Raw genomic sequence first — 54,368 nt, forward strand, 5'->3', positions numbered from 1 at the left:
ATCCGCTCTCTGAACAACCAGATCATCTCCGACCGTGAGTACCTCGTTCAACTTGAGAGCAACCTCGACGACGTCCAGACGACCCGACCGACGGGCCTCGCCGAGGTGTACGCCGCTGCTGAGATCCAACTCCCAGACGTCGCGCTGGCCGCTTACGAGGACGTAGAGGCATTTCACGACTCCGTCATCGCCAACCGCCGTCAGTATCTAGACGCCGAGATTCGCCGCATCACCTCCGAACTGGCCGCCAATACAGCCGCGCGCGATCGTCTTGCCGAACAACGCTCTGGCGGATTGCGTCTGCTTGCAAGCGGAGGCGCAGCCGAAACCCTGCTCGAACTGCAGCGCGATGTCGCCAAGCGCCAAGTTCGCGTCGAACAGCTTCGCCACCGCTACGACAACGCCGTCGCGATCGAATCAGAGCAGGGCGAGCTCCGGCTCGAACGCCAGAAGCTTGCTGCTGCCCTGACTCGTGATCTTGCGGAACGCCAACAAGTGCTGCGTCCGGCATTTGTGATCTTCGAGCGGCTGTCACAACGCCTCTATGCCGATCAGCAACATGGCCGGCTGGTGGTCAAGGCAACCGACAACGGTCCTGAGATGAGCGCGTCCATCCCCAGAGGACGCAGCAAGGGCATCACCAACATGCAGGTGTACTGCTTCGACCTCGACTTGACGACTCTCTGGGCCCGTAAGGAGCGCGGACCTGGCTTCCTTGTCCACGACAGCCACCTGTTTGACGGCGTCGACGAGCGCCAACGAGCGTCAGCGCTCCAACTTGGCGCCGAGTATGCAGCGGTCGAAGGGTTTCAGTACATCGTCACTCTCAACAGCGACGAAACGCCGAACGAACTACCCGATGGGCGCGTACTCGAAGACTTCGTCCTTCCCGAACGTCTTACTGATCACGGGGAGGACGGCGGTCTCTTTGGCTTGCGTTTTTGACTGTGCTGGCTACGCACCCCGCTAAGCAGCGTCACAGTGCTAGAGGAGCACCATGCCTAAACAAACGAAGCCGCGAGTTCCAGACACCTACACGGAACGCTTGCTAGTCGAGCTGACCAACATTCATGCTGCGTACTCCGACATCCTTTCCGCATCGCGAATCGTTGACATCAACCCGAATCGCGGTCGAAATAGCGGCCTGGTACGCGTGGTTTACGCGCCGTGGGGTTGGGCGCCTAGCTCGACGTCCCATGAAACTGAGCGGATGGCGCTACTGGGGCTCGTTCGTGATTGGGGACCGCGGTACCGACTGCTCTTTCCTCATCCCACTCCCTCCGTCAGCGAGCGGCTGGACAACGGTCTTCGGCTCTTGGAAGACTGGCTGTTCAGGCCAAACGGAGCGCACGGCGTTCCCTCCACCATCGAAGAGGCTGTTCGCGAGCTCGACCGGGTTGTCGCCGACCTGCGTGAGCTCGCCGACCTCCTGCCGTCCGACGACTACAGCATTCGCCTTGCCGTCGACACCAACACCCTCATCGACGACCCCGATCTGGCAGTGCACGTTGCCACGCTCGGCAGCAAATACATGGTCCACCTGCTGCCGGTCGTGCTCGGCGAAATCGACGACCTCAAGCGAGGCGGTAGAACCCAGGAACAACGCGATGCGGCGAAGCGAGCCGAGAAGCGGCTCAAAGGACTCCGAACCAACGGAAACATTCGTGCTGGCGTCCGCGTCGCAGGTGATGTGTGGGCAGTTTTCGACCATATCGAACCGCGCAATGACCGACTTCCCTCGTGGCTAGATTTGACCGTGCCTGACGACCGCCTCGTCGCCTCCGTCTTGCTCTTGCAATCCGGTCATCCGGGATCCGCTTTCTACGTCGCGACCAGCGACATCAACATGCAAAGCAAACTTGACGCAGTCGGAATACCGTTCATCGAACTGCCCTAGCAAGCCCTCGGCGCCAGGAAGGCCGAGCAACGGGTTGTGCTCGTATGTTTACCCCGAACCATCGGAGTCGGTAAGCCGTGGCCCCATTGCGGCCGAGGGACGACGTGCTCTGTCTGCGCAATGAGAACGCTATCGCCGGGTGGCTAGGAACTGCTCCAAACGCAGGCCGCTATGTCACGGCCGCATCAGACCGAGCAGTTTCCGCCCCTTCGGCGGTAACGCCGGTGGCACAAAAGACGACTGAGATTCCAACTCGAGGAGGTGAGTCAGTTGGCCGAAGCATCGTCAACGGCTGCAGCTGAATCCAAGTTGCGCGACGTGGCCTACTTCCACGAAGCCAGCTGGGGGCCTGAGCATACCGATTGGATCAAGAGCCTGCTGTTGTTCTTCGACGGGGTCGCGCTGCTCGTACCCGACTACATGTATGAACGTCCGCTGTTTACCGACCCCACTTTGGCCCTGCCGCTCGCTGAACAGGGCCTGCTGCACCGGCTCAGCCCGGAACGGTTAGTTGATCAAGAAACTGCGGTAGCTCTCACCGATCTCCTTGACGGGATGATCAGGATGGGCGCGTTCGATGATCTCGATCGAAACACCGCGTTCGCAGAACTGTCGTACTCGCGGCTCGGTGGCACTGCTGATGCCGACTTGGCCGAGATTGTCCTGGAACAACTTCGCGACCGCGGTCTTGCCCGTCACAGCGCGGACGATGTGTCCATTCCGTTGCATCCTGCCGTGCGAGCACTCGTGCTGACCGTGCTTCCGCAACTCCTGCGTAACCCTGCTGAAGCAGCTGGCTACGCACTGCAGCCCGTCAGCGGCCGCGCTCGCCAGCTCCAAGCACTGCAGGAAACGTTGAATATGCCCGCGTTGCCGACCGCCGGGCATGTCGTCGCACTCGACCTTGAGCAGGTCACTCTCAACCTTGCGCCGGTACCTCTCGATGAGGTTCTTGATTTCCGTCAGCAGTACGGCGCAGAGCATCGCGCTTATGCGCGTGATCTCCGTGCTTTCGTTCGGAACCTCGCAGCGCTTGATCACAAAGACCACGAGCAGGCATTTGCCGACCGCCGCGAAGCTCTTATCGACACGGCAGACCAGCTCCGGCGTCTCGCTCGGAAGTCTTGGCGCCGACCCCTGGCGTCGTTCGGGCTCGGAATCGCGGGAAGTGCCGTTACCTTCGTGTCTGGCAATCCCATCGGTGCCGCGCTCGGTGCTGCCAGTGCACTGCTCGGCCTTCGCCGGCAAGCTGACCCTGCCAGCGCCTATACTTACCTGTTCCGCGCGCAGGACCGCCTGTCTCGAGATTGATGGAAGTAATCCGGGGGTCCGGCCTGTGTTGTCGACCAATCAGGCACTGAGGCGGCCTTGCTGAGGCAGAACATCGTGTTGGGATGGCCGTGGACGGGTCGCCCGACACGCCTCCTATGCAGCAGAGTGGATGACTGCATCGTCAGCGAAGGGCTGTGGTGTAGGTACTTCTATGGGGCGTCGTGTTGATCGTCTGGCGCGCAAGCGCGGGGCGATCTTTCTAGCGGAGCGCCAGGGGCGACGCGACGTCGGCGACCCTGGCCTGGGCGAGGAGGCTCGGCTTCGCGCGGAAGCTGGCCGGCTGATCGCCGAGCTGAATGAGCGTTCCGGCCTCGACGATGGATGGCAGCTGAGAAGTTTGCTTCGCGGGTACTATCGTGGTTAGTATGCAGTCAGCGGGGCCCATGCACGTGGGTCCCTCGGTGGCACGGCGGGCGCGAACTCGATCCTGTACCCGGGTTCGTGTCCGCCGTGATTTACGTCTGGGGTGCAAGCCGCCGTTGGCAACTGTCCTTATTGGACCCTGTGAGCGACAAAGGTCGCCTCCATGCTTGTTGTGCCGAAGTGTTGCCTCATAGGCGTATCAGAATCAGTGGGGCGTTGTGGAAGACGGCGCTGTTGCCCCAAGTGTTGCGACGCGCCGTGGCTAATTGACCGCGTGGGACGTCGGTGGATCGAACGCGCTGAGCGTAGTACGAAAGACGGCTTCCGGAGCGCGAATTCCGGACGTAGGGTCCTCTCGCTGGAGGACCGTCCAATCCGGAGGCAGCGATGCGGGTTCAGCGAAGACGAGGCGTTCATCGCCTAGCTCTACTAAGTGTAATCGTAGTGGTACTGGGTGGATTGACATCGGGTGCGGTGAGCGCGCACCCGGACCAGGGCGGCGGACGGGAGGATTTCCCCGGAGAGGGCGTCGCCGATGGTTTGTACAAGCAGCACAACGGAACCGAGGGGCATCTGCCGCCGGTCAACCGGAATGTGCAGCTGGTGGGCAAGGGTGCGGTCACCAATCCGTCCGGGGCGGGAAACACCGGCCGCGTCGCGGATGTCACCGCGTTCGGCGACTACGCCTACCTGACCGGGTTCCGTGAGCCGACGTGCGAGAAGACCGGCGTTCATGTCATGGACATCTCGAATCCCGCGCAGCCGACCGAGGTGACCAGCGCGTTCATCCCGACCAGCGACGGCTCCTACGCCGGAGAGGGAATCCAGGTCGAGCGCATCAACAACGGCTATTTCCAGGGCGACCTGCTCGCGCACCAGAACGAAACCTGCCCCGGCGCCACACCGGCGCCTGGGAAATCGGGCGGGATCTCGCTCTGGGACGTCAGCGATCCACGGCATCCGAAGTCCGTGGCGCTGCACACCGGTGACTTCACCGCGCCCGATGGCACTCTCGAGACGAGCCCGAACCAGACGCACAGCATGCGGATGTGGACGAACAACTTCGACAAAAAGACCTACGTGGCCCTCGTCGACGATGAGGAGCTGACGGACGTCGACATCCTGGACATCACGGACCCCTATCGCCCGGTGATGGTCAACGACGGGTTGGACCTGACGAAGCTGTTCGGCGTCGACCAGGCCAAACCCGCGAACCTGACCTCGATCTTCAGTCACGACATGATGGTCACGAAGATCGGCCAGCGTTACGTGATGAACGTGAACTACTGGGACGGCGGGTACGTTCTGCTGGACGTCACCGATCCGCAGCCGGGCAAAGTTGCGCTGATCGCCGAAAGCGACTACGCCGCCCTCGACGAGGAACGGCTGGCACGGGGTCAGCAGGTCGCGCCGGAAGGCAACGCGCACCAGTCGGAGCTTTCCCCGAACAGGAAGTTCATGCTCGGCACCGACGAGGACTTCAACCCGTACAAGATCGTGGCGAAGATCGATTCCGGTCCCTATGCCGGCACCGAGTACAACGCGACCCAGGCACCGGACACTCGCAAGATCGACGAGAACAGCTCTGTCAGCGGACCGGTCACCTTCGTCGGCGACGCTTGTGACCCGGCGGCCGTGGCCGCGGGTACCGGAACGGCGCTCGTGGAACGTGGCACGTGCTCGTTCCAGGTAAAGCTCGACAACATCATGGCCAAGGGCTATTCGGCGGGCATAGTGTTCCAGAACGTCCGGACCGATTGCGCCGAGCAGGTCTCCATGCTCGCCACCGGAACGATCCCGTACGTGTTCGTCAGCAGGCTGACCGGGCTGCAGCTGCTCGGCCTGCCTGGTGTGACGGAGGCGAACGCCTGCGCGACCGCGACGGCACCGGCGGCCGCGCCGGTGTCCACCACGATCAAGGCCGTGTTCGACGGATGGGGTTACGTCCGGTTGTTCAGTACCGACATCCCGAACCAGCGTGGGAAAGCCGGTTCGATCAGCCAGATCGACACCTACGCGGTCCCGGAGTCCCAGGATCCTGCCTACGCCCGCGGGTTCGGTGACCTATCCGTCCACGAAGTCGCGATGGATCCGGACGATAGCAAGATCGCGTACATCTCCTACTACGCCGCGGGGTTCCGTGTCGTGGAGTACGGCAAGGGTGGCATCCGGGAGGTCGGCGCCTTCATCGACCAGGGAGGCAACAACTTCTGGGGCGTCGAGGTGTGGAAGGACAAGAAGGGCCAGAAGTACGTGCTGGCCAGTGACCGCGACTTCGGCCTGTACGTCTTCCGATTCAACGGATAACGAATCGCAGCGCCCTGTCTGACGCGGGGTGGAGGGCTCCTTCTTCACGCAGTTCGTGGGGAAGGAGCCCTTCCTTGCGCGCTGAGCCGCCTCTGGCGGACGGAACCTCAGTATTCGTAGGGTTCTTCAGGAACGGGGACGACCTTCAGCGCCGTGACATCGAGAATCGGCGTACCGGTGGGTTCAGTCGCGGGTTGCTGCCGGACGCGGCCCGTGACCTGAATCCATTGGTCGTTCTTCAGCGGAGGAAGGCCGGCACCGCCGAGCTTGACCTTCAGCGGAGAAGCATCGGCCGCGCAACAGGCGATGACGAGCCGTACCAGGTAGGCGTTCTTCCCTCCGTGAACGACGAACCCGGTCAGCTGCAGCGTGCGGCCGTTGAGGGAATTGGTGGAATCCGATTCGGCCCTGGCGATCATTTCGCTCATCCTCAGCGGCAGTACGTCACCGGCGGGCAGCGGCGGAAAGGCGGTCTTCACCAAGAGTTTCCGGTTCTGCGCATCGGCGACGCCCTGGCCGCCGGAGCGGTTGACCGAGTCTGATCCCAGTGCGGGGGGTGCGACCAGGAAGATCGCCAGCACCGGGAGCACGAGCATCCAGACACTGCGGGCTTGATGGCTGTGTGGGCCGCCGTCGACGGGGTGGCAGGCCGCGTCGGCGGCAGGGGCCTCGCTTGCGACGGCAAGGGCACGCCGGCGGGCATCCGTGATGTCCTTGACGATGGCCGCGACGGCGAGAAGCATCATCACGGCGCTGGCGACGAGCAGCCAAGGCTGCTGAGCGGGTTTCACGTACCGGAGATAGGTGCCGTCCAAGGTGATTTTCAGCAGAGCGCCGCCGAGCAGCATCAAAAGGATGTTCTGCGTCTCACGCCTCATTGCCCGCCTCCGAGAATGAGCAGACCGGCGCCCACTCCGCTGGCGACGGCGACGAGGAACGCCAGTGGTACGAATCGCGCGGTGAAACCGCGCCCGAACGTGCCGGTGTACAGGGCGATCAGCTTGACGTCGACCGCCGGGCCGACGACCAGGAAGACGAGCCGGGGGAGCAGCGGCAACGCCGACATGGACGCGGCGACGAACGCGTCGGCCTGGCTGCACAACGCCAGCACGACGGCGAGCACGGACAGCACCACGGTGGCGAGCACCACGTCGCCGCCCAGGGACTCCAGCCACGACGACGGGATGGCGACGTTGAACACCGCCGCGGTCAGACCGCCCAGGACCAGGAAGCCGCCGGCACTGACGAGGTCATGGCGCGCGGTCTCGGCGAAGGTCGACCACCGGGACTTCCCGGCCTCGGTGTCGTAGCGACGGAGAGCTCGTTCGGCGATCCAGCCCGCGCGCCCGAAACGGGCCCAAAGCCATCCCACGATCATCGCGGTGAGCAGGGAGGCACTGAATCGGGCGAGCACCATCTCCGGTCTTCCGGGAAACGCCACCGCGGTGGCGACGAGCACCACGGGATTGACGGCGGGCGCCGCCAGCAGGAACGTCAAGGCGGCCCCCTGCGGAACGCCTTGCTGCATCAGGCGCCGGGCCACCGGAATCGAGGCGCATTCGCAGCCGGGAAGCGCGATCCCGGCCGCGCCGGCCACCGGAACAGCCGCCGCGGCGTGGCGCGGCAAGATCCGGTTCAGCACTTTGGGTGACACGAAGGCCGCGATCGCGCCGCTGACGAGCACACCGAGGACGAGGAACGGCAACGCCTGCACGCATACCGCGACGAACACCGTCGACCCCGTTCGGAGCGCGGGGACATCCAAGACCCTGACCAGCCACTGCTGAGTCACCAAAGCCAGGATCAGCACCGCGCAGAGTACCTCCATCGAGGTAATTCGCCGCCGCCGCGCGGAACCGCGTCGCTTCGGGAGTTGAGGCTCGGCGGCCTCCACCGTCGTGGACATGGCTGCCATGCTACGACCTTGCTTAGTAGGGTCTGACGTGCGGTGGCATCGTCGGGTCATGGTGTGAATTCGACGTTCAGGCGATGTTCCCGGACAGTGGAACAAAAAGTGCCTGACCGGTATCCCTAATGAGTCGGGTGGTTTTTCCCTTGCGAATTCGTGGCCGAAGGTGCATATCCTTTGCTACAGTGGCGCACTGTGAGTGTCTTTCTCGCTACTCTTCGTCGACCTTTTGTGGTCCTGCTGCTGCTGGGCGCACTGGTCGTGGCGGGTATGCAGATCGAGACCTGTGGCGAGGAACATTTCGCCTCACATGAAAATCATTCGGAATTGGTGCCTGCTCTTCCGGCGTCACACGAGGAGCCATGCCCGGACGATGACGGGCACGAGCATTCCCGTTCTCTGTTCGCCGTCGCGGCGCGCGGGAGCGATGGAGCGCCGGTCCCGCAGGAGCATTCACCGCCGGGAGCGCTGAGATTCGCGGTCCCTTACCTCGGCAGTTCAGTTGCCGTTCACAGTAGTCAGCGGCAGATCGTCATCGACCGGCGTGGACAACGGGTCCTCGTCGAGTTGTGTGTGTCACGCACCTGATCGCGTCCGTATCTCCGCATCGCGACCACTGACAGCCCGGGGCGGCTGAAGAAAGCCGTTCCAGGGGGTGGCTGTCGCGCCCGGAACACCGGACCGCACATTTCATTTCGCGTACACACCACAGAAAGACAATCGTTGATGAGCGTATTGCTGCCTTCTGATCGGTCGCGCACCGCGTCGATCACGCCGTCCCGACTGCTCAGCACGGCTGCTCGCTGCGTGTCACCCGCACTCGCCGTCGGCAACACCCCGGTGTTGTGGATCGACCAGCAGCTGACCGATTCAGGAAAAGGGTTCTGGGCCAAGCTCGAAGGGTTCAATCCCGGTGGGATGAAAGACCGGCCCGCGCTGCACATGGTGGGCGAGGCCAAAGCGCGTGGCGACCTCGAGGACGGCGCCACGATCGTCGAATCGACCAGCGGCACGTTGGGGCTGGGCCTCGCCCTGGCCGGTATCGTCCACGGCCACCCGGTCACCCTCGTCACGGACCCGGGGATGGAACCCATCGTCCGGCGCATGCTGACCGCTCACGGAACCCGGGTCGAGCTCGTCGCCGAACCGCATCCGACCGGAGGCTGGCAGCAGGCCCGGCGCGACCGCGTCCAGCAGTTGCTCGACGAGGAGACCGGTGCCTGGTGCCCGGATCAGTACAACAACCCGGACAACGTCGCCGCCTACGCCTCGCTGGCCGACGAACTCGCCGCCCAACTCGGCCGCGTCGACATTCTCGTGTGCTCGGTCGGCACCGGCGGGCATTCCGCGGGCACCTTCCGGAATCTCCAGCGCTACTTCCCGCACCTGCGGTTGATCGGCGTGGACACGATCGGGTCGACGATCTTCGGGCAGCCTGCCACTTCACGGCTGATGCGCGGGCTCGGGTCGAGCATTCATCCGCGCAACGTCGACTACGACGCGTTCGACGAGGTCCATTGGGTCGCCCCGGCCGAGGCGGTCTGGACCTGCCGTCGGCTCGCCGCCGCCCAGTACGCCACCGGCGGGTGGAGCGTGGGTGCCGTCGCGCTCGTCGCCGCCTGGATGGCTCGCACGCAGGACCCGGACGTCCGCATCGCGGCGATCTTCCCGGACGGCCCACAGCGCTACTTCGACACCGTCTACAACGACGAGTACTGCCTGGAACACGGGCTGCTCGACGTCGCGCCCCCGCCGGAGCCTGAGGTCATTTCCCACCCGGGCGAGAAGGTCGTCGAACGCTGGACCCGGTGCCGCACCGTGGCCGATCCCACCACGGAAGCGCTCGCTTCCCCTGCCTTGGCGGGGTCTGCGCGGTGACCCAGCTTCTCCAGAAGTTCCGGTCCTTCGACCGGCCGAGCAAGTTGTTGATGGTCAATCAGTTCACCATCAACGTCGGCTTCTACATGCTGATGCCGTACCTCGCCGGGTATCTGTCGGGGCCGCTCGGACTCGCGGGCTGGGCCGTCGGTCTGGTGCTGGGCGTCCGCAACTTCTCCCAGCAGGGCATGTTCCTGGTGGGGGGAACGCTGGCGGACCGGTTCGGGTACAAGCCGTTGATCGTGGCGGGCTGTGTCCTGCGGACGGCGGGGTTCGCGCTGTTGAGCGTGACGTCGTCCTTGCCGACGCTGATCATCGCTTCCGCGGCTACCGGTTTCGCCGGAGCATTGTTCAACCCGGCGGTGCGCGCGTATCTGGCGGCCGACGCGGGCGAACGCAGGCTCGAAGCGTTCTCCGTGTTCAATGTGTTCTACCAAGGCGGAATCCTTGCCGGTCCGGTGGTCGGCCTGGCCTTGACCGCGGTGGACTTCCGGATGACCTGTCTGGTCGCCGCCGCGGTCTTCGGCGTTCTGACCGTGGTCCAGGTCCGCGCGCTGCCGAAGCATGAGGCCGTGGACGCGAAGCCGGAGAAAAGGACCTCTGTGCTGGCCGAGTGGCGTGCTGTCGCCGCGAACCGTACCTTCGTGCTCTTCGCCCTCGTGATGATCGGGTCCTACGTGCTGTCCTTCCAGACGTACCTGGCTCTTCCGATGGAGGCGCGACGGATCGCGGGGTCCGAGACGGCGAGCACGGCCCTGATCGCCGGGCTGTTCGTCGTCTCCGGTGGGCTGGCGATCGCCGGTCAGCTGAAGATCACCGCGTGGTTCCGGAACCGGTGGTCGCCGGGCACCTGCCTGGCGGTCGGGATGGCGCTCATGGCGGCGGCGTTCGTCGCGCCGCTGGTCGTCGCTCGTTTCGGGCCCGTCACGGCGGGGATCGGGTTGCTGATTTCGGCAGGCTTGCTGGCCGTGGGCACGGTCGCCATCTTCCCCTTCGAGATGGACACCGTCGTGCGGTTGTCCGGTGACAGGCTGGTCGCCACGCACTACGGCTTCTACAACACGATCGTCGGAGTGGGGATCCTGCTGGGCAACTTCTTCACCGGAAGTGTCTTCGACCTGGCTCGGCGAGCGGGTTGGCCGGAGATTCCGTGGCTGGGCTTGACCGTGCTCGGGGTCGTCTGCGCGATCGGCCTACGCCGGCTCGACCGGAGCCGGAGGCTGAGTGGCGAGCTGGTGCCCGCGTAAGTGAGTGGTGGGCGCGGGCCGAGCCCGCGCCCACCCATCCCGCGCCGGTCAAGGGGGAGGGTCCGGTGCAGGACGCGGCACACGCAGTGCCGATCGCAATACTATAGGCCGTCGTAGCTGGTCGCGCGCGGTCGCCGGCTTCGGGACGTGAGCACAAAAGGGCGAGATGGAGCACTCGACGTGAAATCTACTACCCTAGGTAGTACTGCGCGTCGCAGGTCGTATCGCCTTGCGACTCTGCATACCCCGCCCGGGTAGCTTGCCTTGGCGGCCCCCTGTGACGGCCGCCACGGGCTTGGATACCCCTCAGGGGTAGACACGGGTACCCCCCATGGGTATAAATAGTGACAAGAGCGCACCGTTCCCCCGGCCGAAGGGGCCGGCCGCGCGGTGAGCCGGAGTCACGGGAGGAAGACGATGCACGGGTACGCGGACAACAAGGAAGCGCACCTGCGTCGCCTGCGCCGGATCGAAGGACAGATCCGCGGGCTGCAGCGCATGGTCGAGGAAGACAAGTACTGCATCGACGTGCTGACGCAGATCTCGGCGGCGACGCGGGCTCTCCAGGCCGTCTCGCTGTCGTTGGTCGACGAGCACCTGCAGCACTGCGTGCGCCATGCGATCGCGGAGGGCGGCGCGGACACCGACGAGAAGATCCGCGAAGCCAGCGACGCGATCGCCCGGCTCGTGCGTTCCTGAAAACACCAACCCAGAGAAGGAGAGAACGATGGCTGAAACCGTGTACACCGTCGAGGGAATGACCTGCAGCCACTGCGTGATGTCCGTGACCGAAGAGGTCAGCGGGATCGCGGGCGTGCAGAAGGTGGACGTCGACCTGCCCACGGGAAAGGTCACCGTCACCAGTGAAGAGCCGCTTCCCGACGAGAAGGTCCGTGAAGCGGTCACAGAAGCTGGCTACCAGCTCGTCGGCTGACCGCGACTCCAACGATCCAGCACCGGCTTTTCAGGGAGAGTGACATGAGGACAGCCACGAAGATGTCCGCGTACGGGCTCACGTTGGCCCTGGTCTTCGGCGCGGCCTGGACGGCCGGTGCCGCGGTCGGGCCGTCCGGTGAACCCGCTTCGCCAATCGGCGCCGAGCAGATGGCCATGCCGGACAAGGGAACTTCCGCCGATCCGGCGAGTACGAAGGTTCCGGGCCTGGCGGCCGAGGACAACGGCTACCGCCTGGAACCCTTGCGTACCAAGGTGGCCATCGGCGACGCGCAACCGTTCCAGTTCCGGATCGTGGGCCGCGACGGGGCACCGATCACCTCGTTCGAGGTGGAGCACGAGAAGCGGCTGCATTTCATCGTCGTACGGCGGGACGGCTCGGGGTATCAGCACCTGCACCCCGAGATGGCACCGGACGGCACTTGGAGCACGCCGTTGAGGCTGGCGACCGCGGGCAGCTACCGCGTCTTCGCCGACATCAAACCCACGGGCGGCGTGGCCACCACGCTCGGCACCGACATCCAGACCGCCGGCCAGTACGAGCCGGTCGAGTATCCGGTCTCCCGTACGGCCACAGTGGATGGTTACGAGGTCCGGCTGGATGGCGTGCTCAAGGCGGGTGCTGAATCTTCGGTGACCGCGACGGTCGTCAAGAACGGTCAGCCGGTCTCGAATCTCCAGCCCTACCTCGGCGCGTACGGCCACCTGGTCGCGCTGCGTGCCACCGACCTCGGGTACTTGCACGTCCATCCGACCGGGACACCGGGTGACGGGAAGACGAAGGCCGGTCCGGACATCGGGTTCGCCGTCGAGGTCCCCAGTGCCGGTCGCTACCGGTTGTTCCTCGACTTCCAGCACGAGGGCAAGGTGCGGACCGCCGAGTTCAGCCTCGACACCGACGGCACGGCGGCCCCGGCCGCGCCGGCTCCCGTTCCGACGTCCGCCGCGGACGACGGTCACGGCGGACACGGCTGAACACCCGAGAAGTACAGCGATTCTTTTCCCACCCGCACAACAGCGAAGGAGGCGCGGGATGAGTTCTCCAACCCAAGACATCCAGCCTGACGCTCTGCAGCAGGTCGAGCTGTCCATCGGTGGCATGACGTGCGCCTCCTGCGCCGCTCGGATCGAGCGGAAGCTGAACAAGGTCGACGGCGTCTCCGCGACGGTCAACTACGCCACCGAGAAGGCCAAGGTCAGCTTCCCGGCGGGCCTCACCCCCGAGGAACTGGTCAAGGTCGTCGAAGAGACGGGCTACACGGCGGCCGTCCCGGCCCCGAAGAAGGCGGAGCCCGGTGAGTCGGCAACGCCGGAGCAGGACGATCCGACAAGGTCGTTGCGGCAGCGGCTGATCACCTCGACAGTGCTCACCGTCCCGGTGATCGCGCTGGCCATGGTGCCCGCTCTGCAGTTCACCTACTGGCAGTGGCTTTCGCTGGCGCTGGCGGGCCCGGTCATGGTCTGGGGCGCGTGGCCATTCCACAAAGCGGCGTGGACGAACCTGCGGCATGGCGCGGCCACCATGGACACGCTGATCTCGCTCGGTGTCGTGGCCGCGTTCCTGTGGTCGCTGTACGCGCTCTTCTTCGGTACCGCCGGGGTGCCGGGGATGCAGCACGGGTTCGAGTTCACCGTCGAGCGGATGGCCGGGGACGGCAACATCTACCTCGAGGTCGCGGCGGGTGTCACGACCTTCATCCTCGCCGGGCGCTACTTCGAGGCCCGATCCAAGCGGCGTTCCGGCGCGGCGCTCCGTGCGCTGCTGGAACTGGGCGCGAAAGAGGTCGCCGTCCTGCGGGACGGCCGTGAAGTCCGGATCAGCGTGGACGATCTCCAGGTGGGGGACGAATTCGTCGTCCGGCCGGGGGAGAAGATCGCGACCGACGGCGTCATCACCGAGGGCAGTTCCGCGGTCGACGCGAGCATGCTGACCGGGGAGTCCGTGCCGGTCGAGGTCCGGCCCGGTGACACGGTCGTCGGCGCCACGGTCAATGCCGGCGGACGGCTGGTCGTCCGCGCCACCCGCGTCGGCTCGGACACGCAGCTCGCGCAGATGGCACGGCTGGTCGAGGACGCGCAGAACGGCAAGGCCGCGGTGCAGCGCCTCGCCGATCGGGTGTCGGCGATCTTCGTCCCGATCGTCATCGCCCTCGCCCTGGCGACGCTCGGATTCTGGCTGGGCGCCGGGAACGGTGCGGCGGCGGCGTTCACCGCCGCGGTCGCGGTCCTGATCATCGCCTGCCCGTGCGCCCTCGGCCTGGCGACGCCGACCGCGTTGCTGGTCGGGACCGGACGCGGAGCCCAGCTCGGAATCCTGATCAAGGGCCCGGAAGTGCTGGAATCCACCCGCAAGGTCGACACCGTCGTGCTGGACAAGACCGGCACTGTCACCACCGGCCGGATGAGCCTGATCGACATCCACGTCGCCGAAGGCACCGACGAGATCGAAGCCTTGCTGCTCGCCGGAGCGCTGGAGCACGCGTCGGAACACCCGATCGCCAAGGCCATCGCCACCGGCGCGGCAGAACGTGCGGGAGAGCTACCGCAGGTCGAGGACTTCCGGAACGAGGAAGGCCTTGGTGTGCAAGGGATCGTGGACGGCAAAGCCGTGCTGGTGGGCCGCACCGCGTTGCTGGAGCAGTGGAGTGTCCACCTCGACGACGAGCTGGCCAAAGCCAAACTCGAGGCCGAGCAGCAGGGCCGGACCGCGGTCGCCGTGGCCTGGGACGGGAAAGCCCGTGCCGTTCTCGTCGTCGCCGACACGGTGAAGCCGACGTCGGCCGAGGCCATCCGGGAACTGCGGGCGCTCGGGTTGCGGCCGGTCCTGCTGACCGGTGACAACGAGGACGCCGCTCGCGCGGTCGCCGCCGAGGTGGGGATCGACGAGGTGATCGCCGAAGTCCTGCCGAAGGACAAGGTGGACGTCATCACCAAGCTGCAGTCCGAAGGCCGGGTGGTCGCCATGATCGGTGACGGCGTCAACGACGCGGCGGCCCTGGCGCAGGCGGATCTCGGCCTCGCCATGGGCACCGGCACCGACGTCGCGATCGAAGCCAGCGACCTCACGCTGGTGCGAGGTGACCTCCGAGCGGCGGTCGACGCGATCCGGCTGTCGCGGCGGACCTTGAGCACCATCAAGGGAAACCTGTTCTGGGCGTTCGCCTACAACGTGGCAGCCCTGCCACTGGCCGCCCTCGGGCTGCTGAACCCGATGATCGCGGGAGCGGCGATGGCCTTCTCGTCGGTGTTCGTCGTCAGCAACAGCCTGCGGCTCCGCCGGTTCCGGAGCGGAATCCAGGCATAGCAAGAAAGCCCCGCACAGGGCGGACGTGGTCGTGACCACGTCCGCCCTTGTCGTCTCCGGGGCGAAAGTAGTCGAGCCAGCATTGTGACCGCCTTCACTCATATACCCCCCTAGGGTAGTTGCGGACGCGTTGCCCTGAGGTCTATGGTCGCTTCAGGCAATACCCCCTAGGGGTAACTGGGAAAGTGAGAGGTCGTCATGACGGAGACAAGTGCGGACCCCCGCCGGTGGTGGGGTCTGGGGCTGATCGCCCTGGCGCAGTTCATGGTCATCATGGACACGTCGATCATCGGGGTCGCGCTGCCGAAGATGCAGAGCGATCTCGGCTTCACTTCGGGAAATCTGTCTTGGGTCTTCAACGCCTACGTGGTCGCGCTGGGCGGTTTGCTGCTGCTCGGCGGTCGGCTGTCCGACCTGTTCGGGGCGCGCCGGATGTTCACGGCCGGCTGGGTGATCACCCTGGTCGGGTCGGTCGTCGCCGCGGTCGCGGGAACGGCATGGGTCGAGCTGGCCGGCCGCGTTTTGCAGGGCGGGGGAGCGGCTTTGATCGCGCCGTCGGCCTTGACGCTGCTGATGATGCTGTTCGGTAACCGTCCGCAGGAGCTGCCGAAGGCGCTGGCGCTCTACGGGGCCGCGGCTCCCGCCGGCGGCACGGCCGGGGTGTTCCTGGGCGGCGTGATCACCGAATGGCTGTCCTGGCCGTGGATCTTCTGGCTGTACGTGCCGATCTCGCTGCTCGCGATCGTCGCCACCGCGCGGCTGATGCCGTCGGCTCCGGCACGGCGCGGTTCGGTGGACGTCGCCGGCGCGGTGGCGGTGACGGCGGGCCTGGCGCTGGCCGTGTTCGCGGTGGTCCGGGCGCCCGAGACCGGGTGGGGCTCGGCCTCGACGTGGATCCCGCTCGCCGGCGCGGTGGCACTGCTGGCCGTGTTCGTGGGCATCCAGCGGGCCCGGAAGGTGCCGCTGGTCCGGCTGGGCATCTTCCGCACGCCGAACCTCGGCGGGGCGAACCTCGCCCAGTTCCTGCTCGGCGCGGCGTGGATCCCGATGTGGTACTTCCTCAACCTGTACCTGCAGCAGGTCCTCGGATACGGCGCCTTCGCCAGCGGCGCGGCGCTGCTGCCGATGACCGTGCTGATCGTGGTCCTGATGGTGGCGGTCGCACCGCGGCTGATCGCGCGATTCGGGTTCAAGACGATGATCTTCGGCGGTCTCGTCGCCTTGGCGGCGGGCCTCGTGTGGCTGTCCTTCGTCAGCCCGACGGGGAACTTCGTCGTCGATGTACTGCCCGCGTCGCTGGTGGCCGCGCTCGGACAGGCGCTCGCGTTCATCCCGTCGCTCGGCACCGCGATCTCCAGCGCGCGACCCGAGGAAGGCGGTCTCGCGGCAGGCATCGTCAACACCTCGTACCAGGTCGGCTCGGCGCTCGGCCTCGCCGCGATGACCGCGGTCGGCATCTCGTTCGGCGCAGGCGCGATCGGAAACCCAATCGCCCTGACCGACGGGTTCTCGGCAGCGTTCCTCGGCGCCGCGGGCATCGCGGTGGTCGGCGCCCTGCTCGCGCTGGTCACACTTCGGCAGCCGGCCAAGACACCGGCGGAGAAGGGGCAGGACGCGGCGGCGGTGGGGTGACCCCCTGTACCACGACAGGGCCGATGATCGAGCCGAAGCGCTCGACCACCGGCCCTGTCGGGTATTCAGCCCAGTGAAGACCGCAGGTCACGGCAGGCCTGTTCGCAACGCCGGCAGGTCTCCGCGCAGATGCGGCAGTGCTCGTGATGCTCCGCGTGACGTGCGCATTCGTCTCCACAGGCTTTGCAGGCCATCTCACAGGCCTCGAGCAACGCTTTGGTCAGATTCGCGTCGTAGCCGGTATGCCGGGACAGTACGTTCCCCGTGGTGGAGCAGATTTCCGCACAATCGAGGTTGGTGCGGATGCATTTCGTCAGCTCCGCCACCATGTCCTCGCTCAGACAGGCGTCCGCGCAGGCGGTACAGGTTTGCGCACAGGTGAAGCACTCGTCGATGCAGCGAGCCAGCTTGCCTCGATCCACCTGGCCGAGATCGGCCGGATAGGTCTCGAGCATCTCCGCGGACTGGGTCATGTCTCCTCCTCGCGGTGGTCGGGTCAGGTGATCTCCCTGCGCATACCCACCCTGGCCGGAAGGAAACCGCGTCCACCCCACGAGGTGCCGTATCTGCGATCCGTCTTAGTTGGACAACCGCGGAGTCGTCACATCGAGGTGAGGCCGCCGCCGAGTGCTGCGAGCACCAGGCCTGACACCGGCCCGAGCAGCAAGGACAGTGCGGCGGCCGTGTACGCGGTGGACGCGGCCCACCGCTCGGGTGTCAAATCGCCCAGATCGTCTTCGCCGCGCCGGAAGGCAGGCGCGATCCAGCGCAGGTAATAGAACAGGCTGGCCACGGTGTTGATCGCGGCGAGGACGAGCAGCCAGCCGAAGCCGCCGTCGAGGGCGGCGGTGAAGATGGTCAGCTTTCCGAAGAAGACGGCTGTCGGCGGGGTGCCGACCAAGCCGAGCAGGCAGACGACGAGGCTGAAGGCGAGGGCGGGCCGTCGGCCGATGAGCCCGCGATAGCCGGTGAGCGTGGTAATGGCGGGCAGGGCGCACACGACGGCGAACGCGCCGAGGTTCGTGATGGCGTAAGCCCCCAGGTAGAACAACAGACTCGGCAGGGCGAGATCGGCGCGGGTGGCCACCGCGACCGCCATCAGCAGATAGCCGACCTGGCTGATCGTCGAGTAGGCCAGCAGGCGGCGGACGTTGGTTTGGAAGAACGCGGCCAGATTGCCGAGGGTCATGCTCGCCGCCGCGATGATGCCGATCAGCAGCGGCCAGTCGACCGTGGTCGCGGGCAAGGCCTCGGACACCAGCCGGTAGGTGGCGGCCACAGCGCCGATCTTGGGCACCGTGGTGAGGAAAGCGGCGACGGGTGGGCGCGAACCTTCGGTCACGTCGGGGACCCAGAAGTGCGCGGGGACCGCGCCGATCTTGAACAGCAGTCCGGCGAGGGTGGCGACCGCGCCGATGGCGACGGCGGCGGCGGGCGCGTTCATCAGCCCTTCGCGGAGTTCGGGATAGCGGGTGGCGCCGCCTACGCCGAGCAGGACCGTGATCCCGGCCAGCGTCACGACTCCGAGCAGGGCGCCGAGCAGGTAGTACTTCAGGGCGGCTTCGGTGCCCTGGTCGTCCTTGCCGAATCCCGCCAGCGCGTAGAGCGGGATGCTCGCGAGCAGGTAGCCCGCGAAGAGCAGCATCAGGTCGTTGGCGCCGGTGAGGACGATCGTGCCCAGTGCGCCGAGCAGGAGGAGGACGTAGAACTCGCTCTCGCGCCGGTGTCCGGCGATCTCGCCGGTGCTCAGGCCGATGGTCAGCAGAATCGACACGAGGATGATGAACCGGACCGCGTGTGTGGCGACGTCGAGGGCATACGTGCCGCCGAAAACCGTGCGGTCGGGCATCATCCAGGCGGACACTGTCGTCGCCAGCCCCGCGACGCAGGCAACGCCGGCGAGCGCTCGGGTAACCCATTGCCGCCTGCGTGGCAGGTGGCTGCCGAGGAGGAGGATCAGGACGGCGGCGACCGCGAGGATGATCTCGGGCAGCAGCGCGCTGGGGTCCTCGTTCATCATCTCCATCTCGGGTTCACCGGCCCACGAGGGTGACGACGGCGCGGGAGGCCGGTTCGACCAGGTCGAGGAAGAACCGGGGGAAGATGCCGAGAACGATGGCGGCGGCCATCAACGGGGCGATCGACAACGTCTCGTTGGCCCGGAGGTCCGCGACACCGTCGACCGGAGATTTGAACGTTCCCAGGAAGATGCGCTGGAAGGCCCGCAGGAACAAGGCCGCGGTGATGAGGATGCCGAGGAAGGCCAGCGCGGTGGACACGGGGACACCGCCGAGCGAGCCGGTGAAGATCTGGAACTCCGCGATGAAGCCGGAGAACCCGGGCAGGCCGAGGGAACCGAACGCGCCCAGTGCGACGAGGCCGGCGAACTTCGGTGCCGATCCGGCGAGCCCGCCGTAGCGATCCATCTCGTAGGTCCCGCCACGGTCGTGGAGAACGCCGGAGAGCAGGAACAAGGCGCCGGTGATCAGTCCGTGGCTGACCATCTGAGTCACCGCTCCGGTCACGGCGAGCTCGCGTGCTTGCGTCGCCGAATCCGCGACGACACCGGCGGCACCGACGGCGAGCACCACATAGCCCATGTGGTTGACCGACGTGTACGCGATCATTCGTTTGAAATCCTGCTGTGCCAAGGCGACCAAGGCGCCGTACAGCACGCTCACCACCCCGACGATCACGAAGACCATCGCGTAGCGGCGCCAGGCGTCCGGCAGCATGGGCATGGCGATCCGCACGAATCCGTAGGTGCCCATTTTCAGTAGTACGCCCGCGAGGATCGCCGAGCCCGCCGCCGGAGCCTCGGTATGCGCGGGCGGCAACCAGGTGTGAAACGGCACGGTCGGTGTCTTGATGGCGAAACCGATGCCCAGTGCGGCCAGCACTGCCGCGGCGGCGAATCCCTTGCCCGCCAACGGAGTCTGCCGGGCGAGCTCGATCATGTCGAAGGTGTGCGGTGTCGCCGACAGGTAGAGCCCGATGAAACCCAGCAACAAGGCGAGCGAGCCGAGGAAGGTGTAGAGGAAGAACTTGACCGCCGCGCGGGCGGCATCGCGATGTCCCCAGCCGGCGATCACGAAGTACATGCCCACAATGGACAGATCGAAGAAGACGAAGAACAGGATCAGGTCCAGCGCGACGAACAGGCCGAGACACACGGTCTGCAGGAACAGGAACAGCGAGGCATAGGACCGAAGCCGGTCACTGTCCCGGAAGGAATACACCGCGCAGGCCAGGAACAGCACCGCGCTCAGTGCCACCAGCGGCAGGCTGAGACCGTCGACGCCGATGTGATAGCCCGAGCTGACGCTGGGGATCCACCGCACGTTCGTCTCGTAGGCGAAGCCGGTCGGCGACGGAGCGAACCCGGCCCACAGCACCACGACGAGCGCGAGATCCACCGCGGCGGCGCCCACCCACGTCCAGCGGACTACCTGGTCGGATGCTCGCGGCACGGCCAGCAACGCCACCGCGACGGCCACCGGCAGGAACACGACGACGCTGAGCACGCCTCACCTCACGATCAGAAGAAGGGCAACGAGCACAGCCAGGGCGACGATGGCCTGCGCGTAGTACTGGTGCAGCTGGCCGGTCTGGGGGCGGCGGGCGGCGCGGCCCAGCGCCCGAGCCGACCTCGTGACAGCGCCGACGACGGATTCGACCGAGACCTCGACGCGGGCGTTGGCGACGCGGGACACGAACGCCCCGGACGCGGCCGCGACCCGCACACCGCCGTCCACGACCCGGTCGTCGAAGGCCGCGAGCGCGACCGCCAGACGTGTCGTGGGGCGGACCACCACCGACTGGGTCAGCCGTTGCAGCCAAAGCCAATCCACGAGCAGGCGATTCTCGCGGTTCGTCGTGCGACCGGCCGGCCACCGTGAGGCCGCGGCGACCGCCGCGACGGCCAGCAACCCGGACAGCGCCAGCTCCCACCACGACGCCGAGACCGGTTCGGTGACCCCCAGGAACCGCGCGAATTCCGTCGCGGGGCCGGGCAGCCCGCCCAGACCGAGCAGCGTCGCGGCCGCGGCGAGCAGGGGGAGAGGGAGCTGGGACAAGACGCTGACCCGGACGGCCGGCATCGGCTCAGGGTCCTTGAGCCAGACGACCACGAGCGCCCGTCCGACGTAGGCGCCGCTCACCGCGGCGGCCGCCAGACCGGCGATGTACAGAGGCACGGACGAGTGCAGGGAGGACGCGAGGACTGCGTCCTTGGTGACCCAGATGGACAGAGGCGGTATCCCGGCCAGGGCCAGTGCGCCGACGGTGAACGTGGTCCCGACGAGAGGATGCCTTCTTGCGGCGCCGCGCAAGTCACCGAGATCCTTGGTGCCCAAGGAGGTGAGCCAAGCCCCTGCGGCGAGGAAGAGCAGACTCTTGGTCGCCGCGTGGGCGATCAGTTGCCCGGTACCCGCGTCCACTCCGCCGGTCCCCGCGGCGACGACCATGAAGCCGATCTGCGAACAGGTCGACGCGGCCAGCAACTGCTTGAGATCACGCTGCACCAGCGCCACGGCGCCCAGCGCCAGCGCGGTGAGGACACCGATCCACGCGACAACGGGCCCGGCCCACCCGGAGGTGGTCAAGAGTGGATTCAGCCGAAGCAGCAGGTAGGCACCCGCTGCCACCATCGTCGCCGAATGCAGCAGCGCGGACACCGGACTGGGGCCCGCCATCGCCCGCGCCAGCCAGAAGCTGAACGGCAACTGGGCCGATTTCCCCAGTGCCGCCAGCACGATTCCGGCCGTGACCGCGTCCCGCCACCCTCCGGCCGCTGAGGGCAGACCGGCGAGTTCGAGCCCTTCGACCCCACCGGCGAGCGCGGCGCCCGCCGCCAGGTACAGCCCGAGATCCGCGGTCCGGGTGGTCAGGAAGGCCACCGACCCGGAACTCACCCGCTCGGTGTCTCGCCACCAGAACGCGATCAGCGCGTACGACGTCGCCCCCATGACCTCCCACGCCATGAGGAGCACGACCAAGCCGGTCGCGGTGACCGTCACCAGCATCGCGCCGGCGAAGACGAGCATCAGCCCGAAGAACCGCCCGCGCGCTTCCTCCGGGCCGAACTCGCCGGTCGCGAACACCACCACCGCCAGGAAGATCACGCAGACGGTCAGCACCATCACGGCCGACAACCCGTCGACCGTCAGCCCTGCCCGCAGGCTGTCGAGCAGGGGAGCCGACACCGAAGGCCGCACGACCGCGGTCGCGACGGCGAGTCCGAGCGTCAGGCCGGCGGCGCCGATCGCGACAGGCGCGGCGACGCGGTCCGCGGCCCGCCCGCACAGGAGCAGGACGGCGCCGACGACGACGGGCACACTCACCAGGAGCCAGAGCGTCATGCGCGTCAGCCCTTGAGATCCGCGGCTGAGTCGGTCAAGTCCGCGTCACGCCGCCGGAAGATGGCCGTGGTCACGGCGAAGCCGGCGGCCATCTCGACAGCCATGGCGGTGACGGCGACGAGCACGAGGACCTGACCGTCGGGGCGGTCGGGCGAGGTGAAGTACCAGAAGGCGCACGCGGCGACGATGACCCCGTTGACCATGAGCTCCAAGCCCATCATGAGCATCACGATCGACTGCTGGGACAGCGCGCCGTAGAGCCCGACACAGAACAGGGCGGACGCGAAGATCAGGAAGGCCTGCAGGGTCATCGGCGAAGACCTCCGCGCACCGGATCGTCGGGCTTGCGGGCGTCCAGTTCGTCGCCGTACCGGTCATAGCGGCCGCGGTTCGTGGCCAGGACGACGGTCGCGACCATCGTCGCGAACAGCGCCAGTCCGAGCACCATCATCACCAGCATCTTCGAACCCATCAGGGCTTCACCGAGAGCGCGGGTCGGGTCGGGAGGCGGCGCGCCGGATGCCGACGGCCAGGGGACCAGCAGGACTCCGGCCGTGAGCAGGACGAAGGTGCCCAGCGCGATCGCGAGCGAACCCTTTTGGTTGTGCACCATCGTCATCGGCATCAAACCCGCCGGATTCATCATGTACATCAGCATGAAGACCACCATGATGACCATCTCCATGATCATCATCAGGACGACCAGCACGCCGAGGTAGGTCAGGTTCAGCAGCACGATCGTGCCGGCGGCGAACACGAACGACGCCAGGAGCGCGAAGGTCGCCCGCGCCATCGAATCGACCCGGAACACCGCGACGCCGGTCAAGACCGCGCCGACGGCGCAAACCCAGAACAAGATTTGTTGCCACAGCACGTCAGAGCCTCCTTCACCGGGTGAGCAGCACTATCGAGACGACGAGCGCCTGCAGGAGCGTGAGCGGGATCAGCACGATCCAGGCGATCTCCTGGTACCTCGCCATGCGCAGCGCGGGCAGCCTGCGTCGCACCCAGAGCAAGAGGGCGAGGACGGCCGCGGTCTTGAGCAGCGACCACGACCACGACGGCAGCACAGGCCCCGCCCCGCCGCCGAGGAACAGCGGAACCGCGAACGCCGCGGCCGAGACCAGCAGCAGCCACCGGCCGGCGGCGAAGAGCAGACGGTCCACACCGGACAGTTCGGCCGTCACCCCACCCGCGATGTCCCGGCCCGCCGGCTGGTCGAACGGACCCCAGAAAGCCATCGCCAAGGCGGACGCCAAATACACGACGAAGGCGACCGGCATCCACACCGCGAACCACAGGGACTCCTGCGCCGCCACGATGTCGGAAACCCGCAGGGACTCCGCGCCGAGCGCGGCCGTGATCAGAGCGAACATGTGCGGGAGCTCGTACGCGAGCCCTTGCGCGATGAACCGATAGCCCCCGACCAGGCCGTAGGCCGAGTTCGCACCCCAGCCGACCAGCCAGACCGCGGCCCAGGCCACCGCCTCCATCGCGTTGAACCACACCACCCCGATGGAGAAGTCCGCGACGGTCCAGCCACCGAGCGGGGTCACCAGCGAGGCGAGCACCGAAGCCACGACCAGCAGCACCGCGCCACCGCGCCACAGCAGACGGTCCGCTGCCAGTGTGGTCCGTCGTTGCTGGACGAACAGACCCGCGGTTTCGCGCAGGGGAGTGGTCAAGGCCGGCATGGCAGGGAGGCCGTTGTCCCGCGCCGCGAGCACAGCCTGGGCGGACGCGGCCGCCAGCGCGAAGACGGCGAGGATCACGGGCAGCAGCAGGCCGCCCCACCAGGGGAGCACGTCAGCCATGGTGACTTCGCGCCCTCACCTGGTCGGTGTCCGGGTCGAGGCTGGCGATCACGAGCCGCGCGTCGGCGAACTCGAGACCGGTCACCAGCGCGGGCAACGCGTCGAGCACCGCCTCGGGCCTGGCGGGACGCCGCACCGTCGGGATGCCGCCCTTCGCGAGCTGCTCGAGATCCTGGTGGACACGGCTCAGCCAGTTGGCCAGGCGGTCCGCAGCGTCGCCGGCGAGGTCGGTGTCCACCCAGGACGGGCCGGACAGCGCACCGAGGTCGCGCAGGGACCACCGCAGCACCCTGGAGCCACCGACACGCCGCTTGAAGGCGGTGAACCGCCGGAGGACAGCCTGACCGTGGTCGCCGGACAGGATCTCGTCGCGGAGTCTCCGTGCCGTGGCGGCGGCATGATCCCAGCCCGCCACTGCCAGAAGCTTCGCGCTGCCGTCGAGCCCGCGGCCGCAGGAGCGACGGGCGGCTTCCGCCGGATCGACCGTGTCGTCGCTCCAGAAGGATTGCCCGGCCGGAGCAACCGCGGCGAGCAGTTCGACCCGCGCGTCTTGGACGATGTCGCCCTGCAGTTCCAGGTGGGCGATGAGTCCCGTGGGCCAGTGCGCGAGAACGGGCCCGACCGAGACGTGCAGGACGTCCAGCTTGAGGCCGTCCCGGTCAGGGGAGCGATCGGACATCGGGATACCGCCGGGCATCTCCATGCCGCTCATGTCATGCCCGCTGTGATCACCATGCCCTTCATGGCCGGAATGCTCGTCCGCTGACATATCGGGCATGTGGTGATGGTCGGCGGCAACGTCGTGACCGTCCATTGCGGACATGGCCGACGTCAGGATCCGCGTTCGCTGCAGCTCCAGGATTCGCAGCTCGTCCGCAGCGGCTCGGAGGATGGACCCCACGTCGTCGCCGGTGACGCGTGTCCGTGCCCGAGGTGCGGGGATCGACTCCCATACCGCTTCGGCGTACGGTTCGACCGCGGAACCGTCCGGGCCGGCCAAAACGAGCAGGTTCGCCGAGGCGGGGTTGTCGGCCGGGAGCCAGCCGTTGAGGCGTACCCGGCGTTCGACGGCCAGTCGGAGCGCGGTCGAGCCGGGAACGGTCACGATCAAGGGGCGGACGGGAGTATGGCGCAGCAGCCAATCGCTCAAGCCCATCGCAGCACGCCCTCACGTCGTGCGTACCAGACGCCCGCGAAGAGCAGGCCGAGGAACAGGAACATTTCGACCACGGCCGTGGTGCCGACCTGGGACACGACCAAGGTCCACGGGTACATGAAGACCATCTCCATGTCGAACGCGAGGAAGACCATGGTCAGCGTGTACCACCGCACGTGGAACCGGGACACCGCGTGCTCGACGGGCCGGTGGCCGGACAGGAACGGCGCCTGGTCGGAGGCAGGCGGACCGAGCCGGACAGCGCGAGCGAGGGCGTACGCGGTCAGCGCCAGGGCCGCCACAGTCGCCGTCACCACGAACACCGCGAGGGCGTTCATCGCGTACTTCGCTGTGCTCGCACCAGACCCTCCGATACTTCGCTACGAAGCAGCCTAGGAGCCTTGGTTGACGGGCGCCATCCGAAGCGCCTTGTGTCGCAGGCGCTATCCGCCGATCGTGGCGGTGGCCGCTGTCATCGATCGTCGTCCGGGTTGCCGAGGGCTTTACGCAGCGTCTCGCGTTCTTCGCCGGACGCCGCGTTGGCGAAGTGCAGCAGAGCGGCTTCGGGGTCGCCGGAGGCGTTCAACACCTCACGTAGTGCGCGCGCCGCGGCTTCTTCACGGCTGAGCGCGGCCACATAGAGGTAGGCCTTGCCTTCCAGTTCTCGGCGTGCCCAGCCCTTCCGGTGCAGTTTGTCCAGCACCGTCATCACGGTCGTGTAGGCGAGATCCTTGCCGGTATCGAGCCGCTTGAGCACATCACGGACTTTCGCGGGCGCTTCGCTTCGCCAGAGGACGTCCATGACGGCGCCCTCGAGTTCGCCGAGACCGAACATGACACCTCCTCGCCGTAGGTACGCTTGAGCGACTCACTCTACTACTTGACGTAGTGGCCTGCCCTGCTCGGCTTGGCCGAGCCCAAGGGTGGATTCCAGGAGAAGGCGGCGCCGGCCGCACCGACCACCAGTGGCGATGGCAGTGCCGAGGCAGCGGTGTCACGCAACCAGCCCAGGTAGCGGTTGCGAGTCTGCAGGAGGTGGCCGAGCCTGCCGGAGGTACGTGCCATCCGCTCCGTGCGTGGCCTTCGGACCTTGTCGTAGAGGCGCAGTCCGTCGTCGACACCGGCGTCCTTGATCGCGCTGGCGAGCGTCGCGGCGTCCTCGACCGCCAGGCAGGCGCCCTGGCCGATGTCGGGTGTGACCGCGTGAGCCGCATCGCCCAGCAAGGCCACGCGGCCGATGGTGAACTCTCGCAGGCGGTGCCGGAGGTAGTAGACGTCGTGGCGCAGTAAGGCGTTCTCGGGTGTGGCGGCGAAGAGTGCGGGGATGGGATCGTGCCAGTCCGCGAACCGTGCGGCGATCTTGTCGAGGTCGGCTTCGGGAGCGGAATGCTCCGGCAGATTCTCGCAAGCGAACCAGTAGACCTGACCGTCGTTGATCGTGGCGTGACCGAAACGGGCGCCGCGTCCCCATGTTTCCGACAGGACCGGCGGCACGGCCAGTGCTGTGGCCCTTTCTTCGGGCACGATGCCCCGCCAGACCGTGTATCCCGCGTACGTCGGCCCGGGATACTCGGGGAGCAGGGCTGAACGCAGCGGACTGTTGACGCCGTCGGCCGCGATGACCAGATCTGCCGTCTCCGACGCCATTCCGCTGGACGTCTTGAAGGTGACCGTGGCCGTACGGGAACCGGAGGTGACCGCTGTGGCGCGATGGCCGGTGTGGAGAGTGGCTGGATCGAACTTCGTCATGAGGAGCCGATGCAGTTCGGCGCGGTGCAGGGCGTAGAACGCGGCGCCGTAGCGGTTCTCGAAGCGGGAAGCGGGCACCGAGGTGATTCGTTTGCCTCCTCGGAGGCGTATCTCCAGCGCTTCCTGGCGCCGTCCGCGTGCGCGCAGGTCGTCTCCCAGCCCCAGGTGGTCCAGAGCCTTGACGGCGTTGGGCGCGATACCCACCCCGGCACCGACCGGCGCGATGGTGGGGGCTTGCTCGTAGATCTCCACCTGCCATCCGTCGCGTCGGAGGGCGTGGCCGGCCGTCAGACCGCCGATCCCCGCGCCGACGATGATCGCCTTTCGTGAACTCGCCATGGTCACTCCAGTTCAAACGGTCGTTTTAAACGTGCGTTTGAATCCTGTGTAGCATGATTCCCAGTCGCGGGGAAGGAGTGGGATGGCCGGAGCTGAGAAGCAGGAAGAAGGATCGACGCGAGAGCGGTTGATCGAAACCGCCGTGCGGCTGTTCGGCGAGCGAGGTATCGCCGCGACGTCACTGCGAGCGCTGACCGACGAAGCCGGTGCGAACATCGCCGCGGTCAACTACCACTTCGGCTCGAAGGAGGGGCTGCTGCGCGCGGTGATAGACCAGACGATGCGCGCGGTCAACGAGGAGCGTCGCCGTCGGCTGGACGAACTCGAGGCCGCCGCCGAACCGCCGACCGTGGCCGCGCTGGTGCGCGCGTTCGTCGAGCCGGGATGGGAACTCGCCGATGGGCATGGCCGGGGCGGTCCGCACGTCGCGCGCTTCCTCGGCCGGGTCATCGGCGAACCCGATCCACGGATCCGGCAGGTCTTCGCCGAGCAGGTCGATCCCGTGGAAGGGCGCTATCTGGCCGCTCTGGGTGCCATCGTGCCCGGCGGTGAGGACCACGCCCGATTCGCCTTCACGAGCATGCTCGGACTGCTCGGTCTTCAGCAGTCCGGGACCTTCGCGGAGGTGGATTGGCCACGCCAGGCGGAGGCGAGCCGATCCGCCGCGGCCGAGCGCGAGTGGTTGATCGCGTTCATCGCCGGTGGGATCCTCGCGACCTTCCCAGGATGAGATCACGCGAAGAAATCAGTGATCCTTCGTGTCCAGGTCAGGACGTCCTCCGCGGACGTCGAGACGTGGAGTTCCGATCGGGGAAGCAGTTCGTGCAGCGTCGCGGCGGTCGAGACGGGATGCAGGGGATCGGTGTCCCAGGCGAGGATCAACGTGGGGTGAGTCAACGTCGCGATCGCGTCGGGATCGGGCAAGTCCGACCTGCCGACGCCTCTGAGGATCGAAGAGAGAAGCTCGTCGCTGACGTCGGGAGTCAAGGCGGGCATCGGGTTTCCGGCGAAGATGGGGAGTGGGTCGGCGTTCGCCCACTGTTCCCGCCAGGCGGCGGCGCCGTGCGCGTCGATCTCGTCGGCGCTGTCGAAGTACCACTGTTTCGCCTGCGCGGCACCGCTTTCCCAGGCTACTGGCGGAATCATCAATACCAGCCGGTGAAAGCGCTCCGGGGCAGCGAGCGCGGCCCGCAGTGCGACGTCGCTACCGAGCGAAGAGCCCGCGAAGTCCATGGGCTCGGTGATGTCCACTGCGTCGAGCAGGCCGAGTAGATCGCGGGTGAAGTTTTCGAAGCGGTAGTCGTCGGCGACCGGTCGTCCCGTCGACTCCCCGTGACCGCGGTGGTCGTAGGTGAGCAGGCGATGTCGCTCCGCCAGTGCATCGAAATCGAACAGTCCGGAGCGCCGGACGGCGGCCCGGCTCAGTGGGACGCCGTGGGCGTAGCCGGCCGGCGAACCGGAACCTGTGAGCTGGTAGGCGATCTTCGCGCCATCGCGAGTGAAGTAGCTGTCCGAGTGCATTGTGCCTCTCCCTGCTTCGCTTCCATTGCATATCCACGTATATACCTGTACGGGGTATGCGTGCAAGGTTGGGCAAAGCTCGTCAGTCTCTCGCCGAAGTGTTACTAGGCTGGATAGTATTGGCGTGTCAGTGATCAGGTGGTTCGACGGTGAGGTGATCGATGAGTCAGACGCCGATCTACGACTTGTTGCTGCGTGTGCTGCGCCAGCATGAACCGGATGACGCCGTGGAAACACAGCGACCGGAGCCTCCTGGGCCACGTGCCCCCGTGGAATCGACAGGGGGAGGACGTCACCGGAAGAGGCGAGCCGGTGATGATCCCAGCGCCAGAGCCGGCCGATGACAGCGGCGGTGAGGCGCTAGTCGCCGCCGGGACACAGGATGTTCGGTTCCGGGTTGTAGCGCACGTTCCTGGTCTGACGGCTGACTTCCCGGCCGGACAGGTCGCGGATCACCCGCGTGTCCGAGACCGCGAACCCCGCGACGCCCTTCACGGGTTTGCAGGAGCCGCCGGACTCCTTGGTGATCGTGGGCGGGCTGCGGTAGTCGTGTTTCGCCCCGGGAATGGACTCGACGTTGTATCGCTTCGTTCCCCATAGCCGCACGGTGATCGAGGAAGGCGTCCAGATGGTCTGGATGGCCACCGCGGTCGGCTGGTCATTCTTGAACTTCAAGTCGATCACGCTGCTGCCGTCGGGGTTCTGGAACACCGTGGCCTCGCGTGCGGCCGGATAGCGGCTGATGTAGAAGCTGTGCTCCTTGTGGCCCGCGTCGGTCATGGCCGCGAAATAGGCGGCGTTGTACAACGTCGTGGCGAACTGGGAGATGCCCCCGCCGACTTCGCGTGACGGCACGCCGTCCTCGATGACTCCCGCCTCGACATAACCCTGTGCCTTCCCTCGCGGGCCGGTGTGGTCGTTCAGGCTGAACGTTTCCCCTGCTCCGACGATCGCGCCGCCGACTTTCTCGGCAACGGTGCGGATGTTGATCCCGGAGTCCCTGGCGAAACCTTTGGTGGTGAACTCACCGACGACTTCCTTGATGCCGAGAGCGCCGACGTCGGCAGTGGCCGTCTTCGCCGGCAGGGGTTTGTACTCGGCCTTGACCACCCGGTCGGCCGGGCGGACGACGCCGTCCTGTAGCGCGGTCACGGTTCGGTCCCAGTCGACGACGCGGCCGTCGACGGAGGGTTGTGCGGTCGGACGGTCGGCGTCGAAGACGACGCGTGCGTCTTGCGCGGCCTTCTCCGTCGGACGAAGTTCGTCGTCGAGCGCGCCTTTGACCTTGGCTTTGTCGAGGCTGGGGATCAGCACGCTGTCGGCTTTCGGGCTGAATGTCAGTGCGGCGGCGATCGCGTGGCGTTCGATGGTCGCCGTGACGCCGTCGCCCTGAACCGTCATGGGACTCGCCACGGCCGGTCCGGCCACCGTGTTCAGAGCGGTCTGAACGCTTTCGCTGGTCGCCTTCGGGACGATGGTCTCGACCGAAAGCCGGATCGTGCTTTCCCGTGCCCAGCCCGTCCTCAATGCGGCTTTGACCTGCGCGACGTCGACCTTGCGGCCTGCCGCCGGCTCGACTGCCAGTGGCTTCAGGCCTTCGTAGCGGACCTCGCCCTCGACGAGTTCCCGGTCCACACTGCGGCGGAACTCCTCCGCCAGGTTGTCGACGGCCTGGTCGTCGGCGCGGGTCACCACGTCGAAGTCTCGTGAGCCGAAGAGGGACGAGATCCGGACGAACGGATTGAACGACTGCGACCCGGCTTGCTGCAGCGTCGCGGTCCAGTCCACGTTGACCCCGATCGCGCCGGGGGCCACCGTCCGTTCCGTGTCATCGGCAAACAGGCGAAGGGGTTGTCCCAGCCGTGGCTCGATGGCGTCCCGCAGTTTCCGATCCGCTTCGGCCGTGGTCATTCCCCCGACGGGGATCCCCGCGACGGATACGCCCCGAGGTACGTCACCGCTCGTCACCGCCAGGTCGATTCCGTACACGACGGCCAGGAGTCCGAAAAGGACCGCGGCCGACATCGCGAGAGTCCGGCGTCGCCCGAGCAGCCCGGTCGTCTCGGCGGGTTCGGCGCCGGCAGTGTTCGTGGGCGTGACAGCTGTGAGCTGCTGTGTCGACTCGTCCTCTCCCGACACCCCTCCGGCCGGGTCTTTGTCGTGCTCCATGGGCGGCGCGTATCCCTCCAGTGCGGTCCGCATGACGCGGGTGTTTCAGAAACCCGCGGGCCGTCACCCTACTAGGCAACCTAGTTGGCGCGTCCGGGCGGCCTTAGTGGCGGAGCCCGGCGAGGGTGACCGTGACGAGCCGGTGGACGGCGGGCTCCGAGGTCAGATCGGCGGCCGCGGCGAGGGCGTGCAGGCAGTAGGTGGCGAGTTCGCCGACGGCGACGTCGTCTCGGATGCCACCGGTCCGAGCGACCTCGGCCAGCACTTCGCTGATCAAGTCGTGTACCTGGTGCTGCGCCTCGTCGGTGTCCTGGCCCTGATGCAGGAGGGCCGAGAGTTCGGCGGCGTGACGCGCCCGGTGGTGGCAGATGAGCGCATAGGCGTTGAGAATCGCCTGTAGTTGCTTTTCGGGGTCGTCGGACGCGGCACGTAGGGCCGAAAGATGCTCCAGGTGTGCCACCACATGCCGGCGATGCCACGCGTGCAGGATCGCCTGCACGTCCGGGAAGTATTTGTACAACGTCGCGCGCCCGATACCGGCGTGCTCGGCGATCTGGGACATCGTCACCGACAGCAGACCTCGCTCGGAGGTCAGGGTCCATGTGGCGTCCAGGATCGCTTCGCGCACCTCGCGGCGATGCGCTTCGATCGTCTCGTTCCACAGCTTCGGCACCTCGCCGACTATACATCACGACCCTGCTGTGACACTATGAGCCGCTGTAGACACAGTGTATTGATAAAGGATGCGGACATGACCGAACCGCCGCGCATGCCTCGCTGGGTGAAGGTGCCCGCGATCATCATCGGGATCTTGATCGTGCTTTTCGTGATACTGCAGCTCACCGGCCTCGGTGGGGAGCACGGCCCAGGACGTCATCTGCCAGGTGGCGGCTCGGCGCCCGCCGGAATTGTGAACCGCGGATGACGCTGTCGCCAAGTGTTCGCAAGGTCGTCCTCACGACTCATGTCGTGACGTCGGTCGGCTGGCTCGGCGCTGTCGTCGCCTACGTCGCTCTCGACCTCACGGCGGTGATCAGCCAGGACGTGCCGACCGTGCGCGCCGCGTTCCTTGCGATGAAGCTGATCGCGTGGAGCGTGATTCTTCCGTTGGCGCTCGCGTCGGTGCTGGTCGGCATTCTCAACGCGCTGGGCACGTCATGGGGCTTGTTCCGCCACTATTGGGTGGTGGTGAAGCTCCTGCTCACCGTCGTCGCCACCATCGTGCTGCTGGTGGAACTGCGGACGATCGACGCGCTGGCGGAAGTCGCCGCGACCGGCGCCGATCCACGCCTGCTACCGGGCTCGCTGCCCCATTCCCTCGGCGGTCTGGTGGTGTTGATCGTGGCGACGATCCTGTCGGTGGCCAAACCTCGAGGCCTGACACGCTACGGCTGGCGCAGGCAACAAGACCGCGCTGCTTCGGCGCGATGAAACTTCGCGCCGGTCAGCTCATCGGGACGCGCATCGTGAAGGTTCGGCCGCCGTCGCGCGAGGTGTGGATGCCGTTGTCGGTCGCGACATGGATCTCGCCGGCTCCGGTCGCGAGCAGAGCGCTCGGTTGCCCAGGCGCCGTTCCCTGAGGCGACCACGTCACGCCGGAATCCTGGCTCGTGTGAACGGCGCCGTCCGGCGCGACACCGACGAGTGTCGTCGCGTTCGGCCAGTCCAGCAGCTGAAGAAGGGGCGCGGAGGGGGCCGGAGTGAAGGTGCGCCCGCCGTCAGTGCTTCGGGCAGGGCCCTCCCGTGTGGTCGCGAGTATGAGATTCGGATCGGTCGGCGAAATGGCGAAGTCGGCCAACGCGAAGCGGGCACGCCTGTCCCAAGCGGTGCGGTCGGTCGACACCAGGACCTGGCCGGACTGGCTGTCGTAGCCGTACACCTGCCCGTGCTTCGCCTCCAAGGCGTGGAAATCCACGGTGCCCTCGAGTGAGAGTGACCGCCAGCTCAGACCGGCGTCCGTGCTTTCGATCAGGCCGAGATGTCCAGGGCCGCCGCGGCGGGGATCGGGGTGCCCGCTGCCGAGGAAATGCTTCGGCCCGACGACCGTGAAACCCATCGTGTCCTGCCGGCTGTCGCCCACTCGCTGGGGCGCGCCTGCCGCGGGGACCTTGAACAGGCCGTGGTGGCTGGCCGCGTACAGGGTTCCGTCAGCGGGATCGACGCCGAGGCCGTGTACGTGCGCGAGGCCGGGATCGGCCGAGGGCTGGTCGTTCGCCTGTGGCGGTGGCGGATTTTGGCTGCAGGCGGTGAGCAGGACGCCGATCGCGGCGAGCGTCGTCAGCTTCCAGCGCGACATGGCAGGCTCCTCGGATCTGTGCTCGGCATGCGACAGTCCTACTAGGCTAGATCGTACCTCTCGGACACTGCCTGCCGGGGTGAACGCGGATTTGACCGGCGAGCGCCGTAATCTGTGCGGCATGACGGGCCCGCGCCTCAGTCGCCGAGCCGCACGAGGTCACCTCGCGCGGCTCGCGGTCGTGGCCGCAGTCTTCGCCGGGCTGGCGTTCGCGCTCGGCTTCCAGTGCACCGACGGGATGGCCGTCATGCACTCGTCCGGCGACGTGGGCATGGTCGCCGACCACGACACCACGATGGCGGACGCGCCGCACTCGGCCGAAGTCCTGGCGCCGACCTCGATGGAGCACGCACCCGATTCGCCGACATCGGGCGGCGTGCTCGCCACTTGCCTGGCGTTCATCCTCGCGGTGGCCGCCGCGATCGCGGGGGTGCTGCCCGCGCGGCAGAACGGCTTCGCCAGGCTTTTCCGGGTGGTCCGTGTCGCGGTCCACCGTTCCGTTCGGCCACGCGGACTCAGCCTGTCCGAACTCTGCCTGCTGCGCACGTAGGAGAAGTCTGCCCGCGCTCGGGTCTTTTGACCGTCTGCACGGGCATCGACGCTCGACTCCAGCCTTCTGCTGGGGATCCCCTTACGTTTTCTACCTCGCAGGAGGCTTCTTCCGTGAACCTGTTAGCTGTCCTGGTCACCGGCCTGTTCGCCGGTGGTGTGTCGTGCGCCGCCGTGCAAGGTGGTCTGCTGACCGGATTGATCACTCGCCAGCGTGCCGCGGCCACTGAGCTCGCTACGTCGTCGTCTCGTCCGAAGGGATCGACCACGACGGCGCGGCAGACGCCCGGCTGGCGGGCTCAACTCGGTGACGATCTCGCTCCGGTCGGCGGTTTCCTGGCCGGCAAGCTGGTGTCGCATACGGTCCTCGGCGCGCTGCTGGGTGCCGTCGGCGGTGCGGTGGAACTGTCGGTCACCGCGCGTACGTGGCTTCAGATCGGTGCCGGGTTGCTGATCATCCTCTTCGGACTCGCCCAGCTCGGCGTGCCTGGATTCCGGGGCATTGTCATCGAGCCGCCGCTGTCCTGGATGAAGATCGTTCGTAACCGCACCCGTTCACAGGCGGCGTTGGCGCCCGCGTTGCTCGGGCTGGCCACCGTGCTCATTCCGTGTGGGGTGACGCTGTCGGTGGAGGCGCTCGCCCTGACCTCGGGATCCGCTCTGGCCGGTGCCGCCACGATGGCGGTGTTCGTGCTGGGGACCGGCCCGTTGTTCGCCATCCTTGGTTACGCCGCTCGCAAAGCCGCCACCGCGTGGCGTGGCCGTCTCGCCGTGATCACGGGACTCGTGGTGCTGGCGATGGGGCTGTACACCCTCAACGGCGGTCTCGAGCTCGCCGGTTCGCCGGTCGCCGCGAGCCGCATCGCCCAGACAGTCGGGGCATCCGGAGGATCGGCCGACGCCTCTGCCGCATTCACTGTGGACGGGCAGCAGACCGTGGTGATCACGGCACGCACGGGCTCTTACAGCCCGGAAAATGTCCAAGCCCGCGCAGGGGTTCCGACCACGCTGGTAGTGAAGTCCGAGAACGCCCAGGGTTGCGTGCGGTCGTTCATCATCCCTGACCGGGACGTCGAGAAGATCCTGCCGGTCAAGGGGGAGACGAAGATCGACCTGGGCGCGCTGCGACCCGGCCGGATCGACTACTCCTGCGGCATGGGCATGTACACCGGCACCATCACGATCGTCTGACCAGGGAGTCCACATGGCGACCACGACTCACGTCTTCCGTGTCGAAGGCATGCACTGCGGCAGCTGCGCGCTGCTCATCGACGACGCACTCGAGGATCTTCCTGGCGTCCAAAGTGCCCAGACCAGCAAGAAGAAGGGGAGTAGCACCGTCGAGCTGGATCCGAGCCGAAGCACCTCGGACGAGGTGATCGCCGCTATCGGCGAGCTAGGCTACCGCGCGTCGAAGGTATGAGGCGATGCGAGGTCAAGGGCAGGAAATCAAGCTTCCCGCGGCCAGCAGGCCGACGCTGAGCAAGGCCGGCGTCAGCAGCGCCGTCGCACCGCCCAGGACAGCGATGAGCCGGGCCGTGAATCGCGCGCCGTTCTCATGCCTGGCGAGGTGCTGCAGCCGGACGGCGGTGTCGCCGCCGGCCATGGCCAGCGCGCGCCGCGGCCCGTCCACCGACCGGATCGACACCAGCGCCGAACGGACCGGTTCAGGTCCGTACTGGCGGGCGGCGCTCTGATCGGCGGCGAGTTCGACGAACAACCGGACGGCCGACGGCAGCATGCGCATGAGCGGGATGAACCGCAAGGTCCGGCCGATGACCTCGGCGCAACCGGTCAGCAGATGGTGGCGGCCGTGGACATGGGCGCGTTCATGGGCAAGGACAGCAGCCAGCTCCCGCTCCGACAGACGGCCAGCCAGGCCCTCGCTCGCGACGATCAGGGCCTGGCGGCCGCCGAGGCTGTACGCGATCGGTTCGTCTTCGGGGAGCCACAGTGTCGGGATAGGACGGGTATCTCGGACGCCGACCAGCCGGAGCGCGTCCAGGTGACGTCGATGCAGGAGATTGCTGCGCCGACGGCGTCCCGCCGACGTCACGGCCAATCGCCCGGCCGCGGCCAGAATCACGACGCTCGCGGCCGTTCCGACGATGGGATCGAGGGCGGGCAGGCCGTCGTGGCTGACCGCGGCCCAGCAGTCGTGAAGCGCCTCCGTGATGGCGTCGGCGGGGCCGTGGCCCGGAAGCACCAGGAGCAGCACTCCGGCCAGGGTGGCCATGATCACGCCGAGGGCGGTCATCAGCCACCAGGCGATGGCCGTGCCGGGACCGATCCCCGCGGCGGTCAGCCTGCTCAGCGCTCGCGGCGACCACCAGCCGATCACCATGGCCCCGAGCAGGAGCGCCGCCGCGAGGATCATCGTTTGCGGGACTTCCGGCGCAGCCCCCGGCGGAGGATGTCGGTCTCCTCCTCCGTCGCCGAACGGGCGAAGTGCAGGAGCACCGATTCCCTGTCCTCGACGGAGTCGAGCAGGTCGCGAAGACTCTGCGCGGCGGCTTCCTCACGGGAGGTCACAGGCCGGTAGTAGTAGGCGCGGTTCTCCATTTCGCGGACGACCCGCTCCTTGCGGTGCAGGTTGTCCAGCACGGTCATCACCGTGGTGTACGCCAGGTCGCGCCGCTTGTTGAGCTCGTCGAGCACCTGACGGACCCGCATCGGCTCCGATGCGTTCCAGAGCACGTCCATCACCGACGCTTCGAGCTCGCCTAATCCCTGCATGGCACCTCCGTGAGAAAGGATACTGCCTGCTCCGGGATCAGCCGACCATGCGCCGTGCTCCCATGAGGTGCCCGTCTCCCTTGACCGACCGGACGTCGACCAGCTGCCCTTCCGTCGGGGCGTCGACCATCTTGCCGCTGCCGACATACATGCCGACGTGGTGGATCGCTCCCGGGTTGCCGGTTCCGTCGTCGTAGAAGACCAGATCCCCCGGGATGAGCTGGTCCAAGGGGACCGCTTTGCCCGCCGTGAACTGCTGACGGCTGGTGCGCGGGATGTTGATGCCGGCCTGCTTGTAGGCCCAGGAGGTCAGCCCGGAACAGTCGAACTCGCTTGGCCCCGTAGCACCCCATTCGTATTCGGAGCCCCGTTTGGACAGGGCGGCTTGCAACGCGTTGTTCGCCGCACCGGCCGGCCCGAGGTAAGAGCCGTTGTCCTGCACCTTGCCGAGTTTCGCCTTGTCCGAGGATGGCAAGTCGTTCAGCGCCTCGCGGACTTTCGCGATCTGGCCGTCGAGGTCCTTCTTGCGATCCTGGACCTGCTCGACCGCCCATGCGGCGTCGTTCGCCGCCTTCTGCGCCGTGTCCTTTGCGGCCGCGGCGGCGGTTCGCGACGATTCGGCCTTCGCGAGAGCCTCACGCAGGCCGTTCAGAGCTTTGCCGCGGTTGTCGGCCAGTACCGACAGCGCGGCGGTCCGGTCGAGGAACTCCTGCCTGCTGCCACTGTCCAGCAAGGTGACCGCGCCGCTGAGCTGCTGTCCGCTGAGTGCGGAGCGGACGATCGCGTCGACCTGGGGACGGAACGCCGCGATATCCGCCTGGGCCTTGTCGATGTTGCTGTTGGCCTGCTCCAGCGCGGCGTTCGCTTTGTCTCGATCGGCCTCGCGGACCTTCAGCTGGTCCTGCGACTCGAGCAAGTCTTCGTCGGCCTTCGAGGCCTGAGCGCCGAGTTCCTGGTAGCGCTTCATCGGATCCTGACTGCCGGCCGGTGGCGGCGCCGGTTGCGCGCTCGCGGGGATCGTGCCGAGACCGATGGCCATGAGTGCGGCGGTGACGGCGAGAGGATGCCCGATGGAGCGACGCCGGTGCGGTGTCACGGTTGTTGAACTCCTGTCGTGCGAAACGTGCGTCGTGGTGGACCGCCCCGAAGGCCCGGCGGTCACAGTAGGGTCACGAGCCCGTCTTGTCCACTATTACGTTTAGTACTAGCCAGGTATGGGAGAGTGTTCGGTAGGTCCGGTGCTGCAAGTGGCGGCGAGAAGACCGAAATGGTGACTTGGGTTACAGGTGGCCGTGATTCGGTCTTGCGCCTTACTTACTACGTCAAATAGTATTGCGGCGGTGCGAGGCTTCTTCGCGGATGGTCGCACTCTGGCGCGGTGGACGCGGTCCCGGTTCCTGTACCCGGGATCGCGTCCACCGCGACTTTGTCCTACGTCGACCGCGGTCCACGCCCCGACGTCAGCTCGTCCGCATCGCGGCGACAACCGGTATGCAGAGCTGCCCGTGCAGACGGGTGGTGTGCGGGCTCAGTTGTCTGGATTTTCCAGGCGTAGCAGGTGCTTCATGGCGTCGGCGGCTACCTGCTCGTACGACGCCCGCGTATCCGCCGCCGTCTCGGGGTCGATCTGTCCGGACTTGGTCTTCGCCTCCAGGGCGACGAGATCGCGAAAGGCCTGATCGCGTTGCCCGGTCAGACGTTCGCGTTCCGTATTCACGACAAGTCGCCGAAGGTGGTCATCGGCTCAAGGTGAAGTAGGCATACCGTTCGTCAAGCTCGTTGCGGGGAACCAGTTCCACCGTGCGCGGCGTGAACCCGCAACGTGCGGACAGCTCCCAGAAACGATGGATCGGATAGGTGGTCCCCGCGATGTCGCCCTGGTATCCGCGCATCCGGGGCCGGGACATCCAGCGTCCGTCGTCGTACTTGATCTGGATCAACGCCAGGCCGCCCGGCGCCAGCATCCGGTGGGCGATGCGCAGCAGGCGCGCTCCGTACGACGGGGTGGGGATCAGTTCGAACACGTAGAAGGACACGAACGCATCACACGACTCGAGGTCTAAGGTCTGCAGTGCCGATTCCGGTTCGGCGACGCTGATGCGCACCGGACTGAACGGTGTGTCGCAGACTTTCGCGACCTGGTTCGCGCATTCGGCCAAGGTTTCGGGGGCGATGTCGACGCCGACGAACTCCTGGAACCGCGGAGCGAAGACCGTGGCGTTGGCACCTCCGCCGCATCCCCACTCGACGATCCGATTCCAAGGCCGCTGGAACTCGACGGTACGCGCGGCGCGTTCGAACCTCGCGTAGTGCTCGTTCCCGGTGCGGTGCCACAGGTCGTTGTCCTCGAACGTGTCCGAGCCGCGCCAATGCGAATTTCCCGTCCACCGTTTCGCGGTCGGAGCCGACCAGTAGGCGTCGGCGTCGGCGACCATCCTCGCTTCGGAGTGTGCGGCGCCCGCTGTCGCGAGCACGCGCTGCACCGTGGTTTCGAGTCTTCGGACGGTTCGCTTCGCGCGATGCAAGATCATTCCGACCTACTCCTAGCCCCTGGGGTGGATCTTCGATGAGCCGCAAGGGTCAACTATATAGGGTAGTAGAGCGATCGGGAAATGAGCACAGGAAACAGCCAAGAGCCGACGGTCGCCGCGCGAAGGGCGACCGTCGGCTCCGTGGAGGGCGACGGCTTCGATCTTGGCAGGTCAGTGGTGGTAGGCGTGCACCACGGCGTGCCCGGCGCCGCGGCCGATGAGCCACTTGTTGACCGGCGTGGTGAGCAGGAAGGCGACAAAGAGGGCGAAGGCGAGCGCGCCCCAGAACAGCCCGCTGGCGAGGCCTGCCTCCATCGCACCGGGGACGACGAGCATCACCCCATTGTCGATGATCTCCATGACGAGGATCGAGACGGTGTCGGCGGCGAGGGCGACCTTGAGGGCCTGTTTGAAGCCGACGCCGGCCCGCAGGACGCCGCGCATCGTCAGGGCGTAGCCGAAGACGAACGCCAGTGCGACGGCGAGCACGATGGTGGCGAGGTTGCTCCAGCCCAGCGCGGTGCCGATCACCATGCCGAGCACTTCGCCGATGGCGCAGCCGGTGAGGCAGTGCAGGGTGGCCGACGCCGCCATACCCCAGGAGACCTTGCCAGGCTGGTGGTGTTCGTGGCCCCCGTGCTCACCGTGGTGCTGGTGCTCCGGCTGGTGCTGCTCGCCGTGGCCGTGGTGAGCGTGTTCAGTGGACATGGACGTGTGTCTCCTTTGTGGACTGCTCGTCGGTTTCGGGTTCGAGGCCGGCGACGAGATTGAACGAGCCGGTCAGCAGGTTGAGGGAAACCAATCCCACCGTGTCGGCGATGATCCGATCACTCCAGCCGTGCTCGCGCAGCTCGGCGACGTCCTCGTCGCCGAGCGACGCCGGTTCGGCGAGAACCCGCACGGCGAAGGCGATGAGCGCCGCTTCGCGCTGGTCGATCGAGGTGCCTTGCCTGGCCAGTGCGATGTCGGCTTCGCTGAGGCCGAGCCTCAGGCCTGCCTGCGTGTGCGCGTCGAGGCACAAAGCGCACCCGATCCACTCCTGCAGGGCCAATGAGATCTTTTCGCTCAGTTCCCGCGGAAGCTTGGCGCGTTTCATGGCCCTCGAGAAGTCGAGGTAACCCTGCAGCAGTGCGGGCGAGTGAGCCATTGCGGAGACCATCCGGCCTGCCGAGCCGCGGCGGCCGATGATGTCCCCGAGCAACTCGGCGGACTTGGCCGTCGCGTCGGCCGGATCGAGCGAACGAAGACGTTGCACGGCTCCTCCTTGAGCTGGCCTGCGGTCGATTCGGGCAGAACTATATACCCGTAGGGGGTACCTGTCCAGCAGGGGTATGCGGCTCGCTCCTGGCTCGGATCCGGGCGGCAAGGCCGGGAGGATCTTGATGGGGTCAGAGATTTTTACGTCTCGGCTCCGTTGTGGCGCAAGGGGTTTTAGGTAAACCGCGCTGTGTGACAAGCGCGACACATACCCCCGGAGAGTAGTTGTCCGGTGACGGTCGCTCGTCCGTGGTGGTGAAATGGTCTACTGGTCGCAGCGCTGTGGGCTTGTGCGCCGACGAGGAAGGATCTCGATGAGACTGGAGCTCCTGCAGGTACCGGACTGTCCGAACGCCCTGGTCCTGGAACGGCGTCTTGATCAAGCACTCGCCGGTCATTCAGGTCCTGTCGAGCGTTCGCGCCGGATCGTCGAGAACCTGGAAACCGCGACAGAGGTGGGTATGACCGGGTCCCCGACCCTGCTCGTCGATGGCGTGGATCCTTTCGCTCAAGCCGGAGCCGTGCCGAGTGTGTCCTGTCGGCTGTACCGGGACCATGGCGGCCGGGCGGACGGCTCGCCCTCGGTCGCCGCGCTGCGCAAGGTGCTGTGCCTGGACGGGCGGCACCAGGGCGACCACGATGCCATCGCTGCGACCGAGGACTTCTCTTGACCGCCTAAGCGGCATCTCCTGCGCCGCGTTGTGCCGACGCCACGAAGAGCGGAATCGCGACGAACATCCGTCCGTCGCGGGCACGTCGGGTTTGCTCGGCGGTCCAGTCGTCGGCCTGCTCCTGGCTGATGGCTCCGGCGGCGCGGGCGGCGTCGGCGATCCCGGAGAGCATCGGCAACATCGTGTCGTCGGTGAAGACGCCGGTGTAAGCCTCGATCTCGACCGCGGTGAAGCCGGCGTCGAGGAGAAGATTGCGATACTGGCGGGCGGCACGTGGGCTGGAAACGGTGTCGGCGCGGGCATGCACGATGGCCCGGGTGACGGCCGGAGTGTCGGAGTCGATGACGAGGGTGTCCCAGTCCTGGCCGAGAAGCACGATACGTCCCCCAGGGGTGAGCACGCGGTGTGCCTCACTGAGTGCCGCGGCGGGGTCGTCGAGGTCGTGCAGGACCTTGTCCGCCCGGTACCCGGCGATCTCGCCGTCGGTGAACGGCAGCTCGTAAGCGCTGGCGACATGGAACTCGAGCTGCGGCCAACGGCGCCGTGACACTTCGATCATTTCCTCACTGAGGTCGACGCCTACTGCCTTCGCTCCCCGTTCGGCCAGCTCTGCGACAGCACGACCGGCTCCGCAACCCACATCGGCCACGAATGCGCCGGGGTGTAGTGCGAGCAGGTCATAAGATCGGGCGCGGACGGCGGTCGCCGCGGCGAGATTCTCGATCCGATCGAGGAGCGCGACGAGGGCGTCGACCGCGGCGTGGTCTTCGTTGAGGCGCTCGGCGCCGGCGTGGTTGGACATGGCCGCCATCGTGCGACTTAATGTCGGCATGAAGTCAAGTGACGACGAGGCGGCCTTGACCATCGGCGACGTTGCCGAACGTTTCGGCCTGGCGACACACGTTCTCCGGCATTGGGAATCGGTGGGGCTGCTGGCGCCGCACCGCGTGGAGGGTGCTCGCCGACGCTACGGCTTGGCCGATCTCTACCGGGTGGCGGCCATCCTCCGTGCCAAGGAAGCCGGGTTCGGTCTCGACGACATCCGCGAGATGATGACCGCGCCGGACCCGTCGACACGCCGCGAGATCTTGACGCGGCACCGGGCCGAGCTCGCACGCCGTATCGCCGAGGCGCAGGTGTCGCTGGATCTGATCGATTGCGCGCTGGACTGCGAACACGATGACATCGTGACCTGTCCACACTTTCAGGCCATGCTGGCCGACAAGCTCGGTGCCGGGAACCCGTCACCGCTTCGGCACTGACACAGGCAGTGCCTTCCCCGAGAAACCTGTTGGCGTCGAGAAGTTGTTCGCGCTCGGCGAAGGTAGTCCTTGCAGGGCAAGGGCAACTGACGCTTTACATACCCTACGGGGGTAATGTTAGTGTGGGGGCGCGGCCGCGAAGAGACCGCCGTGAGACGACTTGTCGAACCGAAGGGTGAGAGCAGATGGACACCACTGTGTACACGGTCAAGGGAATGACCTGCTCGGGTTGCATGGGGAAGGTGACAAGCGCGGTGGGCGGTGTCGTCGGGGTCAGTGACGTCGACGCGGACATCGCCACCGGGGAGGTGACCGTCGTGAGCGAGGGGCCGGTCGACGCGGAGCTGGTGCGGTCCGCGGTCAAAGAAGCGGGCTACGAGGTGGTCGGCTGACGTCGATGGCCGAGGAGAGCGGAGCTGAACCAGCCGTCGTCATCAAGGTCGTGAACAACGGGCCGTATCAGGTGAAAGGGCCTGTCCGGCTGGTCGACCACGACGGAGAGGAATACGAGCTGACCGGACGTACTCAATTGCTGTGCCGGTGCGGGAATTCGGCGAAAAAGCCGTTCTGCGACGGAGCCCATGTCCGGACCGGGTTCACGGCGACCAGGGCGGAATGAGAAGCGGGCGGGTGACATGAGGTCACCCGCCCGCTCGTTTTGCCGAAGGAGTGAGGAGCGCACCAGACGCTCGATCGCTTCGGAGGCTTCCCGGACCTCCTATCCACCTCGGGGGCCACCTTTCACGGCGGCTTCGACGCATCTCGGGTCCGGGAGGGCCCGGTGGCGGTGAATCAGCCCTGCGGGAGCAGGCCTTGCATTTCCCGGATCTCGGCCTCCTGGGCGTCGATGATCTTCTGGGCTAGTGCCTTGGCGTCAGGGTTGGAACCCTTGGCGAGTTCGGTCTTCGCCATGTCGACCGCGCCCTGGTGGTGCCTGATCATCATGCCGAGCCACATCTTGTCGAAGTCGGCACCCTTGGCCTGCTCGAGTTCCTTCATTTCGGCTTCGGTCATCATGCCGGACATGGATCCATGGTCCATGGTGGAACTCGGCGCGCTGGGGGTCGCTGACATCGAGCCGTGGTCCATGGGCATGCTCGAGCTCGCCGCGGGGCCGGCGCCCCAAGCGGTCAGCCAGCCCTTCATCTGCTGGATTTCCGGGTCCTGTGCCTTTTCGATGCGGCTCGCGAGGTCGATGACCTGCGGGTTGGTGCTCCGTGACGGCACCAGTTTGGACATGTCCAGCGCCTGGCTGTGGTGTTCGATCATCTTCTGGGCGAACGCGACGTCATCCGCGTTGCTTCCGGCCTGCTGGCTGGCCGGCGGAGCCGCCGACGAGTTGTGATCCATACCGGACATTCCGGCGTCGTTGCCGCTGCAGCCCGCGAGAACGAGCGCGGCGGCCATGGCGACACCACTGACGATCAATGATTTGCGCATGGTGAATACATCCTTGTTTGTCTTGCTGAAATGAGTGTGATCGGCGAGGAACCCGTCCATCACACGCGCAACACGCACAAGGAGTTCAAAATCAGCCGGCCGTGCCGGTCGGGAGGTCTGGATGGTGGCGGAGGGGCGCGAGGGCCAGCCGGTTCGGCCGGTCGGTACACCGGATGCGCCCGGCGTACCCGGAAAAGCAGTCCCAGCCCCGCGATCAGGGCGCCGATCGCACCGAGTACGGCGAGGCACAGGTGCAGAAAGCCGTGGTCGTCGTGCGGTGCGGTGGGATGGCCGCCGTCCTGCTCGCCGGCGGCTGTTCCTTCACCGTGTCCCACACTGGTGACCTGCGCAGCTGGAGACATCTCCGGCATGCCGGTCGACGCCGTGAGGTGATGCATCGCCACGAGACAAAAGGCGAGCACACCCAGCAGGAATACCTGCTGGGTTCTGCTGAGCGCGCTCACCGTCATGACCCAAGGTTACCCATCTGCCGCCGAGTTGGCGGCGTCACCGGTCTCACGCAGCCATCAGAGTGAGGGGCTCGGTCACCGCGCGTCCCCATGCCCCTGATCGTGGGTCTGCTCGGTCGTGGCGTCACCGGCTCGATGCCTGCCCGCCCGTCGCAGCAGCAGGTAGCCGAGTGCCACGCCGAGCACGGCGCCGACGGTGTTGGCGGCCTGGTCGGACAGACTGCAGTAGCGGCCAGGGATCAGTGTCTGCAGCGCTTCGACGAGCGCGGGAAGCAGAAACGCGAGAAGCAACGTCGGCAGCGCGCGCTTGACCGTGAGTGTCGCCGCGCAGGTCAGGGGGAGTAGCAGTAACGCGTTCAGAAGGGTGCCACCGAGGCCGCCGCCGGAATGCAGGATCGCACCTATCGGATCCGCGCTGCCGACGGTGAGACACGGGTGATACTCGATGACGCCCGAGTCTTCGCCGGGAGTCAGCGTGATGGCCAACGTGGCGGCGAGCAGCATGAGCGTCGTCAGGGTGGACGTCCTGTGCCACCCGGTTCGGGCCGCGACCAGGTTGGCCAGCGGTACGCTGATCAGGATGCCGGCGACCAGTGCGACCAGTGTCCAGCTCGATATGGGCACATGGGTGCCGAAGACCGTCACTGTCACTCCTTGCGGGTCGCCCAACACATCTACTATAGGTTTTAGTAGCTAGATCGCTGCCATGGCACGTGCCGTTTCAGTGAGGCGGAAATGGGCCGATGCTCACGGATGCCGAGTTCGCTTCTTGGTTGACAGGTCGGCCTTCATGGCTTGGAGTAGCCGGACGACGGGTGTCAGGTCATCGACTTCCTGGCGGCAACCCCGGCAAAATCGAATGTGGCGTTCGAAGTCAGCCCGTTCGGCTTCGTCGAGGATGCCGATCAGGTAAGCCGCCGCCGTGACGCGGAGGGGGCAGAATCGGGCCACTGCACCTCCTGGGGTCGGCATGAGACTCTACTATATATGATAGTAGACAAACTGAGTTTGTGGTCGGTTCGGCGGGCGAACAGGGATTGCACGCCGTCTACTACTATGGCTAGTATACGTCGTGCGAGTTTCCTGCTGGTCACTCGTTCCGGCGGGCGAGCGCGGACTCGGTTCCTGTATCCGAGTTCGCGCCCGCCCGTCACCGATCCTGCTTCTCGAAGGTGGAATCTGCGCCGTTCATGCTTCGTGACACGGGGCCGTGGCGAATCGGCTGCAATCGACCCTGTTCGTAAGTGTCAGGCTCCGGTCAGAGGGCAAGCGACAACGGCGACGGAGAGAAGTACGCCGGCTCCGGTGAACAGGGGCATCGTCATCACGGTCGCCGCGGCGAGAACGCACGACAGGGCGCGTTTCAGGCGTCCCGCGGGCTCGCCTCCGCGTCCCAGTAGGGCGAGTCGCATCTCCACGCCGTCGCCGGCCATGGCCAAGGTGCCGTCCGGAGCGCCGTGTCCGGCAACGCCGAGCAATGCCGAGTGGACGGTTGCGGCACCGTACTCACGTACGGCCGCCACGTCCGCGGCCAGTTCGACGAGCCTGCGTACGGCTGCGGGAGCCTGACGAAACAGCGGCAGGAACGGTAGAGCCTTGGCGAGGGCGTCGACCCACGTGATCACGTGGTGGTGCCTGCCACGCAAGTGCGCGCGTTCGTGCGCCAGTACGGCGGCGACCTCGGCGGCCGACAGGTGTCGTTCGAGTCCCTCGGTGGCGACGATGACTCCCCGGCGATAGGCGTAGCTGAACGCCATCGGTTCATCGTGATCCAGCCACCAGGTCCGGGGACTGCACTTGTCGCGACGGGCGGCTATCCGCAGGGTTTCGAGATGCCGACGCCGGGTTTGCGCACGTCGTCGGGCGAATTGTACGACGATGACGGCGAAGCGGAGGGTGAGCACCGAGATGAGCGCGATACCGGCCAGACCGGCGAACACTTCCGCGCGTGGCGGGGTGCCGTGAGAGATCGCCACCAGGCACTCGTGGACGACCGACATGATGCTGGTCCCGGTGCCGTGCCCAGGAAGCAGCAGGAGCATGGTGCCGGCGACCGTCGCGGCGAGAACCCCGGCGGCGGCCAGTAGCCAGGCGACGAGCAACGCCACCGGGTCGGCCCGTGCCGGGTCGACCCGGTTCAGCAAGCTGGGGGTGATCCAGCCTGTCAGCGCCGCGCCGAGCAGGAGCGCGAGAGCCGCCGTCATCCGCGGGCCGTTCTGCGCAGACCTTTGCGCAGTACCGCTGATTCCTCAGGCGACACGGTCGTGGCGAACTGGAGAAGGACGGCCGCGGGGTCGCCGGACTCGTTCAGGACCTCGCGGAGTGATTTCGCGGCGGCTTGGGCGCGGCTCTGCGTGGGCTGATAGACGAACGCCTTGCCGTTCCGTTCACGCTCCACCCACTGCTTCCGATGGAGGTTGTCGAGCACCGTCATCACCGTGGTGTAGGCGAGGTCCTTGCCGGTGTCGAGTTGCTCGAGTACCTCACGGACCTTCAGGGGAGTTTCGGCGCGCCACAGGATGTCCATCACGGCACTCTCGAGATCGCCGAGACCGCGCATCAGACCTCCCTGTTGCTTGCAGTGACGACTCTGTCGTTGTTGTCTACTAGGTGTGATCGTACCACCCCGCGTCGGCGGGGTGAGGTTGCTTCCAGGAGAAGGAAAGCAAGGTGATCACTACCGCGACCATCGCCGATACGACGACTACGCCGCTGGTCAGTTCCGCCGACCACTGAAGCCCGCGTGTCAACTCGAGTGTGGTCATCAAAGCCGACCACAACAGCACGGGAACCGTGGCGGCCGTTAACAAGGCCATGACTCCCGAGCAGGCTCCTGACCGACGCGCTACGTTCAACGCCAGGTCGGCGGCGAAGCCCGCGGCCACTGCCGCGACGACGAACCACACTCCAGTGAACGCGAAATCGACCACAAGGGACGCCAAGGTCGCGTGTGCCGTGACGAACACGGTCACGACACCGAACGGCAACCGCCAGGTGCGGAGCAGATAGACCAGCGGTAGCACGATCACGAGCGAAGTCACGACAAAGCTGCCCAGGCCGGCCGCCGCCCTCGATTCGGTGGCGACGTGTTCCGGTGTTCCTTCGGGGAAGTCGGCCACCGCCTGCAGGGGTGAATCGGTGAGGAAGGCCGACAGGAAGCTCAAGGCGAACGCGGCCACCGCCGACAACGCGAGCACGGCCACCACGATCGGCAGAAGCCGCGTCTTCTGCTCGCTGTTCTCCTTGGCGCGCGCGGCCAGCACCGGGCCGGAAAGGAGCAAGCCGGCGCCCGCGAAAAGCAGCAAGTGGGACGGGCTCAGCAGCGCGTCGATCCCGGCCTCGATGCCGAAGATCTCGTGCCACACCATGTCCGCCGCGCCGCCGGCCGCGAAAACGGCCGCTCCGATGATCGCCCAGCCGTATCCCCGGGGAGGGGTGAAGAGCGCGGTCAGACCGGTACCGGTCCGCCGCCGCCAGCCCATTGCGAAGAGCCAGCCGCTGAGTCCTGCCAGGCCGCCGTAGAGCGCGCCGTGCCACGGCGTGAAGAAAGAGTCCGGCAAACCGAGCCAGTGTGCCCGGCCGTCAAAGAAGACGGCGACGATCCAAAGTCCGAGCAGGGCGGCGCCGGTGTCCTCCCATCCTGTACTCGCTGTGCGTTCGCCTGATGCGGTGTGCCTCGTGGACCGATCAGTCGATGTTCCCTGTCGCGTGACCATTACATCCTCCTCGCTATATGAGCGGAGGGTTTGAAGTGAGCCGAGGATATACCCCCGGGGGGTAGCTGACAAGTCCCGTTTTTCATCTTGTGGCCAGTGTTTCCGCGCCGCCTGTGACGCGGCTCGCAACCTACTATCTAGGATAGTGGTAGTGTGCCGCGGCGGTGAGCTTGTTCCCGACCGAGAGGTGTGTTCGTGGCCGGCTATCACTCCGGAACCGGAGTCCGTATGCGGACGGCGTTGCGGGCGGGAGTATTCCTCTTCGGTATCAGTGCGGGCGCCGCGGCGGCAGCTACGCAAACCGGATTGAGCGATGATGCCGCATCGTCGCCGCCGAAGCCGACGGCGAACGTGGCGCTGTCCACTGGTGGAGGGAGTTCGGTGGCCGGCATGTTGTTGCCGGTCGTCGCGCGACCTCAGCACGATGAGGTCGAGGTTCTGCGGACCGCCGAGCGGGTCCGGCAGGACAGGATGGCGCGCGTGAAATCGGAGAAGGAGGAAGCGGCGCGCAAGCAGGCCGAAGAGGCCGCCCGGAAGAAGGTGTATCCGCCGGTGACCGGCGTGATCACGTCGAACTTCGGCCCCCGGTGGGGCAGTACCCACTATGGGCTCGACATCGCGAACAAGATCGGTACTCCTATTCGGAGTCCGATGCGGGGAACCGTGATCGACGCGGGGCCTGCCAGTGGGTTCGGGTTGTGGGTGCGCATCCGGCACGACGACGGAACGATCACCGTCTACGGCCACATCAACGACTTCAGTGTGCGGGTCGGGCAGCGTGTCGACGCGGGGCAGGTGATCGCCGAGGTAGGTAACAAAGGGATTTCCACTGGTCCTCATCTGCACTTCGAGGTGTGGGAACCCGGCGGGCGGAAGGCTGATCCGTTGCGGTGGCTCAAGGATCGTGGCGCCGACGTCGGGGGCGAACGGTGAGTGCGATCCTCGTAGTAAACTACTATGCAAGGTAGTATTGCTGCGTGTGGCGACGAGACAGGAGACTTGCTCGAACGCTGCGGTCGGTCGTGCCGGCCTTGGTCGCCGGATGGATCCTCTATTTGAGTCTGGCGCCCCGGAACTGGTGGTGGCTGGCGCCGGTGGCGTTCGCCGTATTCGGACTCGCCTTGCACGGTTGCCGGTTCCGGCAGGGCGTCGGCCGCGGATTTCTTTTCGGGCTTGCGTTCTTCCTTCCGCAGCTGTCCTGGTTGCAGGATTTCCTCGGTGCGGATTTCGGGCCATGGCCGTGGCTGGCGTTGGCGGTGACGATGGCGCTCTACTTCGCCGTCGTCGGGGGCCTGTCGGCCGTGGTTCAGGGTCTTCCCTGGGGACCGGTCTGGATGGCGGCGGTGGTCATCGCCGTGGAGACGCCGCGTATGTGGTTTCCGTTCGGCGGATTTCCTTGGGGTCGTGTCGCGTTCACGCAGCCGGAAGGGACCTTTCTGCCGCTGGCCTCGCTCGGCGGCGCTCCGTTGGTGGGCTTCGCGGTGGTGCTCTGCGGTTTCGGGCTGTCGCGTCTCGTGCTGCGAACGCGAGAGATCGGATGGCGGTTTCGCCGCGTCTTCGTCGGGCCGGCGCTGGCCGTCGTGTTGCCGATTGTCGCCGGGATGGGGACGTGGCCGAGCGTCGATGACGGCGCGGAGGCGGGCACCCGAACGGTCGCGGTGGTGCAGGGCAACGCTCCGGATCGGGGGCTGGCCTTGCTCGGCGAGCGGGATGTTCTGCGCGACAACCATTTCGCCGAGTTCCGGCGACTGACGGAACGGGTCCGCGATGGCCAGGTTCCGAAACCTGATCTGGTCGTCTTGCCGGAGACGGCGGTCCGGCTACCCGCTGATGGAGACCGGCTCGGCGAGCTGGTGGACGAACTCGGCGTCCCGGTACTCGTCGGTGCCCTTGAGCGCCTGCCTGGTGGACGCAACCAGAACGTCGCTGTCGTCTGGAAACCCGGTGAAGGGCCTGGACAGCGCTACGCGAAGCAGCGGCTGGTGCCGTTCGGGGAGTACATGCCCGCACGGGAGATCGCCCGGCTGGTCACTCCCTTTGCCGACAGTGGCGAAGACATCTCGCCGGGGTTCGGGAGTCCGGTCATCTTGCGGATGTCCGAGACGGTCGTCGGCGCGTCGATCTGCTACGAGGTCGCCTACGACCAGGCCGGCCGCGACGCTGTCCGTGCCGGGGCTGAACTGCTCACCGTGCCGACCAACAACGCGTGGTACGGGCGCAGCGAGATGACCTACCAGCAGCTCGCCATGGCCCGGTTGCGGGCTGTCGAACATGGCCGCGCGGTGCTGGTCGCCGCGACCAGCGGGGTCAGTGCCATCATCCGGCCCGACGGCACGGTCTCCCGTGCTTCCGGCCAGTTCACCGCCACGACGCTGAACGACACGGTCCCGCTGCGGCGGGATCTCACGATGGCCGACCGGCTGGGTCCTTGGGCCGAACATGTCCAGATCGCGGCCGCGACCGGGGCTGTCGCCGCCGTGTTGATCCTGTGGGTGCGGGAACGGCCGACTGTCCGGTTCCTTCGGCGGCGAGGCAAGGTCGACACCAACTACTAAGAACAGTAGTACGGTTGAGAGTAGTAGTTGGTTCTGACTCGTGAGGAAGTGCTGCGCGGTGGGCAAGAAGGCACGGAACAAGTCGGTGAAGACCCGGACGGCGCGCCCGGCGCAGGGAACGGCGACGGCACAGCGGGCAGCGGGTTCCGGTCCGGCCCGGCGGGCCGGTGTAATGCCGCCCGCGCTCGCTCGACCGCGGTCAGCTCCGCCCGCTCCCGTGCAGGTCGAAACCAGGCCGGAGACCCGTCCGGCGGAGACCGCGGCACGCACGGGGCAAGGTCGCGCGGCGGTGGTGGGCTGCATGGACGGTCTCGCCGCGGAGGTACTGCCGCATGGAGTCGCGGCCACCTACTGGTTCGACGCCGCCGACTCCGGTGAGCCGTACGCGGCGACTATCCGATTCACCGGAGTGAGGACCGACGTCACGGGTAAGCCGGGCTCTGGCGACCGATTCGACGTCGTCGAGCACCTCGAGATCGTTCCGGGCAGCGGGCGAATGGCTCTCACGACGAAGGTTCCGGGCGTGAATCCGGGCACCTGGCGGGTCACCGCGAGGCCGGACACCGCACAGGGGCGAAGCTCAGCCGCGGCGAGAAACCTCCCGAAGCGAGTCGTCGAGGTGGTCGCGCGGCCGGGCGTGCTGGGGCAGGGTCCGGGGGTGCGGTTGCTGTCCTGGCCGCTGCTGGTCGGGCTGGGCGCGGTGGTGGCGCTCGTACTTCAGGCGTTCCTGGTCGCCCGGTCCGGGTATGGCGTCATCGGGGTGCTCGCCGTCTCACTGATCGGCTGCGCGCTCGGATTCGCCGGGGCGAAGGCGTGGTACCTCGCGCTGCACCGGCGGCATCCGCGCACCTTCATGACCGCCGGAGCGTGTATCCAAGGGTTCCTGCTCGTCGCACTGGGCGTGGTGGCGCTCGGCGCCGCGATCGTGGACATCCCGATCGGGAAACTCCTGGACCTCACCACGCCGGGCATTTTCCTAGGAATGGCCGTCGGACGGCCAGGCTGCTTCCTCACCGGATGCTGTGCGGGACGGCCGACGACTTCCCGATGGGGTTTGTGGTCCTCCGATCGGCGGCTGGGAGTTCGCAGGCTCCCGGTCCAGCTCGTCGAGGCGGCCGTCGCGCTGGTGATCGGAATCGTCACCCTGGTTCTCGTGCTCGGCGTCGAGTCGGCGGTCGGCGGGACGATCTTCGCTGGAGCGGTCGCGGCCTACACCTTCGCCCGGCAGCTGTTGTTCCCCTTGCGCAACGATTCGCGAACCGCGACCGGCCGTGCCGTGACGATGGCGGCCTGCGGGCTGGTTCTCGCGGCGGCGATCATTCTGGCGGCTTAGGACGGCTCCGACTGGACGGGCCCGTCCGTGCGGGAGCGCGGCTGCCGTCCCGCCTGGATGTCGTCGAGCGTGCTCGCGAGCAGCGGGGGATCGGTCGGCCCGGTGATCTTGGCGACGATGGTCCCGGTCCGGTCGATGAAGAAGGTTTCCGGGATGCCGATGACGCCGAAGTCCATGGCGGCGCGGGAACCAGGATCGGTGACGTACCGGTAATCCTTGCCGCGGCCGAGCTCGTCGAGGAACCCGATCGCGGGTTTGCGCTGATCCTGGTAGCTGATTCCGACGAAGGTCACGCCTGCCTCGCCGTACGCGTCGGCCGCTGCCACGAGTGTCGGTTGCTCTTCGCGGCAGGGGACGCACCACGACGCCCAGAAGTTGATGACGACGATCCGGCCGCGTAGCGACCCGAGGCCCAGCTCTCCGTCGCGTTCCAGGTAGGGCAACGAGAGCTCAGGCGCGGGCTTGCCGATCAACGGGGTGTCCACCAGCGTCGGGTCCTTGCCGAGGCGGGTGCCGAGCAACGCGCCGACGGCGACCGTGGCGATGGCGGCGGCGAGCGCCACCCAGCGCAGCCATCGCATCGTCGAAGTACGGGGATCGGTGGATTCGGTGCTCATCGGCCGTTCCTGTCCAATTCACGGCGGGCGGTGGCGATCAGGGCTTCGACGTCTCGGCGGGTGTCCGGGAGCAGGTCGGTCCGGGCCTGGAGTTGCTCGAGAGTGCGGAGCGCGGCGGCCGGGTCGTTGCGGCCGAACAGTTCGACGTTGGCCCTCATCCACAGGGCCGTTCCGGCCGCGTCACCGCCGGCGGGCAGCGGCGGCGCGGGTGGTGTGCTGCTCTGGGTGACCTCGTTGCCGGTGACGAACCCGTTCTCCGGCCGGGGCTGTACGGACATGGGGAGGACGACGGCCGCGGCAAGTCCCGCGACCAGCACGGTGACGACATAGGCGAGCGTCCGGGCGACATTGAGCCGGGTCGGTGTGTGGGTACCGGGCTTGTCGAGCCCGTCGAGCCGGGCCATCGCGTCCGCGGCGGCTCGTTCGTATTCCGCGCGCAGCCGTCGCCCGGCCGCGTCCGGGATCTCGCCGGTGCGGATCTGCACTTCCAGCGCGAGCAGATCCCGGAGCGCTTGCTCGCGCTCTTCTTCAAGACGCTCTCGTTCACGATTCACAGGAGATCCTCACGACGGTACTTCCCCCGCGTTCGCTCCAGGGCCTGGTTGACCTGAGCACGTTGGGCCTCCGGCACGACGAGGACCACTCGCCGACGTCGCAGGAAGACCCCGAGTCCGGCGGCGCCCGCCAGCACACCCGCCACCGGCAGGAGCCACAGCAACAGCGTCGGGCCGTGCGCCGGCGGGTCCAGCAGGACCCAGTCGCCATATCGGGAGCGGAAGTAGCCGACGATCTCTTCCTCGTCGCGCCCGGCCGCGACCTGTTCCTGCACGACCTGCCGCATCGCGGAGGCGGTTTCGGAGGGCGATTCGGCGATCGAGACGCTCTTGCACACCGGGCAGCGCAGCCGTTGCTCGAGTTCGTAGGCCCGGTCGCCCTGCCCGCCGGTGCTCATCAGCTGGGCCGTGACGATCCCCAGCAGGATCAGCACGCCGGCGACGCATGCGAGGCTGACGGCCCGGCTACGCACCGGCTTTCGCCTCCTCCGAGGGCGCAGTCTCGGCGGCCGACCGCTCCAGGCGGCCACGTCGCCGCCCGGTCAGCGCCCAAAGACCGCCGGCGGCGACCATGAACCCACCGACCCAGAGCCACGACATCAGCGGATAGCGGTAGAGGTTCACCGTCACGTTCTCCGGGGTGAGCTGGGCGAGCGCCACGTAGATGTCCCGGCCCGCCGTGCTCCACACGGTCGGCGTGCCGACCGCCTGCGGCTGGTTGACGAAGGTCTCGAGCCGAGGTTCGGCAGTCCATACGGCTCGACCGTTCTCCCGGAACACGAGATGCGCGTCGCGCAGTGTCCGGTCTGGCTCGACATGCTCCTCGGTGGTGTCCAACGTGACCGTGTACCCGGCGAACTCCGCCATCTGTCCTGGAGCGAGCGTGACGGTGGCCCGGCTCGTGGTGGCGCCGGATACGGAGATCGCCACGGCGACGACGGCCACACCGATATGCGCGAGTTGCCCGCCCCAGTACGCACGCTGCCCGGTGACCAGCCGCCACAGCCCTCGCGGCCGCCGATTGGGCGCGGCGACCAGCAGCTGCCGGACACTCGCCGCGGTGATCGTCACCGCCAGGAACACCACGGCGACGGCGCCGGCCGACCGGAGGCCCGCTACGGTCACGGTCGCCGCGGCGGCGCTGCCGAGCAGAAGCGGGACGCGCAGTCGTGTCCACAGCAGACCCGGCGTCGCCCACCGGTAGGGCGTGAACGGCCCGGCACCCATCGCCAGCAGCAGCGCGAACGACAGTGGGATGGCCATCCGGTCGAAGAACGGCCGTCCCACCGACACCTGCCCGCCGTTGAGAGCCTCGACGAAGATCGGATAGACCGTTCCGAGCAGGACGACGAAGGCGAACAGGCACAGCAAAAGGTTGTTCAACAGGAACAGACCCTCCCTGCTGCCGAGCCGCAGGGATCGTGCCCGCGTGGCGATGTCCTCGCCGCGC

Annotated in this window: 61 protein-coding genes (2 of these 61 cut by a window edge); 25 read left to right on the top strand and 36 right to left on the bottom strand. The window is 66.9% G+C overall.

Translation table 11 applies throughout. The features are described 5' to 3' along the window. The 4 genes from ACZ3HL_RS00575 to ACZ3HL_RS00590 all read left to right on the top strand — a co-directional run. On the top strand, positions 1 to 945 hold the 3' portion of the coding sequence (locus ACZ3HL_RS00575) for a DUF2326 domain-containing protein (protein WP_465527778.1). It extends 783 nt beyond the left edge of the window; only the last 945 of its 1,728 coding nucleotides appear in the window; the start codon falls outside the window, past its left edge; its stop codon occupies positions 943 to 945. 52 nt (positions 946 to 997) lie between these two features. Further along, a complete protein-coding gene (locus ACZ3HL_RS00580; protein WP_465527780.1) occupies positions 998 to 1,897 on the top strand; it encodes a PIN domain-containing protein in 900 nt (299 codons plus the stop codon). A 270-nt stretch (positions 1,898 to 2,167) separates the two neighbouring features. Further along, positions 2,168 to 3,208 carry a hypothetical protein gene (locus ACZ3HL_RS00585; protein WP_465527782.1) on the top strand — a complete coding sequence of 347 codons (1,041 nt, stop codon included), beginning with the start codon at positions 2,168 to 2,170 and terminating at the stop codon, positions 3,206 to 3,208. A gap of 858 nt (positions 3,209 to 4,066) precedes the next feature. Next, the gene (locus tag ACZ3HL_RS00590) at positions 4,067 to 5,899 is read left to right on the top strand and encodes a PA domain-containing protein (RefSeq protein WP_465527784.1); all 1,833 of its coding nucleotides are present in this window, start codon (positions 4,067 to 4,069) and stop codon (positions 5,897 to 5,899) included. Positions 5,900 to 6,006: 107 nt separating this feature from the next. Here the strand turns inward: ACZ3HL_RS00590 and ACZ3HL_RS00595 are convergent, their stop codons facing one another. Both ACZ3HL_RS00595 and ACZ3HL_RS00600 read right to left on the bottom strand, forming a co-directional pair. Beyond that, a complete protein-coding gene (locus ACZ3HL_RS00595; protein ID WP_465527786.1) occupies positions 6,007 to 6,777 on the bottom strand; it encodes a TIGR03943 family putative permease subunit in 771 nt (256 codons plus the stop codon). Next, positions 6,774 to 7,805 carry a permease gene (locus ACZ3HL_RS00600; protein WP_465527788.1) on the bottom strand — a complete coding sequence of 344 codons (1,032 nt, stop codon included), beginning with the start codon at positions 7,803 to 7,805 and terminating at the stop codon, positions 6,774 to 6,776. The genes ACZ3HL_RS00595 and ACZ3HL_RS00600 overlap by 4 nt, the downstream gene beginning before the upstream one ends. A gap of 234 nt (positions 7,806 to 8,039) precedes the next feature. Between ACZ3HL_RS00600 and ACZ3HL_RS00605 the strand changes: the two genes are divergently transcribed. From ACZ3HL_RS00605 to ACZ3HL_RS00640, 8 genes are all read left to right on the top strand, one after another. Further along, a complete protein-coding gene (locus ACZ3HL_RS00605; protein WP_465527790.1) occupies positions 8,040 to 8,396 on the top strand; it encodes a hypothetical protein in 357 nt (118 codons plus the stop codon). Between the two features lie 138 nt (positions 8,397 to 8,534). Beyond that, positions 8,535 to 9,686 carry a PLP-dependent cysteine synthase family protein gene (locus ACZ3HL_RS00610; RefSeq protein ID WP_465527792.1) on the top strand — a complete coding sequence of 384 codons (1,152 nt, stop codon included), beginning with the start codon at positions 8,535 to 8,537 and terminating at the stop codon, positions 9,684 to 9,686. A gap of 50 nt (positions 9,687 to 9,736) precedes the next feature. Then, positions 9,737 to 10,933, top strand: a complete 1,197-nt coding sequence (locus tag ACZ3HL_RS00615) for an MDR family MFS transporter (RefSeq protein WP_465529063.1) — start codon at positions 9,737 to 9,739, stop codon at positions 10,931 to 10,933. Between the two features lie 417 nt (positions 10,934 to 11,350). Then, positions 11,351 to 11,632 (top strand): metal-sensitive transcriptional regulator, encoded by a 282-nt coding sequence (locus ACZ3HL_RS00620; protein ID WP_465527794.1) that lies wholly within the window; start codon positions 11,351 to 11,353, stop codon positions 11,630 to 11,632. A 28-nt stretch (positions 11,633 to 11,660) separates the two neighbouring features. Beyond that, positions 11,661 to 11,867 (top strand): heavy-metal-associated domain-containing protein, encoded by a 207-nt coding sequence (locus ACZ3HL_RS00625; RefSeq protein WP_465527796.1) that lies wholly within the window; start codon positions 11,661 to 11,663, stop codon positions 11,865 to 11,867. A gap of 44 nt (positions 11,868 to 11,911) precedes the next feature. Then, positions 11,912 to 12,862 (top strand): hypothetical protein, encoded by a 951-nt coding sequence (locus tag ACZ3HL_RS00630; RefSeq protein WP_465527798.1) that lies wholly within the window; start codon positions 11,912 to 11,914, stop codon positions 12,860 to 12,862. A gap of 58 nt (positions 12,863 to 12,920) precedes the next feature. Beyond that, positions 12,921 to 15,191 (top strand): heavy metal translocating P-type ATPase, encoded by a 2,271-nt coding sequence (locus tag ACZ3HL_RS00635; protein WP_465527800.1) that lies wholly within the window; start codon positions 12,921 to 12,923, stop codon positions 15,189 to 15,191. A 198-nt stretch (positions 15,192 to 15,389) separates the two neighbouring features. After that, positions 15,390 to 16,823 (top strand): MFS transporter, encoded by a 1,434-nt coding sequence (locus tag ACZ3HL_RS00640; RefSeq protein WP_465527802.1) that lies wholly within the window; start codon positions 15,390 to 15,392, stop codon positions 16,821 to 16,823. Between the two features lie 65 nt (positions 16,824 to 16,888). On the opposite strand, the gene ACZ3HL_RS00645 is transcribed toward ACZ3HL_RS00640, so the two are convergent. From ACZ3HL_RS00645 to ACZ3HL_RS00695, 11 genes are all read right to left on the bottom strand, one after another. After that, positions 16,889 to 17,296 carry a four-helix bundle copper-binding protein gene (locus ACZ3HL_RS00645; protein WP_465527804.1) on the bottom strand — a complete coding sequence of 136 codons (408 nt, stop codon included), beginning with the start codon at positions 17,294 to 17,296 and terminating at the stop codon, positions 16,889 to 16,891. A 128-nt stretch (positions 17,297 to 17,424) separates the two neighbouring features. Beyond that, positions 17,425 to 18,849 (bottom strand): NADH-quinone oxidoreductase subunit N, encoded by a 1,425-nt coding sequence (locus ACZ3HL_RS00650; protein ID WP_465527806.1) that lies wholly within the window; start codon positions 18,847 to 18,849, stop codon positions 17,425 to 17,427. Between the two features lie 7 nt (positions 18,850 to 18,856). Further along, positions 18,857 to 20,347 (bottom strand): complex I subunit 4 family protein, encoded by a 1,491-nt coding sequence (locus ACZ3HL_RS00655; RefSeq protein ID WP_465527808.1) that lies wholly within the window; start codon positions 20,345 to 20,347, stop codon positions 18,857 to 18,859. A 3-nt stretch (positions 20,348 to 20,350) separates the two neighbouring features. After that, complete coding sequence (locus tag ACZ3HL_RS00660; RefSeq protein WP_465527810.1) at positions 20,351 to 22,183, bottom strand: NADH-quinone oxidoreductase subunit 5 family protein; 1,833 nt, start codon at positions 22,181 to 22,183, stop codon at positions 20,351 to 20,353. A gap of 5 nt (positions 22,184 to 22,188) precedes the next feature. After that, positions 22,189 to 22,494, bottom strand: coding sequence for an NADH-quinone oxidoreductase subunit NuoK (nuoK, locus tag ACZ3HL_RS00665; protein WP_465527812.1), 306 nt, complete (start codon positions 22,492 to 22,494; stop codon positions 22,189 to 22,191). Then, on the bottom strand, positions 22,491 to 23,054 hold the full coding sequence (locus tag ACZ3HL_RS00670; protein WP_465529065.1) for an NADH-quinone oxidoreductase subunit J family protein: 564 nt from the start codon (positions 23,052 to 23,054) through the stop codon (positions 22,491 to 22,493). Before ACZ3HL_RS00670 ends, nuoK begins: the two co-directional genes overlap by 4 nt. Positions 23,055 to 23,070: 16 nt before the next feature. Next, positions 23,071 to 23,997, bottom strand: coding sequence for a complex I subunit 1 family protein (locus ACZ3HL_RS00675; protein WP_465527814.1), 927 nt, complete (start codon positions 23,995 to 23,997; stop codon positions 23,071 to 23,073). Then, entirely contained in the window at positions 23,990 to 25,153 is a 1,164-nt protein-coding gene (locus tag ACZ3HL_RS00680; protein WP_465527816.1) for a hypothetical protein, read from the bottom strand. The genes ACZ3HL_RS00675 and ACZ3HL_RS00680 overlap by 8 nt, the downstream gene beginning before the upstream one ends. Further along, the gene (locus ACZ3HL_RS00685; protein ID WP_465527818.1) at positions 25,144 to 25,491 is read right to left on the bottom strand and encodes an NADH-quinone oxidoreductase subunit A; all 348 of its coding nucleotides are present in this window, start codon (positions 25,489 to 25,491) and stop codon (positions 25,144 to 25,146) included. The genes ACZ3HL_RS00680 and ACZ3HL_RS00685 overlap by 10 nt, the downstream gene beginning before the upstream one ends. A gap of 134 nt (positions 25,492 to 25,625) precedes the next feature. Beyond that, entirely contained in the window at positions 25,626 to 25,988 is a 363-nt protein-coding gene (locus tag ACZ3HL_RS00690) for a BlaI/MecI/CopY family transcriptional regulator (RefSeq protein ID WP_465527820.1), read from the bottom strand. Positions 25,989 to 26,029: 41 nt separating this feature from the next. Next, complete coding sequence (locus ACZ3HL_RS00695; protein ID WP_465527822.1) at positions 26,030 to 27,241, bottom strand: FAD-dependent monooxygenase; 1,212 nt, start codon at positions 27,239 to 27,241, stop codon at positions 26,030 to 26,032. A gap of 82 nt (positions 27,242 to 27,323) precedes the next feature. Here ACZ3HL_RS00695 and ACZ3HL_RS00700 point away from each other — a divergent pair, with 82 nt between their 5' ends. Then, positions 27,324 to 27,971 carry a TetR/AcrR family transcriptional regulator gene (locus ACZ3HL_RS00700; protein ID WP_465527824.1) on the top strand — a complete coding sequence of 216 codons (648 nt, stop codon included), beginning with the start codon at positions 27,324 to 27,326 and terminating at the stop codon, positions 27,969 to 27,971. Positions 27,972 to 27,973: 2 nt separating this feature from the next. Here ACZ3HL_RS00700 and ACZ3HL_RS00705 read toward each other — a convergent pair whose 3' ends face one another. The 3 genes from ACZ3HL_RS00705 to ACZ3HL_RS00715 all read right to left on the bottom strand — a co-directional run bounded on the left by ACZ3HL_RS00705 (position 27,974) and on the right by ACZ3HL_RS00715 (position 31,604). After that, a complete protein-coding gene (locus ACZ3HL_RS00705) occupies positions 27,974 to 28,762 on the bottom strand; it encodes an alpha/beta fold hydrolase (protein ID WP_465527826.1) in 789 nt (262 codons plus the stop codon). Between the two features lie 360 nt (positions 28,763 to 29,122). Next, a complete protein-coding gene (locus ACZ3HL_RS00710; protein ID WP_465527828.1) occupies positions 29,123 to 30,964 on the bottom strand; it encodes a VanW family protein in 1,842 nt (613 codons plus the stop codon). Between the two features lie 70 nt (positions 30,965 to 31,034). Then, positions 31,035 to 31,604 (bottom strand): TetR/AcrR family transcriptional regulator, encoded by a 570-nt coding sequence (locus ACZ3HL_RS00715; RefSeq protein WP_465527830.1) that lies wholly within the window; start codon positions 31,602 to 31,604, stop codon positions 31,035 to 31,037. 78 nt (positions 31,605 to 31,682) lie between these two features. On the opposite strand from ACZ3HL_RS00715, the gene ACZ3HL_RS00720 reads away from it, so the two are divergent. Both ACZ3HL_RS00720 and ACZ3HL_RS00725 read left to right on the top strand, forming a co-directional pair. Further along, positions 31,683 to 31,856: a hypothetical protein gene (locus ACZ3HL_RS00720; protein WP_465527832.1), complete on the top strand. Its 174-nt coding sequence runs from the start codon at positions 31,683 to 31,685 to the stop codon at positions 31,854 to 31,856. A gap of 44 nt (positions 31,857 to 31,900) precedes the next feature. After that, the gene (locus ACZ3HL_RS00725; protein ID WP_465527834.1) at positions 31,901 to 32,362 is read left to right on the top strand and encodes a DUF2269 domain-containing protein; all 462 of its coding nucleotides are present in this window, start codon (positions 31,901 to 31,903) and stop codon (positions 32,360 to 32,362) included. 13 nt (positions 32,363 to 32,375) lie between these two features. Here the strand turns inward: ACZ3HL_RS00725 and ACZ3HL_RS00730 are convergent, their stop codons facing one another. Then, positions 32,376 to 33,227 (bottom strand): F510_1955 family glycosylhydrolase, encoded by an 852-nt coding sequence (locus ACZ3HL_RS00730; RefSeq protein ID WP_465527836.1) that lies wholly within the window; start codon positions 33,225 to 33,227, stop codon positions 32,376 to 32,378. A gap of 121 nt (positions 33,228 to 33,348) precedes the next feature. Between ACZ3HL_RS00730 and ACZ3HL_RS00735 the strand changes: the two genes are divergently transcribed. The 3 genes from ACZ3HL_RS00735 (at position 33,349) to ACZ3HL_RS00745 (ending at position 35,199) form a co-directional block, all read left to right on the top strand. Further along, positions 33,349 to 33,777 (top strand): hypothetical protein, encoded by a 429-nt coding sequence (locus tag ACZ3HL_RS00735; protein WP_465527838.1) that lies wholly within the window; start codon positions 33,349 to 33,351, stop codon positions 33,775 to 33,777. A gap of 113 nt (positions 33,778 to 33,890) precedes the next feature. Next, entirely contained in the window at positions 33,891 to 34,967 is a 1,077-nt protein-coding gene (locus ACZ3HL_RS00740) for an urease accessory protein UreH domain-containing protein (RefSeq protein WP_465527840.1), read from the top strand. A gap of 13 nt (positions 34,968 to 34,980) precedes the next feature. Further along, positions 34,981 to 35,199, top strand: coding sequence for a heavy-metal-associated domain-containing protein (locus tag ACZ3HL_RS00745; RefSeq protein WP_465527842.1), 219 nt, complete (start codon positions 34,981 to 34,983; stop codon positions 35,197 to 35,199). A 12-nt stretch (positions 35,200 to 35,211) separates the two neighbouring features. Here the strand turns inward: ACZ3HL_RS00745 and ACZ3HL_RS00750 are convergent, their stop codons facing one another. The 7 genes from ACZ3HL_RS00750 to ACZ3HL_RS00780 form a co-directional block, all read right to left on the bottom strand. Beyond that, a complete protein-coding gene (locus tag ACZ3HL_RS00750; RefSeq protein ID WP_465527844.1) occupies positions 35,212 to 36,153 on the bottom strand; it encodes a M56 family metallopeptidase in 942 nt (313 codons plus the stop codon). Continuing rightward, positions 36,150 to 36,512 (bottom strand): BlaI/MecI/CopY family transcriptional regulator, encoded by a 363-nt coding sequence (locus tag ACZ3HL_RS00755; RefSeq protein WP_465527846.1) that lies wholly within the window; start codon positions 36,510 to 36,512, stop codon positions 36,150 to 36,152. The genes ACZ3HL_RS00750 and ACZ3HL_RS00755 overlap by 4 nt, the downstream gene beginning before the upstream one ends. 37 nt (positions 36,513 to 36,549) lie before the next feature. Next, complete coding sequence (locus tag ACZ3HL_RS00760; RefSeq protein ID WP_465527848.1) at positions 36,550 to 37,608, bottom strand: C40 family peptidase; 1,059 nt, start codon at positions 37,606 to 37,608, stop codon at positions 36,550 to 36,552. Positions 37,609 to 38,040: 432 nt separating this feature from the next. Then, positions 38,041 to 38,229 (bottom strand): hypothetical protein, encoded by a 189-nt coding sequence (locus tag ACZ3HL_RS00765; protein WP_465527850.1) that lies wholly within the window; start codon positions 38,227 to 38,229, stop codon positions 38,041 to 38,043. Between the two features lie 19 nt (positions 38,230 to 38,248). Then, positions 38,249 to 39,043, bottom strand: coding sequence for a class I SAM-dependent methyltransferase (locus tag ACZ3HL_RS00770; protein ID WP_465527852.1), 795 nt, complete (start codon positions 39,041 to 39,043; stop codon positions 38,249 to 38,251). Positions 39,044 to 39,214: 171 nt separating this feature from the next. Further along, positions 39,215 to 39,751 (bottom strand): DUF4396 domain-containing protein, encoded by a 537-nt coding sequence (locus tag ACZ3HL_RS00775; RefSeq protein ID WP_465527854.1) that lies wholly within the window; start codon positions 39,749 to 39,751, stop codon positions 39,215 to 39,217. After that, a complete protein-coding gene (locus tag ACZ3HL_RS00780) occupies positions 39,741 to 40,298 on the bottom strand; it encodes a carboxymuconolactone decarboxylase family protein (RefSeq protein WP_465527856.1) in 558 nt (185 codons plus the stop codon). The genes ACZ3HL_RS00775 and ACZ3HL_RS00780 overlap by 11 nt, the downstream gene beginning before the upstream one ends. 316 nt (positions 40,299 to 40,614) lie before the next feature. Here ACZ3HL_RS00780 and ACZ3HL_RS00785 point away from each other — a divergent pair, with 316 nt between their 5' ends. After that, positions 40,615 to 40,971: a hypothetical protein gene (locus tag ACZ3HL_RS00785; RefSeq protein ID WP_465527858.1), complete on the top strand. Its 357-nt coding sequence runs from the start codon at positions 40,615 to 40,617 to the stop codon at positions 40,969 to 40,971. Between the two features lie 4 nt (positions 40,972 to 40,975). On the opposite strand, the gene ACZ3HL_RS00790 is transcribed toward ACZ3HL_RS00785, so the two are convergent. Then, positions 40,976 to 41,773 carry a methyltransferase domain-containing protein gene (locus ACZ3HL_RS00790; protein WP_465527860.1) on the bottom strand — a complete coding sequence of 266 codons (798 nt, stop codon included), beginning with the start codon at positions 41,771 to 41,773 and terminating at the stop codon, positions 40,976 to 40,978. Here ACZ3HL_RS00790 and ACZ3HL_RS00795 point away from each other — a divergent pair. The 3 genes from ACZ3HL_RS00795 (at position 41,772) to ACZ3HL_RS00805 (ending at position 42,852) form a co-directional block, all read left to right on the top strand. Continuing rightward, positions 41,772 to 42,233, top strand: coding sequence for a helix-turn-helix domain-containing protein (locus ACZ3HL_RS00795; protein WP_465527862.1), 462 nt, complete (start codon positions 41,772 to 41,774; stop codon positions 42,231 to 42,233). The genes ACZ3HL_RS00790 and ACZ3HL_RS00795 overlap by 2 nt on opposite strands. A 185-nt stretch (positions 42,234 to 42,418) precedes the next feature. After that, positions 42,419 to 42,625: a heavy-metal-associated domain-containing protein gene (locus ACZ3HL_RS00800; RefSeq protein ID WP_465527863.1), complete on the top strand. Its 207-nt coding sequence runs from the start codon at positions 42,419 to 42,421 to the stop codon at positions 42,623 to 42,625. A gap of 5 nt (positions 42,626 to 42,630) precedes the next feature. After that, on the top strand, positions 42,631 to 42,852 hold the full coding sequence (locus tag ACZ3HL_RS00805) for a CDGSH iron-sulfur domain-containing protein (protein WP_465527865.1): 222 nt from the start codon (positions 42,631 to 42,633) through the stop codon (positions 42,850 to 42,852). Positions 42,853 to 43,025: 173 nt separating this feature from the next. Here the strand turns inward: ACZ3HL_RS00805 and ACZ3HL_RS00810 are convergent, their stop codons facing one another. The 7 genes from ACZ3HL_RS00810 to ACZ3HL_RS00840 all read right to left on the bottom strand — a co-directional run bounded on the left by ACZ3HL_RS00810 (position 43,026) and on the right by ACZ3HL_RS00840 (position 47,931). Beyond that, on the bottom strand, positions 43,026 to 43,673 hold the full coding sequence (locus ACZ3HL_RS00810) for a DUF305 domain-containing protein (protein WP_465529067.1): 648 nt from the start codon (positions 43,671 to 43,673) through the stop codon (positions 43,026 to 43,028). A gap of 59 nt (positions 43,674 to 43,732) precedes the next feature. Continuing rightward, positions 43,733 to 44,143: a DUF6153 family protein gene (locus ACZ3HL_RS00815; RefSeq protein ID WP_465527867.1), complete on the bottom strand. Its 411-nt coding sequence runs from the start codon at positions 44,141 to 44,143 to the stop codon at positions 43,733 to 43,735. A gap of 75 nt (positions 44,144 to 44,218) precedes the next feature. Next, positions 44,219 to 44,788: a VanZ family protein gene (locus tag ACZ3HL_RS00820; protein WP_465527869.1), complete on the bottom strand. Its 570-nt coding sequence runs from the start codon at positions 44,786 to 44,788 to the stop codon at positions 44,219 to 44,221. 102 nt (positions 44,789 to 44,890) lie between these two features. Further along, positions 44,891 to 45,094 carry a zf-HC2 domain-containing protein gene (locus ACZ3HL_RS00825; protein ID WP_465527871.1) on the bottom strand — a complete coding sequence of 68 codons (204 nt, stop codon included), beginning with the start codon at positions 45,092 to 45,094 and terminating at the stop codon, positions 44,891 to 44,893. Between the two features lie 296 nt (positions 45,095 to 45,390). Beyond that, a complete protein-coding gene (locus ACZ3HL_RS00830; protein WP_465527873.1) occupies positions 45,391 to 46,347 on the bottom strand; it encodes a M56 family metallopeptidase in 957 nt (318 codons plus the stop codon). Further along, positions 46,344 to 46,703 carry a BlaI/MecI/CopY family transcriptional regulator gene (locus ACZ3HL_RS00835; protein ID WP_465527875.1) on the bottom strand — a complete coding sequence of 120 codons (360 nt, stop codon included), beginning with the start codon at positions 46,701 to 46,703 and terminating at the stop codon, positions 46,344 to 46,346. The genes ACZ3HL_RS00830 and ACZ3HL_RS00835 overlap by 4 nt, the downstream gene beginning before the upstream one ends. A gap of 46 nt (positions 46,704 to 46,749) precedes the next feature. Continuing rightward, entirely contained in the window at positions 46,750 to 47,931 is a 1,182-nt protein-coding gene (locus ACZ3HL_RS00840) for a hypothetical protein (RefSeq protein ID WP_465527877.1), read from the bottom strand. Positions 47,932 to 48,054: 123 nt separating this feature from the next. Here ACZ3HL_RS00840 and ACZ3HL_RS00845 point away from each other — a divergent pair, with 123 nt between their 5' ends. From ACZ3HL_RS00845 to ACZ3HL_RS00855, 3 genes are read left to right on the top strand one after another with little or no spacing between them, the layout of a single operon-like run. Further along, positions 48,055 to 48,792, top strand: coding sequence for a M23 family metallopeptidase (locus ACZ3HL_RS00845; RefSeq protein WP_465527879.1), 738 nt, complete (start codon positions 48,055 to 48,057; stop codon positions 48,790 to 48,792). Between the two features lie 44 nt (positions 48,793 to 48,836). Continuing rightward, the gene (lnt, locus tag ACZ3HL_RS00850) at positions 48,837 to 50,414 is read left to right on the top strand and encodes an apolipoprotein N-acyltransferase (protein ID WP_465527881.1); all 1,578 of its coding nucleotides are present in this window, start codon (positions 48,837 to 48,839) and stop codon (positions 50,412 to 50,414) included. Positions 50,415 to 50,472: 58 nt separating this feature from the next. Continuing rightward, complete coding sequence (locus tag ACZ3HL_RS00855) at positions 50,473 to 51,747, top strand: prolipoprotein diacylglyceryl transferase family protein (protein WP_465527883.1); 1,275 nt, start codon at positions 50,473 to 50,475, stop codon at positions 51,745 to 51,747. On the opposite strand, the gene ACZ3HL_RS00860 is transcribed toward ACZ3HL_RS00855, so the two are convergent. The 4 genes in view from ACZ3HL_RS00860 to ACZ3HL_RS00875 are tightly spaced (each overlapping or abutting the next) and all read right to left on the bottom strand, a layout consistent with a single transcriptional unit that may run on beyond the window. Next, positions 51,744 to 52,364, bottom strand: a complete 621-nt coding sequence (locus ACZ3HL_RS00860; RefSeq protein ID WP_465527885.1) for a TlpA family protein disulfide reductase — start codon at positions 52,362 to 52,364, stop codon at positions 51,744 to 51,746. The two genes, ACZ3HL_RS00855 and ACZ3HL_RS00860, sit on opposite strands and share 4 nt — an antisense overlap. Beyond that, the gene (locus tag ACZ3HL_RS00865) at positions 52,361 to 52,918 is read right to left on the bottom strand and encodes a hypothetical protein (RefSeq protein WP_465527887.1); all 558 of its coding nucleotides are present in this window, start codon (positions 52,916 to 52,918) and stop codon (positions 52,361 to 52,363) included. The genes ACZ3HL_RS00860 and ACZ3HL_RS00865 overlap by 4 nt, the downstream gene beginning before the upstream one ends. Continuing rightward, the gene (locus ACZ3HL_RS00870; RefSeq protein WP_465527889.1) at positions 52,915 to 53,391 is read right to left on the bottom strand and encodes a cytochrome c-type biogenesis protein; all 477 of its coding nucleotides are present in this window, start codon (positions 53,389 to 53,391) and stop codon (positions 52,915 to 52,917) included. The genes ACZ3HL_RS00865 and ACZ3HL_RS00870 overlap by 4 nt, the downstream gene beginning before the upstream one ends. Continuing rightward, positions 53,384 to 54,368 carry the final stretch of a heme lyase CcmF/NrfE family subunit gene (locus tag ACZ3HL_RS00875; protein WP_465527891.1) on the bottom strand. It continues 1,001 nt past the right edge of the window, so only the last 985 of its 1,986 coding nucleotides appear in the window; its start codon lies beyond the right edge, outside the window; the stop codon is at positions 53,384 to 53,386. Before ACZ3HL_RS00875 ends, ACZ3HL_RS00870 begins: the two co-directional genes overlap by 8 nt.

The sequence above is a fragment of the Amycolatopsis sp. NPDC000009 genome (assembly GCF_055563465.1).

Excerpts from the sequence above, each read along its gene's own strand:
- ACZ3HL_RS00580 (WP_465527780.1), top strand. The coding sequence starts at position 998 with ATGCCTAAACAAACGAAGCCGCGAGTTCCAGACACCTACACGGAACGC.
- ACZ3HL_RS00595 (WP_465527786.1), bottom strand. The coding sequence starts at position 6,777 with ATGAGGCGTGAGACGCAGAACATCCTTTTGATGCTGCTCGGCGGCGCT.
- ACZ3HL_RS00600 (WP_465527788.1), bottom strand. The coding sequence starts at position 7,805 with ATGTCCACGACGGTGGAGGCCGCCGAGCCTCAACTCCCGAAGCGACGC.
- ACZ3HL_RS00610 (WP_465527792.1), top strand. The coding sequence starts at position 8,535 with ATGAGCGTATTGCTGCCTTCTGATCGGTCGCGCACCGCGTCGATCACG.
- ACZ3HL_RS00615 (WP_465529063.1), top strand. The coding sequence starts at position 9,737 with ATGGTCAATCAGTTCACCATCAACGTCGGCTTCTACATGCTGATGCCG.
- ACZ3HL_RS00620 (WP_465527794.1), top strand. The coding sequence starts at position 11,351 with ATGCACGGGTACGCGGACAACAAGGAAGCGCACCTGCGTCGCCTGCGC.
- ACZ3HL_RS00625 (WP_465527796.1), top strand. The coding sequence starts at position 11,661 with ATGGCTGAAACCGTGTACACCGTCGAGGGAATGACCTGCAGCCACTGC.
- ACZ3HL_RS00630 (WP_465527798.1), top strand. The coding sequence starts at position 11,912 with ATGAGGACAGCCACGAAGATGTCCGCGTACGGGCTCACGTTGGCCCTG.
- ACZ3HL_RS00635 (WP_465527800.1), top strand. The coding sequence starts at position 12,921 with ATGAGTTCTCCAACCCAAGACATCCAGCCTGACGCTCTGCAGCAGGTC.
- ACZ3HL_RS00640 (WP_465527802.1), top strand. The coding sequence starts at position 15,390 with ATGACGGAGACAAGTGCGGACCCCCGCCGGTGGTGGGGTCTGGGGCTG.
- ACZ3HL_RS00645 (WP_465527804.1), bottom strand. The coding sequence starts at position 17,296 with ATGACCCAGTCCGCGGAGATGCTCGAGACCTATCCGGCCGATCTCGGC.
- ACZ3HL_RS00650 (WP_465527806.1), bottom strand. The coding sequence starts at position 18,849 with ATGGAGATGATGAACGAGGACCCCAGCGCGCTGCTGCCCGAGATCATC.
- ACZ3HL_RS00660 (WP_465527810.1), bottom strand. The coding sequence starts at position 22,183 with ATGACGCTCTGGCTCCTGGTGAGTGTGCCCGTCGTCGTCGGCGCCGTC.
- nuoK (WP_465527812.1), bottom strand. The coding sequence starts at position 22,494 with ATGACCCTGCAGGCCTTCCTGATCTTCGCGTCCGCCCTGTTCTGTGTC.
- ACZ3HL_RS00675 (WP_465527814.1), bottom strand. The coding sequence starts at position 23,997 with ATGGCTGACGTGCTCCCCTGGTGGGGCGGCCTGCTGCTGCCCGTGATC.
- ACZ3HL_RS00680 (WP_465527816.1), bottom strand. The coding sequence starts at position 25,153 with ATGGGCTTGAGCGATTGGCTGCTGCGCCATACTCCCGTCCGCCCCTTG.
- ACZ3HL_RS00685 (WP_465527818.1), bottom strand. The coding sequence starts at position 25,491 with ATGAACGCCCTCGCGGTGTTCGTGGTGACGGCGACTGTGGCGGCCCTG.
- ACZ3HL_RS00690 (WP_465527820.1), bottom strand. The coding sequence starts at position 25,988 with ATGTTCGGTCTCGGCGAACTCGAGGGCGCCGTCATGGACGTCCTCTGG.
- ACZ3HL_RS00695 (WP_465527822.1), bottom strand. The coding sequence starts at position 27,241 with ATGGCGAGTTCACGAAAGGCGATCATCGTCGGCGCGGGGATCGGCGGT.
- ACZ3HL_RS00700 (WP_465527824.1), top strand. The coding sequence starts at position 27,324 with ATGGCCGGAGCTGAGAAGCAGGAAGAAGGATCGACGCGAGAGCGGTTG.
- ACZ3HL_RS00705 (WP_465527826.1), bottom strand. The coding sequence starts at position 28,762 with ATGCACTCGGACAGCTACTTCACTCGCGATGGCGCGAAGATCGCCTAC.
- ACZ3HL_RS00710 (WP_465527828.1), bottom strand. The coding sequence starts at position 30,964 with ATGCGGACCGCACTGGAGGGATACGCGCCGCCCATGGAGCACGACAAA.
- ACZ3HL_RS00720 (WP_465527832.1), top strand. The coding sequence starts at position 31,683 with ATGACCGAACCGCCGCGCATGCCTCGCTGGGTGAAGGTGCCCGCGATC.
- ACZ3HL_RS00730 (WP_465527836.1), bottom strand. The coding sequence starts at position 33,227 with ATGTCGCGCTGGAAGCTGACGACGCTCGCCGCGATCGGCGTCCTGCTC.
- ACZ3HL_RS00735 (WP_465527838.1), top strand. The coding sequence starts at position 33,349 with ATGACGGGCCCGCGCCTCAGTCGCCGAGCCGCACGAGGTCACCTCGCG.
- ACZ3HL_RS00745 (WP_465527842.1), top strand. The coding sequence starts at position 34,981 with ATGGCGACCACGACTCACGTCTTCCGTGTCGAAGGCATGCACTGCGGC.
- ACZ3HL_RS00750 (WP_465527844.1), bottom strand. The coding sequence starts at position 36,153 with ATGATCCTCGCGGCGGCGCTCCTGCTCGGGGCCATGGTGATCGGCTGG.
- ACZ3HL_RS00755 (WP_465527846.1), bottom strand. The coding sequence starts at position 36,512 with ATGCAGGGATTAGGCGAGCTCGAAGCGTCGGTGATGGACGTGCTCTGG.
- ACZ3HL_RS00770 (WP_465527852.1), bottom strand. The coding sequence starts at position 39,043 with ATGATCTTGCATCGCGCGAAGCGAACCGTCCGAAGACTCGAAACCACG.
- ACZ3HL_RS00775 (WP_465527854.1), bottom strand. The coding sequence starts at position 39,751 with ATGTCCACTGAACACGCTCACCACGGCCACGGCGAGCAGCACCAGCCG.
- ACZ3HL_RS00785 (WP_465527858.1), top strand. The coding sequence starts at position 40,615 with ATGAGACTGGAGCTCCTGCAGGTACCGGACTGTCCGAACGCCCTGGTC.
- ACZ3HL_RS00795 (WP_465527862.1), top strand. The coding sequence starts at position 41,772 with ATGGCCGCCATCGTGCGACTTAATGTCGGCATGAAGTCAAGTGACGAC.
- ACZ3HL_RS00790 (WP_465527860.1), bottom strand. The coding sequence starts at position 41,773 with ATGTCCAACCACGCCGGCGCCGAGCGCCTCAACGAAGACCACGCCGCG.
- ACZ3HL_RS00800 (WP_465527863.1), top strand. The coding sequence starts at position 42,419 with ATGGACACCACTGTGTACACGGTCAAGGGAATGACCTGCTCGGGTTGC.
- ACZ3HL_RS00805 (WP_465527865.1), top strand. The coding sequence starts at position 42,631 with ATGGCCGAGGAGAGCGGAGCTGAACCAGCCGTCGTCATCAAGGTCGTG.
- ACZ3HL_RS00810 (WP_465529067.1), bottom strand. The coding sequence starts at position 43,673 with ATGCGCAAATCATTGATCGTCAGTGGTGTCGCCATGGCCGCCGCGCTC.
- ACZ3HL_RS00815 (WP_465527867.1), bottom strand. The coding sequence starts at position 44,143 with ATGACGGTGAGCGCGCTCAGCAGAACCCAGCAGGTATTCCTGCTGGGT.
- ACZ3HL_RS00830 (WP_465527873.1), bottom strand. The coding sequence starts at position 46,347 with ATGACGGCGGCTCTCGCGCTCCTGCTCGGCGCGGCGCTGACAGGCTGG.
- ACZ3HL_RS00835 (WP_465527875.1), bottom strand. The coding sequence starts at position 46,703 with ATGCGCGGTCTCGGCGATCTCGAGAGTGCCGTGATGGACATCCTGTGG.
- ACZ3HL_RS00860 (WP_465527885.1), bottom strand. The coding sequence starts at position 52,364 with ATGAGCACCGAATCCACCGATCCCCGTACTTCGACGATGCGATGGCTG.